Source organism: Streptomyces sp. NPDC001709 (assembly GCF_053596375.1).
The window spans coordinates 1-55,995 of record NZ_JBSFGB010000037.1 but is presented as its reverse complement, the minus strand read 5'-3'; the positions used below and the strand labels follow the sequence as shown (position 1 = coordinate 55,995).

The following is a 55,995-nucleotide window of genomic DNA, read 5'->3' as shown; positions in this document are numbered from 1 at the left end:
GGTCACGCGGTCGTGCTGTGGCAGCGCGGCATGAGCCCCGAGCACCTCGCCGGTCTCGCGGGCACACGCACGTACCCGCTGCGCTCCAGCTTCAAGCCGTCGTACAACATGGCGGTCAACCTGGTCGAGCAGTTCGGCCGGCACCGCTCGCGCGAGCTGCTGGAGACCTCCTTCGCGCAGTTCCAGGCGGACAAGTCGGTCGTCGGGATCTCCCGCCAGGTGCAGCGCAACGAAGAGGGCCTGGCCGGCTACAAGGCCTCCATGACCTGCCATCTCGGCGACTTCGAGGAGTACGCGCGGCTGCGGCGTGAACTGAAGGACCGGGAGACGGAGTTGGTCCGGCAGGGCGCGAACCAGCGGCGCGCGGAGGCCGCGGTCGCCCTGGAGAAGCTGAAGCCGGGCGACGTCATCCACGTCCCCACGGGCAAGTACGCCGGTCTGGCCCTGGTGCTGGACCCCGGCCTGCCCGCGGGCCGCTCCACCGGCCACCGCGGCCTCGACCACCACGACGGGCCGCGCCCGCTGGTGCTGACCGCCGAACGGCAGGTCAAGCGGCTGGCGTCGATGGACTTCCCGGTGCCGGTCGAACCGCTGGACCGGATGCGCATCCCGAAGTCCTTCAACCCGCGCTCGCCGCAGTCCCGCCGCGACCTCGCCTCCGCGCTGCGCACCAAGGCCGGGCACATCCCGCCGGAGCGGGCCCGCAAGAAGCGCTCGCAGGCCGCCGACGACCGCGAGATCGCCCGGCTGCGCACGGCGATCCGTGCGCACCCGTGCCATGGCTGCGACGACCGTGAGGACCACGCCCGTTGGGCCGAGCGCTACCACCGGCTGGTGCGCGACACCTCGCAGCTGGAGCGCCGCATCGAGGGCCGTACGAACACCATCGCGCGCACCTTCGACCGTATCGTCGCCCTGCTGACCGAACTGGACTACCTGCGCGGCGACGAGGTCACCGAGCACGGCAGGCGACTCGCCCGGCTCTACGGCGAACTCGACCTGTTGGCCAGCGAATGCCTGCGCGAGGGGGTCTGGGAGGGCCTCAGCCCCGCCGAACTCGCCGCTTGCGTCTCGGCGTTGGTGTACGAGGCACGGGTCGGCGACGACGCGATGGCGCCCAAGCTGCCCTCGGGCAAGGCGAAGGCCGCGCTCGGTGAGATGGTCCGGATCTGGGGTCGCCTCGACGGTCTGGAGGAGGATTTCCGGATCAGCCAGACCGAGGGTGTCGGCCAGCGTGAGCCGGATCTCGGCTTCGCCTGGGCCGCGTACATGTGGGCCTCCGGCAAGGCGCTCGACGAGGTGCTGCGCGAGGCGGACATGCCCGCGGGGGACTTCGTGCGGTGGTGCAAGCAGGTCATCGACGTTCTGGGACAGATCTCCGCGGCTTCTCCCGCGGAGGGCTCGACGGTGGCCAAGGCCGCGCGCAAGGCCGTGGACCAGTTGCTGCGGGGTGTGGTCGCCTACTCGTCCGTGGGGTGACCTGCCCTCGCCACGTGCGTGAAGGGGCCGCATCTGCGGCCCCTTCACGCATTACGGTGAGTAGTTTTCGCATGCCCATATGCCGCTACCGAACGTGTTCGAATGTCAGCTGAGCGTATAAATGGGGTCGAGCCTACTCCTGTCACATGAGGGATTTCAGGTGCTTGCCGAATATGACACGGCGATGATCCGGTCGGACTAAGCTCGCCCGCGGCGCACCGAGTTGAGGTGAATTCGTGCGTCTGTTCCCAAACATGCGATAGATCCCGACAGTTCTATGAACCTTCCCCCCCCAAAGCTCCCCCGACACCCAGCCGATTCGTCTCAGAAGGCATCCATGGTGAGTGTTCAGAAGCGGCCCGGTGGCCGTGAACGTCCCTATGCGCGCGTGCTGTTGCCGCCGGCCATATTGATGGCCGCGGCGACCGGGGCCGCCGTCGCCCTGGTGCCGGCGTCGGCCCGGATCGCCGTCGGCGCGGTCGGGGCGCTGGCCCTGCTGCTGGTCCTCCTCACGGGCGCGGAGGCCGCCCGCCGCGGCCGCAGGATCCGCGCGGACCAGGCCGAGCACGCCCGTCACACTGCGTATCTGGAGGACCGGCTCGCCGCCCACGACGAGCTGATCGAGCGCTTCGCCGTCGACTACATCCCGCACGGCCTGCTGCGGCTGCGCGCCGGAGAACCACTGCGCGACGTGATGGTCAACGCCTACGACGTCGACCCCGAACTGCGTGCCCTGCCCCGCCCCTACCGCGAGATGTTCCGCGCCGCGATGCGCGGCGCCGACCGCGAGATCTCGATGCGCGACGCCACCGAGCGCTCCTACGTGAGCATCGCCCGCCGTGTCCAGGCCATCGTCCACCAGCAGTCCAACGAACTGCGGGAGATGGAGGAGGACCACGGCCGCAACCCCGAGGTCTTCGACGACCTGCTGCGCATCGACCACGGCACCTCGCTGATCGGCCGCTTCGCCGACACCATCTCCGTCCTGGGCGGCGGCCGCCCCGGCCGCCAGTGGCCCCTGCCGGTCTCCCTCTACAGCACGCTGCGCGGTGCCATGTCGCGCATCCTGGAGTACCGCCGCATCCAGCTGAACTCCATCGTCAACATCAACATCAAGGGCACCTCCGTCGAGCCGGTCATCCACGCCGCCGCCGAGCTCTTCGACAACGCCACCCGCTATTCGCCGCCCACGGCCAAGGTGCACGTCACCGCCACCGAGGTGCAGACCGGTATCGCCATCGAGATCGAGGACGCCGGCGTCAGCCTCAGCGAGGAGTCCCGCGCCCGCATCGAGAAGATGATCGAGGACGCCAAGAACCTCGACGACGCGCACAACCTCGGCGAGAACCCGCGCCTCGGTCTCGCCGTCGTGGGCCGGCTGTGCCGGATGTTCGACATGGAGGTCTCGCTGCGTGCCTCCGCCTACGGCGGCTGCCGCGCGATCCTCATCGTGCCGCGCGTCATGACGACCACCGAACCCGGTGTGGGCGCCGCCCACGGCATCGGCGCCACCGGCACCCCGATGCCCGAGCTGGGAGCCGTCGAGGGCCCCAAGCGCCCGCCGAAGCGGCGCCGCCCCACCAGCCCCAAGATCCCCGCCGGGATCTCCATGGAGGACGACGTCCCCGTCGTCACCGAGTGGACGGCGGGCGGACTGCCGCAGCGCCGCAGCCGGGTCAAGACGCCGCTGAGCCAGCGCTACGCCGAGCAGGCCGAGATCGAGCAGGCCGAGCGCGAGGGCAGGCCCACCATCTGGTCCCAGCCCAAGCCCGCACCGCAGCCCGAGCCCGAGATCGACCCCGAGCGCAAGAAGCTCATGGAACGGCCGATCGGCCAGGGGATCGAGGACTTCTGGAACGGCCTGCGCAAGGGCATGCCCGAGGGCGCCACCGGGCCCGAACTGACCGACTTCACGAGGCACCCGGAAAAGTACGTGCACCTGCTCAACGACTACACGGACGAGCCCGTCGAGGGCGCCACCGAGGCCGACGCAGAGGGGGACCTCAAGTGATCCAGCAGCGAGGCAACATCGACTGGATGCTCAAGCAGCTCAACGACGGTGTGCCGGGCATCGAGATGATCGTGGTCCTCTCCGCCGACGGACTGCGCATCGCCCGCTACGGCGGTGACCCCGACGCCTGCGACCGGGTGGCCGCGGCCTGCGCGGGCATGCAGAGCCTGGCCGGCGCCATCATCCAGGAGCTCCCCGGCGCCGGCGAGATGCAGGTCCTCGTCATCGAGATCGAGGGCGGCTACTTCTACCTCATGAACGCCGGCGACAACGCCTTCCTCGCCGTACTCGCCGATGTGACCTGCGAGCCGGGCCGGATGAGCGGCATGATGCGCGACCTCGTCGTCCGGATCGGCGCCCACCTCACGAGTCCGCCCCGGCGGAACGGGCAGACCGTATGACTCCTCCACGACGCAAACGGCGTGAGCCGAAGCCCCTGCCGCCTCCGCCGCCGTCCCCGCCCCAGACCGAGGCGGCGGACGGCGAACCCGAGCGCAAGAACCCCGAACGGCTGTACACCGTCGCCGGATCGGAGGACGGCGCACGCGCCGAACTCGACCTCGTGACGTTAATCGTGGCGCGCGACGCGCCCCACATGGCCGCCTCACCGGAGCAGGCCTCGGTCCTGCGGCTCTGTACCAACCCCCTGTCCGTGGCCGAGCTCTCGGCCTATCTGAACCTGCCGTTCAGCGCGATGACCGTCCTGATCACCGAGCTGATCACGGCCGAACTGGTGCAGGTGCGCACCCCGGTCGTCCGCCGGGAGCTGCCCGACCGTTCCATCCTCGAAGCGGTGATGCATGGACTTCAACGGCTCTGACACCATCCCCGGCCCACGCACCGAGGACCATCTGCCGCACACGGCCGAGACCGCGGTGAAGATCGTGATCGTGGGCGGTTTCGGCGTCGGCAAGACCACCATGGTCGGTTCCGTCAGCGACATCAGACCGCTGACCACCGAGGAGACCATGACCCAGGCCGGCATCGGAGTGGACGACAACTACGGCTCCGAATCCAAGACGGCCACCACCGTGGCCATGGACTTCGGCCGCATCAGCGTCTCCGACAAGCTGGTGCTCTACCTCTTCGGCACGCCCGGCCAGGAACGCTTCTGGTTCCTGTGGAACGGGCTGTTCGAAGGCGCGCTCGGCGCCGTCGTCCTCGTCGACACCCGGCGGCTGGAAGTCAGCTTCGACGTCATGGGCCGGCTGGAGGAGCGCGGCGTGCCCTTCGTCGTCGCCATCAACTCCTTCCCGGACGCGCCCCGTTACCCGCTCGACGAACTGCGCACCGCGCTCGACCTGACCCCGGAGATCCCGATCATCGAGTGTGACGTACGCCGCCGGGCCTCCAGCAAGGACGTGCTGATGACCCTGATGCGCTTCCTGCATTCCATCGCCCTGTCCCGCGCCCTCACCTGAATCCACAGCCCACCCACCCCCACACCTATTCGTTCCGGAGCGACACCGTGACGTCTGATTCCTCCTCGCTGACCGACACCGACCCCACCCCCGTCCCGCCGCCGGGCTGCCCCGCGCACGGCCTCGGCCCCGGCGGGCTGCACCGGCTCTACGGCCCCGACGCGGCGGACCTGGGCGACCTCTACGCGCGGCTGCGGGAGCAGTACGGCCCCGTGGCACCCGTGCTGCTGCACGACGACGTGCCGATGTGGGTGGTCCTCGGGCACGCCGAGAACCAGCAGCTGGTGCGCAGCCCTTCCGTGTACACCCGCGACAGCCGGATCTGGACCCCGCTGCTGGAGGGCACGGTCAAGCCCGACCACCCGCTCATGCCGCACATCGCCTGGCAGCCGATCTGCTCGCACGCCGAGGGCGACGAGCACCAGCGGCTGCGGGTGGCGGTCACCGCGGCCATGGCCACCATGGACCACCGCACCCTGCGCCGGCACATCGGCCGCCACACGCAGGGCCTGGTGAACAGGTTCTGCGAACGCGGCCGGGCCGACCTGGTCTCCCAGTTCGCCGACCATCTGCCGATGGCCGTCATGTGCGAGATCCTCGGCATGCCGGAGGAGTACAACGACCGGATGGTGCAGGCCGCGCGGGACGCCCTGAAGGGCACCGAGACCGCCATCCAGAGCCACGCCTACGTCATGGACGCGCTGAGCCGGCTCACCACCCGGCGGCGCGCCCAGCCCGAGGAGGACTTCACCAGCCACCTCGTCACCCACCCGGCCGGACTCAGCGACGACGAGGTCCGCGAACACCTGCGGCTCGCCCTCTTCGCGGCCTACGAGGCCACCGCGAACCTCCTCGCCAACGCGCTGCGCATGGTCCTCACCGAACCGGGCTTCCGCGCCCGGCTCAGCGGCGGCCAGATGACCGTGCCGGAGGCGATCGAGCAGTCCCTGTGGGACGAGCCGCCGTTCAGCACCGTCCTCGGCTACTACGCCAAGCAGGACACCGAGCTGGGCGGGCAGCGCATCCGCAAGGGCGACGGCCTGCTCTTCGCGCCCGCACCGGGCAACCTCGACCCGCGCATCCGCCCGGACCTGTCCGCGAGCATGCAGGGCAACCGCTCCCACCTCGCCTTCGGCGGCGGTCCGCACGAGTGCCCGGGTCAGGACATCGGCCGCGCCATCGCCGACGTCGGTGTCGACGCGCTGCTGATGCGGCTGTCCGACATCCAACTGGACTGCGCGGAAGACGAGTTGAGCTGGCGCTCGTCCATCGCCTCCCGGCACCTGGTGTCGCTGCCCGTGCGTTTCGAGCCCAAACCGCAGCAGGACGTCAACGTCCCGCCGAGGCCCGTGGCCGTCCCGCCGCAGCGCTCCACCTGGCAGCCCGGCACCCCACGCCCCGACCAGACCCCGACCCCCGAGCCCGCACCCACCGCACCGGCACCCGCACCCACCGCACCCGACCCCCACCCCACGACACCGGAACCGGCCCGACGCCGCGGCGTCTGGCAACGCCTGCTCCACTGGTGGCGCGGCGAGTAACCGAGGACAGGACCTTCCTCCCGGATCGGCCGGACCCGAGGCGTCGGGGCTTCCCGGCCGATCCGAGCGGGGGTGTTTCGTCCGGCGCGAGCCGGAAGAGGGGGACGCCCGGCCTAGCCCTCGGCCCAGTCGGCGTACGACGTCCAGGCGGTGAGTTCGCGGTCGCTGACGAACGTGTGCTCCGTGCCCGTGACCGGGTCGGTGAACTCCAGTCTCCGGGCCAGCAGTTGGAGCGGGCGGCGGAAGTCGCCGGGCGGCACCGGGGCGGTCACCTCCGGGTACAGCGGGTCGCCGAGGATGGGCACGCCCAGCGTGTTCAGATGCACCCTCAGCTGGTGGGTCTGCCCGGTCGCCGGGACCAGCCGGTACCGGCCCAGCCCGCCCCGCCGCCCGGCCAGCTCGACGTACGTCTCGGCGTTCGGCTCGCCCTCGACCTCCCGGGCCGCCTGCACCCCGCGCTCCTTCACGATCCGGCTGCGTACGGTCCGGGGCAGGACCAGCGAGGGGTCGTACGGCGCGACCGCCTCGTACTCCTTGCGCACCCGCCGGTCCCGGAACAGCGTCTGGTACGCCCCGCGCTCCTCGGGCCGCACGGTGAACAGCACCAGCCCCGCCGTCAGCCGGTCCAGCCGGTGCGCCGCGCTCAGCGCCGGAAGGTCCAGCTCGCGCCGCAGCCGGGCCAGCGCGGTCTGTGTCACATGCGAGCCGCGCGGGGTCGTGGCGAGGAAGTGCGGCTTGTCGGCGACGACGATGTGCGCGTCCCGGTGGACGATCTCCACCGGGAACGGCACCGGCACCTCGGCGGGCAGTTCGCGGTGGAACCACACGAACATCCCCGGCTCGTACGGCGCGTCCGGCGCCACCGACCGCCCGTCGGCGCCGACGACCAGCCCCGCCTCGAACATCGACGCGACCACCCCGGGCCCGGCCCCCGTCAGCCGCTGCACCAGATACTCCCGCGCGGTGGCCCACGTCCCGCCGTGCGGCAGCCGCACCCGCACGGGATCGACACCGTCGCGCTGGGGGAGCGGGGCGGGCGGGGGCGGTGTACGGCGTCTCATCGAGGTCAAGGGTACGAGGCGGAACGTCAGGGGTACGAGGCGGAAAACCGGTACGCCGACGGGTGGGCGCTCGGCAGGATGCTGATCATGCCGTATCTCACCAGCCCGGTCGTACCGGCCGGCACCCTCGCCCGCACCTCCCAGCCCGCCCTTCCCACCGGCTGCCGCGTGGCCCTGAAGGCCGGGTTCGCCCCGGAGGGCGCGCGTGCGCGGTGACCGACCGATCCGTACGTGGTGCATCGGTCGGTGTGAAGATGTAGTCCATGCCGGCCTACGATCTCGCGAACCGACTCGTCGTCGGTGTCGCCTCCAGTGCCCTGTTCGATCTGCGGGAGTCGGACGCGGTCTTCCGCGAGCAGGGCGAGGAGGCCTACCGGGCCTACCAGGAGGAGAACGTGGACGACACGCTCCGGCCCGGGGTCGCGTTCGCGTTCATCCGCCGGCTGCTGTCGCTGAACGACCTCGGCGAGCCGGGAGACCCGCTCGTCGAGGTCATCATCCTCTCCCGCAACGACCCCGACACCGGCCTGCGGGTCATGCGGTCGATCCAGGCCCATGAACTGCCCATCAGCCGGGCCGTGTTCATGCAGGGCCGCTCCCCGTACACGTTCATGCCGGCGCTGAACATGTCCCTGTTCCTGTCGGCCGACGGCAACGACGTGCGGGAGGCCGTCGCCGCCGGACTGCCCGCGGGACATGTGCTCGGAGCGTCGTACCCGGACGACCCCGCCGACCGGGAGCTGCGGATCGCCTTCGACTTCGACGGGGTGCTCGCCAGTGACGCCGCCGAGCAGGTGTACCAGGCCGACGGGCTGGAGGAGTTCCGCGCGCACGAGGCCCGCAACGCGGCCACCCCGCACGACGCCGGGCCGCTGCGCGACTTCCTCGCCGGGGTGAACCGGATACAGCGCCGGGAGGAGGAACGGCGCAAGACCGACCCGGACTACGCGCTCCGGGTGCACGTCTCCATCGTGACCGCGCGCAACGCACCGGCCCACGAGCGGGCCGTGAACAGCCTCAAGAAGTGGGGCGTGACGGTCAACGGCGCCTTCTTCCTCGGCGGCATAGACAAGGGCGCCGTGATGAAGGTGCTGGACCCGCACATCTTCTTCGACGACCAGGTGACCCACCTGGAGAGCACGTCCCGGACCACGCCCAGCGTGCACATCCCCTTCGGCAAGATCAACGAGACCTGAGCGGGGGGCGCTCTCAGGCGGCCGCGCCGCTCTCCTGCTCTGCCTCGATACGGGCGTTCCAGTCCCGCTTGGAGGCCTGCCAGCCGTCCTCGTTGTGACCCAGGCGCCAGTAGCCGGAGATCGACAGGTCCTCGCGCGGGACGGCGAGCTCGACCCGCAGCAGCCGGCGCAGCTCCTTCACGAAGCCCGCCTCGCCGTGCACGAACGCCTGCACCCGGCCCTCGGGGAACCGCAGTGTGCGTACGGCCTCCACCAGGGCCTCGCCGACCGGCCGGTCCCCGCGGTGCAGCCAGACGACCTCCACATCGGAGTCGATCTTCTGCTCCTCCTCGGGGCCGGACACCTCCACGAAGGCGTGGGCGCGGGCACCGGCGGGCAGCGCCTCCAGGGACCGCGCGATCGCGGGCAGCGCGCTCTCGTCACCGGCGAGCAGATGCCAGTCGGCCGCCGGGTCGGGGGCGTAGGCGCCGCCGGGGCCCATGAAGCGCACGGTCTCACCCGGCCGTACCCGGGTGGCCCACGGGCCGGCCAGGCCCTCGTCGCCGTGGACGACGAAGTCCAGTGTCAGCTCCCGGTGTTCGGGATTCCAGGCGCGCACGGTGTACGTCCGGGTCACCGGCCACTGCTCCCGCGGGAACTCCGCACGGATCCGCTCCAGGTCGAAGGGTTCCGGGTAGGTCACGCCGTCCGGGCCGAAGAGCAGCTTCACATAGTGGTCGGTGCAGGTGTCCGCCGCGAAGTCGGCCAGGCCCTCGCCACCGAGCACCACCCGCTGCATGTGCGGGGTCAGTCGCTCGGTGCGGACCACCTGGGCGGTGCGGGTCCTGCGCGGCTTTCGTCCCGGACGCTCTGCCATCACGCCTCCAGTGAAAAGGTTAGGTTTACCTAAGTTAGCACCTCGCTCCCATGCAACACCTCTTTCCCGAGCGCTGGATGAGTGACCTTTGCCGGAATATTCCGGTCAAGGTCACGCAGGTCCCTCCGTGAGTGTGCCGATCAGCCGCTGCAGGGAGCCCCCGAGCCCCCACCGCTTGGCCAGCTGCTCCAGTGCCGCCGGGTCGCGCGGGACCCGCGGCACAGTCGTGTCGACGTCCGGCAGCGGCACGTCGTCGGCCACCCGCACCACCGTCGGGGCGACCGCGACATACGGACGCGCCTCGTCCAGCCGCCTGCGCTGCGACGGTGTGAGCTTCGCCTTCGGGTCGTCGACCGCCGCCATGATCCCGGCCAGGTCACCGAACTCGGCGAGCAGCTTGGCGGCCGTTTTCTCGCCGATCCCGGCGACGCCCGGCAGACCGTCGCTCGGGTCGCCGCGCAGCAGCGCCAGATCCGCGTACCCCCGCCCGTCGACCCCATACTTCTCGCGCAGCACCGCCTCGTCGGTCAGCTGCAGCGTGCCGACGCCCTTCAACGGGTACAGCACCCGGATCCCGCGTGCGTCGTCCACCAGCTGGTACAGATCGCGGTCGCCGGTGACGATGTCCACCGGGCCCCCGGCGCGCGCGGTGAACGTGCCGATCACGTCGTCCGCCTCGTAGCCCGCGACACCGACCCGCGCGATCCCCAGCGCGTCCAGCACGCTCTCGATGACCGGCACCTGCGGGGCGAGGGTGTCCGGCACCTCCTCCTCGTCCGGCGCGCCCTCGTGCTCCTCGGCGACCCGGTGCGCCTTGTAGGTGGGGATGAGGTCCACCCGCCACTGCGGCCGCCAGTCGGCGTCCATGCAGGCCACCAGCCGCTCCGGCTGGTGGTCCCTGACCAGCCGGTCGATGAAGTCCAGCAGCCCGCGCACGGCGTTCACCGGCGTGCCGTCCGGTGCCTTCACCGAGTCCGGGACGCCGAAATAGGCGCGGAAGTACAGCGATGCGGTGTCGAGGAGCATGAGTCGTCCGGTCACGCTCGCATCATGCCGCACGGCACCGACAGTCACCCCACCTCTGCGGGCACGACAGGAATCCGGCCAATCGCAGAGCGTTACGATCATTGTGGTGGGCGGGGGCACCCGGCCCTGCTGATCGGCATGTTCACCCCTGTCCGGGACTCCGTGCCGGGCAGGCCCGGACCTCTGTCACGCTGGCGGGAACCCTGAGGTTGGGAACTCGGTGGCATGGAGGGGATGTGACAGAGGCGTGAAACGGTTTGCCGAACATGCGTAGGGTGCAGTGAAGTCATCAGAAGGGTGCGCCCCGAACCGGGCACCCGGACAGCGGCACGACGAGCGAGGGAGGGAGCCGGAGCGATGGGCGACCACAAAGAACAGCCCGTACGGGTGGGCGCGGCCGTCCGGCGGCGTCGCCGTGCCCTGGAGCTGACGCTCGCCGCCGTGGCCGAGCGCAGCGGTCTCTCGGTGCCCTTCCTCAGCCAGGTGGAGAACGACCGGGCCCGCCCCAGCCGCACCTCGCTGGAGAAGCTCGCCGACGCCCTGCGCACCACGGCCGTCGAACTCCTCGCCGCCGCCGACCCGGCGGCCAGCGTGGACGTCGTGCGTGCCGACCCCGTCGCCGAGGACGACGCCGAGCCCCGGACCCGCTCCCTGGTCCGCGGCCACCACCAGCTGCACGCCTCCGAGTTCACCGGCGACCACGAACCCGGCCGCGAGTTCCAGCACCGCAACGACGAGCTGATGTACGTCGCCGACGGCGCGGTGGAGATCGAGGCGGAGGGGCGCGCGTATCGCCTCGGTCGTGGTGACACGCTTTACCTGACCGGTGGAGTACGGCATCGGTGGCGGGCCACGGTGCCGGACACCCGGGTCATCGTCGTGGCGGTGGCGGAACATATCGAGGCCGTCCAGGACCGGTCCCGCTGAGCGCCCCACGGCCGCGGATCGTCTCGTTGGTTCCCTCGCTGACGGAGGCTGTGGCGCGGACACTCCCCGGAGCCCTCGTCGGTGTCACCGACTGGTGCACCCACCCGGTCGGCCTGGACGTCACCCGGATCGGCGGTACCAAGAACCCGAAGCTTGACCGCGTTGTCGCCCTCGCCCCCGACCTGGTGATCGCCAACGAGGAGGAGAACCGCGCCCCGGACCTCGACGCCCTGCGCGCCGCCGGCCTGGAGGTGCTGGTCACCGAGGTGCGGAGCGTGCCGCAGGCCTTCGCGGAGCTGGACCGGGTGCTCGCCGCGTGCGGTGCGCCGGGGCGTCCGCGCTGGCTGGCGGAGGCGGAGGCCGCCTGGGCGGCGCTGCCGCGGCCCGGGAGCCGTACGACAGCGGTCGTACCGGTCTGGCGCCGGCCCTGGATGGTCCTCGGCCGGGACACCTTCGCCGGTGACGTGCTGGCCCGGCTCGGTGTCGACCACCTGTACGCCGGCCACCCCGAGCGCTACCCCCGCGTCCCGCTGGAGGAGCTGCGCGCGGCGGCCCCGGATCTCGTGGTCCTCCCCGACGAGCCCTACCGCTTCACCGCCGACGACGGCCCGGAGGCCTTCCCCGGTCTGCCCTGTGCCCTGGTCAGCGGGCGGCACCTGACCTGGTACGGCCCTTCGCTGGCCGAGGCGCCACAGGTACTGGCCGGGGCGCTGCGAGCAGCTCGCCGCCGAGCAGGCCGCGTACGGTACCGGTGGCGGCCGCCAGCCAGGCGGCGGCGAGCAGGGCGTACAGCCCGAGGGCCAGCTCGTCGTAGGCCACGAGGCCGGTGTGCCGGGCGAGCGTCATGGCGCCGGTGACGCATGTGCCCACCGGGAAGGTGAACGCCCACCAGGTCATCGCGAACCCCATGCCCTGCCGGCGGGCCCGCACCACGTGCGCGGTCGCCAGCGCCAGCCACAGCAGGGCGAACCCCATGACCGGCACCCCGTACAGAACGGCGAAGACGTCCAGGCCACGGGCGTACGAGGCCGGTACGACCCCGGGAGCCGCGTCCGCGATCTTGCCGACCGCGGTGGTGGACTGCCCGAGCGGGCCCAGGACCAGGAACAGCGTCGGGGTGAGCGCGAGCGGCAGCGGGCCGGCGGTGATCAGCCGGGCGAAGACCAGCGTCAGCATCAGCAGCGTCGCGAACAGGCTCAGCCCGAACAGCGCCAGGCACGCCAGCAGCAGGGTCTCGCGGGGCTGCCCCGCCGGCAGATGCGGCACCAGCAGCGGGCCGAGCGCGGCCGACACCATGGGCGCGACCAGCGGCAGCAGCCACGCCGGGGCCGCCTGCGCGGGCTCGACGCGATGCCGTACGGCCATCAGGTACGGCACGGCCACGGCGGACGCGAGCCCGACAGCCGTGCCGGCGGTGAACAGCACGGCGTCCAGGACGACCGCCGTGCCGGTGCCGATCATGCCCCGGCCGGCCGTCATGGCGCCGCCGCCGACCGCCAGCAGGCCCATCGACAGACAGCCGTAGAAGGGGGCCATGGCCGGGTCGAGGAGATGGGCGCGGGCCTGGTCGCGGTGGTGGATCCAGTGCAGGGCACGGGCCGCCAGCACGGCGAGCAGCAGCCCGAGGGACAGCGCCCAGGCTGCCGCGAAGACGTCGCGCAGGCCTTCCACGGGCGCGGGCAGTGCCACGCCGGCCGAGCCGAGGATGGCGGTGCCCATGACGGCGGCGTACCAGTTGGGGCCCAGGTGGCGGACCCGCGGGGCACGGTGGACCGAGGCGACGGACAAGGGTGGGGCTGCGGTGACCATGGCTCCACCGTCCCGCCGTCGCCCCGCCCTGACCAGGGACTTCCTGTGTATGAGGGCATAAACTGGGCTTATGAGCGAGGTCGAGGGGCGAAGCGGGCGCACGGAATCACTGGCCCACCGGGTGCCGGATCTGGCCGCGCTGGAGTTGCTGCTGGCCGTGGCGCGGCTGGGCAGTCTCGGCGCGGCGGCACGCGAGGTCGGCATCACCCAGCCCGCCGCCAGCAGCCGGATCCGCTCCATGGAACGGCAGCTGGGCGTGGCCCTGGTCGACCGTTCGCCGCGCGGCTCCCGGCTCACGGACGCCGGCGCCCTGGTGACGGACTGGGCCCGGCGGGTCGTGGAGGCGGCGGCGGCCTTCGACGCCGGTGCGCGGGCGCTGCGGGACCGGCGGGACTCGCGCCTGCGGGTCGCGGCGAGCATGACGATCGCCGAGTACCTGCTGCCGGGCTGGCTCCTCGCGCTGCACGCGGAGCGGCCCGACACCGCGGTGTCCCTCCTCGCCGGCAACTCCGCGAAGGTGGCGGAACTGCTGCTGGCCGACGAGGCCGACCTCGGCTTCGTGGAGGGGCTGACGGTCCCGACCGGCCTGGACTCCACGGTCATCGCCCGCGACCGCCTGATCGTCGTCACCGCGCCCGGCCATCCCTGGGCCCGCCGCCGGCGCCCCGTGACGGCGGCGGAACTGGGGGCCACCCCCCTGATCCTCCGCGAGCGCGGCTCCGGCACCCGTCAGGTCCTGGACGCGGCCCTCGGCGGCCTCGCCCGCCCCCTCATCGAGCTGTCCTCCACCACGGCGGTCAAGGCCTCCGCGGTCAGCGGCGCGGGCCCCTCGGTCCTCAGTGAACTGGCGGTGGGGGAGGAGCTGGCGATGCGCCGCCTGGTCAGCATCCCGGTGGAGGGCGTCTCCCTGCGCCGCGACCTGCGAGCGGTCTGGCCGACGGGACATCGCCCCACGGGCCCGGCACGGGAGCTGCTGTCGCTGACACGGGGGTGACGGCACCTTTCGGGGGTGCGACGACTGCAGTTCCCCGGGGGCGCGGGGAACTGCGCGAGCAGCCCACCACGGACCCGCTCCCGGCAACGGTCAGGTACCCCCACGGCGCGACCCCGCCGCCGAGACCACCCCTCGCATCACCCGCAGGTCCTCGCCCATCTCCGGATGCCACTGGACCCCGAGGGCCCAGCCTTCGGACGGCGGGAGTTCCACCGCCTCCACCGTGCCGTCCGCCGCGTACGCCGAGGCGACCAGGCCCCGGCCGAGCCGTTCGACCGCCTGGTGGTGGTAGGTCGGCACGGCGGTCTCCTCCGGTACGAGCCCGGCGTACAGCGTCCCCGGCACCGGCTTGACCGGATGGTGTCCGAAGACCCCGACCACCTCCGCGTGCCCGTCGAGGTGCTGGACGAGCGTGCCGCCCAGGGCGACGTTCAGCAGCTGCATGCCCCGGCAGATGCCGAGCAGCGGCACCCCGGCCGCCAGCGCGGCGTCGATCAGCGCCAGCTCCCACGCGTCCCGCTCCCGCGCGGGCGGCCCCGTGCGCGGCGAGCGCGCGGCGCCGTAGCGGGACGGGTCGACGTCCGGGCCGCCCGCGATGACCAGCCCGTCCAGCCGCGCCACCGCCTGCGCAGCGCGCTCGGGCGCGTCCGGCGGCAGCATCGCGGCCAGCCCGCCGGCCCGCTGCACCAGCCGTGGATAGCCGGCCGGCAGCAGCGCCGCATCCAGCTCCCACACGCCCCAACGCGCGCCGGACTCCAGATAGGTGCTGATGCCGATCAGCGGTCGTACGGTCATGCCGCCCTCCCGGAAGTCAAAGGTTCACTCTCACACCTTTGCAGATCCGTCCTACGTGAGAAAGCCCCGCAGCAGCGCCGCCGTGCCCGCGCAGTGCTCGCGCATCATCTCCCGCGCGCCGTCCGCGTCCCCGTCCAGCACCGCCTCCACCAGCGCGGTGTGCTGGCGCTGTGAGTGCTCCAGGTTGCGCACCAGCAGCGGGATGCAGTCGAGCAGGTCGTTGACCGTGGCTCGAACCGCCGCGTACTGCGCGGTCAGGGAGGGGGAGCCGCACAGCTCCGCCAGCGTCAGGTGCAGCAGGGTGTCCAGGCGCCGGTAGTCGGCGAGCGGGGCGTCGTGCGTGCGGGACAGCGCCTCGCGCAGCCGGTCCGCCTGTTCCTCCGTGAGCCCGTGCGCCGCGCACAGGCCCGCCGCGCCCACCTCCAGCACCTCGCGGAACCGCAGCACGTCCTCGATGTCGACCTCGGCGATCCGCCGCCGCAGCTCGTCCTCGCCGCCGGCGTCCGCGCGCGGCAGGACGAACGTTCCGCCGTAGCGCCCGCGCCGCGCCTCCACCAGCCCCTGGTCCTGGAGCACCTTCAGGACCTCGCGCAGCGTCACCCGGCTGATCCCGAGCCGCTCCGCCAGCTCCCGCTCGGCCGGCAGCCGTTCCCCGCCCGGCACCAGACCGAGCCGCACGACCTGGAGGATCTGCTCCAGCGCCTCCTCGAAGCCGTTGCCCGCCCGCACCGGACGCAGCACCGGAGCGAGCCCGTCGACGGCTCCCGGCGCATGCGCCCCGTGCCACTCCGTCTCCCGCGACATCCGCCGTACCCCCTTCCCAAGCAATGGTTCTGAGCAATACCTTATGGCTCCCGGCCCGGCCGAAAAAAGCGCGAAGGCGCCGAAGGAGGCTCTCCCGTGGCAGACCGCACACCCCCGCTCAGCGTCGAGGAACTGCACGCCCTCGTCGCGAGCGGTGAGATCGACACTGTCGTCCTGGCCTTCCCCGATATGCAAGGGCGCCTCCAGGGCAAGCGGTTCGCCGCCCGCTTCTTCCTCGACGAGGTCCTGCAGCACGGCACCGAGGGCTGCAACTACCTCCTCGCCGTCGACACCGAGATGAACACCGTCGACGGCTACGCGATGTCCTCCTGGGACCGCGGCTACGGCGACTTCGCCATGCACCCCGACCTCGCCACCCTGCGCCGCATCCCCTGGCACCCCGGCACCGCCCTGCTCGTCGCGGACCTGGCCTGGAACGACGGCTCGCCCGTCGTCGCCGCGCCCCGCCAGATCCTGCGCCGCCAGCTGGAGCGGCTCGCCGAACTCGGCTACACCGCCCAGGTCGGCACCGAGCTGGAGTTCATCGTCTTCAAGGACTCCTACGAACAGGCCTGGGACGCGGGCTACCGCGGGCTCACCCCGGCCAACCAGTACAACATCGACTACTCCATCCTCGGCACCGGCCGCATCGAACCCCTGCTGCGCCGGCTGCGCAACGACATGGCGGGCGCGGGCCTGACCGTCGAGTCCGCCAAGGGCGAGTGCAACCCGGGCCAGCACGAGATCGTCTTCCGCTACGACGAGGCCCTCGTCACCTGCGACCAGCACGCGCTGTACAAGACCGGCGCCAAGGAGATCGCCGCCCAGGAAGGCGTCTCGATCACCTTCATGGCCAAGTACAACGAGCGCGAGGGCAACTCCTGCCACATCCACCTCTCGCTCACCGACGCCGACGGCACCAACGCCATGGCCGGGGACGGTCCCGGCGGCATGTCCGACGTCATGCGGCACTTCCTCGCCGGACAGCTCGCCGCGCTGCGCGACTTCTCGCTCCTCTACGCCCCGAACATCAACTCCTACAAGCGGTTCCAGCCCGGTTCCTTCGCCCCCACCGCCGTCGCCTGGGGCCACGACAACCGCACCTGCGCCCTGCGGGTGGTCGGCCACGGCCGCTCCCTGCGCTTCGAGAACCGCCTGCCCGGAGGGGACGTCAACCCGCACCTCGCCGTCGCCGGTCTGGTCGCGGCCGGTCTGTACGGCATCGAGCAGAAGCTCGAACTCCCCGAGCCCTGCCCCGGCAACGCCTACGCCGCCGGTCTCGAACACGTGCCCACCACCCTGCGCGAGGCCGCCGAACTGTGGGAGAACAGCCCCATCGCGAAGGCCGCCTTCGGCGACGAGGTCGTCGCGCACTACCGCAACATGGCGCGCGTCGAGCTGGACGCCTTCGACGCCGCGGTCACCGACTGGGAGCTGCGCCGCTCCTTCGAACGCCTGTGAGCCAGCCTGTGAAAGGTCAATTCGTGTCCGACTCAGACGAGTTGAAGGTCCTCAACCCCGCGACGGAAGAGGTCGTCGCCACCGTCCCCGCCGCGAGCGAGGAGGACGTGGCCGCCGCCGTCGCACGGGCCTCGCGCGCCCAGACCGCATGGGCGGCCCTCGCCCCCGCCGACCGGGCCCGGCTGCTGCGCCGCTTCGCCGACACCGTCGACGCGCACATCGAGGAACTGGCCCTGCTGGAGGTCCGCGAGGCCGGCCACACCGTCGGCAACGCCCGCTGGGAGGCCGGCAACGCCCGCGACCTGCTGCTGTACGCGGCCGGCGGCGCCGAACGCCTCCTCGGCAAGCAGATCCCGGTGCCCGGCGGCTGGAACATCACCTTCCAGGAACCCCTCGGCGTCGTCGGCGTGATCGCCCCCTGGAACTTCCCCATGCCGATCGCCGCCTGGGGCTCCTTCCCGGCGCTCGCGGCGGGCAACACGGTCGTCCTCAAGCCCGCCGAGACCACCCCGCTCACCGCGCTCCGCCTCGCCGAACTCGCCCTGGAGGCGGGCCTGCCCGAGCATGTCTTCCAGGTACTGCCCGGCTACGGCCACACCGCCGGACGCGCCCTGGTGGATCACCCGGACGTCGCCAAGATCGTGTTCACCGGCTCCACCCGCACCGGCCGCGAGGTCATGGAGCGCTGCGCGCAGCTCGTCAAGCCGGTCACCCTCGAACTCGGCGGCAAGAGCCCCAACATCGTCTTCGCCGACGCTGACCTCACATCCGCCCTCGACCCCTTCTCCTTCCTGGACAACTCCGGCCAGGACTGCTGCGCCCGCACCCGCATCCTGGTCCAGGAGACGGTGCTGGAGGAGGCCCGCGAGTTCCTCGCCGACGCGCTCGCCTCCGTGGTCGTGGGCGACCCGGCCGACGAGAAGACCCAGATGGGTCCGCTGATCTCCCGTCAGCAGCTGGAGCGCGTGCGGTCGTACGTTCCCGAGGGCGCCCCGGCCCTGCGGGGCAGCGCCCCCGACGGTCCCGGCTTCTGGTTCCCGCCGACCGTCCTGACGGGGGAGCGGCCGGGCAGCGAGGCGGCCCGCGAGGAGATCTTCGGGCCCGTCGCCGTCCTGCTCCCCTTCACCGACGAGGAGGACGCGATCCGCCTTGCCAACGACACCCCCTACGGCCTCTCCGGCTCCCTGTGGACCCGGGACCTCGGCCGCGCCCTGCGCCTCTCCCAGGCCGTCCGCGCGGGCAACCTGTCCGTCAACTCCCACTCCAGCGTCCGCTACTGGACGCCGTTCGGCGGCTTCAAGCAGTCCGGCCTCGGCCGCGAACTGGGCCCCGACGCCCTGACCGCCTTCACCGAAACCAAGAACGTCTTCATCAGCAACGTCTCCCCCAGCACGGAGGGTCCCGCACAGTGACCGACAACAGTGTTTGCCGCCGCCTGGTCGGCCGTACCGCCGTCGTGACCGGAGCCGGCAGCGGCATCGGCCTCGCCACCGCCCGCCGACTCGCCTCCGAGGGCGCCAACGTGGTCTGCGCGGACGTGGACGAGGCCCGCGGCAAGGCCGTCGCCGACGAGATCGGCGGGCTCTTCGTGAAGGTCGACGTCACCGACCCCGAGCAGGTCGAGGCGCTGTTCGAGACGGCGTACGACACCTACGGCAGCGTCGACATCGCCTTCAACAACGCCGGCATCTCACCGCCCGACGACGACTCCATCCTGGAGACCGGCCTGGAGGCGTGGAAGCGGGTCCAGGAGGTCAACCTCACCTCCGTCTACCTGTGCTGCAAGGCCGCCATCCCCTACATGCGGCGCCAGGGCAAGGGCTCCATCATCAACACCGCGTCCTTCGTGGCCCGGATGGGCGCGGCCACCTCCCAGATCTCGTACACCGCGTCCAAGGGCGGCGTCCTCGCCATGTCCCGTGAGCTGGGCGTGCAGTTCGCGCGCGAGGGCATCCGTGTCAACGCGCTGTGCCCCGGACCGGTCAACACCCCGCTGCTGCAGGAGCTGTTCGCGAAGGACCCCGAGCGGGCCGCCCGCCGGCTGGTGCACATCCCGCTGGGCCGGTTCGCCGAGGCCGAGGAGATCGCCGCCGCCGTCGCCTTCCTGGCCAGCGACGACTCCTCCTTCGTCAACGCCACCGACTTCCTGGTGGACGGCGGTATCGCGGGGGCGTACGTCACGCCCCTGTAGGCCGGCCGGTCAGAGGAACGTGCGTCCCTCACCCCGATAGGTCGGCACGGTCGCTGTCACCTCGTCGCCCTCGACGAGGTGCAGCGCCTCGAACCGCTCGCACAGCTCGCCCGCCTTGGCGTGCCGGAACCACACCTTGTCGCCGATCAGCAGATCGTCGGCGGGCGAGCCGAGTAGCGGGGTCTGCACCTCACCGGGGCCCTCCTGGGGGTCGTACTCCAGCCCCTCCGGCAGGTACGGCACCGGCAGCCGGTCGCGGCCGGCGGCGCCGGAGGCCGGATAGCCACCGCCGAGCACGGTGACCACACCGACGCCCGGTCGCCGTACGACGGGCTGGGCGAACAGGGCCGCCGGACGGCCGTCGAACGACGTGTAGTTGTCGAAGAGCCGCGGCACGTACAGCCCCGAACCGGCCGCTATCTCGGTCACCGCGTCCTCGGCGGCGGTGTGCTGCACACTGCCCGTGCCGCCGCCGTTGACGAACTCCAGGCCGGGCACGACAGCCCGCACCGCCCGCACGACCGCGGCCCGCCGCTCGGCCAGCTCCCGGCGCGCCGCCGCCTGCATCAGCCGGATCGCCCGGGACCTCAGCGGCCGCCCGGCCACCGCGTCCCCGACCCCCGCGATATGCCCCTCGTACGCCATGATCCCCACCAGCCGGAAGCCCGGCCGCCTGGCCACCGACCGGGCCAGTTCGGCGAGTTGGGCGGGGGAGTACAGCGGTGAGCGGCGCGCCCCGACCCGCACCCGGCCGCCCAGCAGCTTCAGCGAGGTGTCCAACTCCAGGCAGACACGCACCACTTCACGCCCGCCGTCGCGGGCGGCGTCGATGAGATCGAGGTGCGCCGGGTCGTCCACCATCACGGTGACCGCACCAGCGAGCTTGGGGTCGGCGGCCAGTTCGGCGAAACCGGTCCGGTCGGCCGACGGATAGGCCAGCAGCACGTCGTCGAACCCGGAACGCGCGAGCCACAGCGACTCGGCCAGCGTGAACGACATGATCCCCTGGAAGCCGTCCATCGCCAGGACGCGCTCCAGCAGGGGCCGGCAGCGCACGGACTTGCTGGCGACCCGCACCGGCTTGCCCGCGGCCCGGCGGACGAGATCGGCCGCGTTGGCGTCGAAGGCGTCCAGGTCCACGATCGCGAGAGGGGCGTCGAGATGGGCGGTGGCCCGGTCGTAACGGGCCCGGTCGGCGGCGCGCGCAGTCATGACGGAAGCCTGCCAGACAGGATTACCGCAGGGTAGGGGGACGTTCCGGGCAGATCCCCCGGCGCTCCGGACTGGTTCTGATTCCGGCCCGGACAACCCGTAGAGTGACGCGCACGTACGGCGGAACGCCCCCGGCCGCTTCACCTGAACCGGGATGCCGGTCCGACCGTACGGGTATGCGTGCCCGGACGGAGCTTGCCGCACCGGGCGCGGCCGAGGAGCAGACCGGCCCGCGTACGTGAAGACGGCCCGGGTACGAGGAAACGGGGGGTGCATGAGCACGGAAGCGCGCCACGCTCCCATCCCGCCGCGCCCCTCGACCCCCCCGGCCCCGGCCATTCCGCCGACCCCGCCCCACCCGCCGGCCCCGCCGCGTCCGTCGACCCCGCCCGGCCGCCCGTCCGACACGGCCGCGCCCGAGGACCCCGACGACGAGCCGTCGGTCTTCACTCCGCGGCCCGGCCGCGCCACCACCGGGGGTGCGCCAGGCGCGACAGGCAGGGCGGAGGCTTCGGCGGGACCGGCCACGGGCTTCCCCCGCGAGGACCGCTCCCCGGCCGGGGCAGCGACAGGCGCGGGCCGGACGTCGACAGGCGACTTCGGGAGCAACGGCGCGGCTTCTGGGGCGGGGCCCGTGGGTAATGGGTCGGCTTCTGGCGGGCGGTCTGCGGGCAACGGTGCGGCTTCCGGGGTGAGGTCCAGGGGTACTGGGTCGGCTTCTGGTGTGCGGTCCGTGGGCAGCGGTGCGGCTTCTGGGGCGGGGCCCGGGGGTACTGGGTCGGTTTCTGGCGGGCGGTCCGTGGGCAACGGTGCGGCTTCTTCCGGGCGGGCCGTGGGCGATGGGTCGTCGTCCGCCGGGCGGTCCGTCGGCAATGGCTCGCCCCTTCCCGGGCAGTCCGCAGGCAATGGTTCGCCGTCCGGCGAGGCCGCCGCGCCTGGGGGCCGGCCGTCCCCTGGGGGCTCCGGTCCCCGTGCCGGGCAAGGGGCTCGGTCCGGGGGGTCGCGCCCCGTCGTGCCCGCGGCCGGTGCGCCCGTGAGTCCGCCTCCGCCGCCGGCCTCCGCCCGGTTCCCCGACGCGCCGCCGAGCCCGGGCCGCGAGGCACACCGGGACGGATCCGGTGCGGGCGGGCCCGATCGCACCGCCCACCGCCCCGGACAGGAGTCCTGGCGGCCGGGAGCCCCGGTCGAGACCGCCACCGAGACGACGGCCCGGCTCCGCCCGGTCACCGCGTCGGAGACCACGGCCCGGCTCCGCCCGATCACGGACTCCCCGAGGACACCGCGCCCCGGCGCCGCGCCCGGACGCTCGCCCGCCGGGCCGAGCGGCGAGCGCCGTACCGCCACCGCATCCGCGTCCGCGGTGTCCGCCGGGCGGGCGCAGGCCGGTGCCTGGAGTCCCCTGGCTCCCGCCCACCCCGTCGGCCCGCCGCCGCCCGCGGCCGGGTCCGGGCCGGACCCGGCGCTGTCCTGGAGCGCCATGGCCGTGCGGCCCGCCATGACGGTCGGGGAGCCCGAGGCGCTCGGCGAGCGGACCTGGTACCGGGTCGGGCCCCGCACCGCCGCCGCTGCCGCCTGTCTCGTACTCGGTCTCGGGCTCATCGGCGGTGCCGTGACCGGGAGTTGGCTCACCGACGACGGCGAGGACGACGCCTCCGGTGACCACTTCGCCACCGCCGGGACGCTCTGGCACAACGCGCCGGTCGACCAGCTGTTCCCGCCCACCGTCCAGGGCACCGGCGCCGGTCCCGGCGGCGCCGACCGCACCTGGACCCGGATCGCCGTGGCCCCGGACAGCGGCTGCGCCCACGCCTTCGACCCGCTGCTGCATAAGGTCCTCGCCCCCGTCGGCTGCCAGCGGCTGCTGCGCGCCACCTACACCGACGCCACCCAGAGCTACGTCACCACCGTCGGCCTGCTGTTCACCAAGGCCGACCCCGCCGCCATGTCCGCACTCGCCCACCGTTTCCGCACCGAGGGCCTGGGCCGGCGCCCCGACCTGATGCCCCGCCCGTACGCGGCCGAGGGCACCGTCGCGGCCGGCTTCGGCGACAAGCAGCGCGCCTCCTGGACCATCTCCGTCCTCACCGACGCCCCCGTCGTGGCGTACGCAGTCTCTGGCTGGGCCGACGGTCGCGGTGCCGACACGCCCCAGCCCGCGGCCGACGCCGTCAGCGCCGGCGCCACCACCGCACCGGCCCAGGCCGGTCTCGGCAACGAGGCACAGGGCCTGGCCGACCGTATCGAGCGGCGGCTGCGCCAGAGCATCGGCACGGCCACGGAGAGTCCTTCATGAGGCGATCGATATGCGGCCACCGCCGCATGGACTCCGCGGGAGCGGCGGTGAGCCTGCTGCTCGCCGGTGCCCTCGCCCTGCTGCCGTCCACCGCGGCCCACGCCGACGGCATCCGCGCCCAGCAGTGGGGCCTCGCCGCGCTGCACCTGGACGAGGCCTGGCGGACCACCAAGGGCCGGGGCGTCACCGTCGCCGTCCTGGACACCGGCGTCGAGGCCGACCACCCGGACCTCGCGGGCAACGTGCTGCCCGCCAAGGACATGATCGGCTTCGGCGCGGGGCCCGGCGACCGCACCTGGGCCCGGCACGGCACCGCCATGGCCGGCATCATCGCCGGGCACGGCCATGGACCCGGCAACGCGGCCGGCGTCATGGGCGTCGCCCCCGAGGCGAAGATCCTGCCCGTCCGCGTGATCCTGGAGGACGGCGACCCCGCCCGCGCCAAGGCCCGTACCACCCGTGGCAACGCCCTCGCCGACGGCATCCGCTGGGCCGCCGACCACGGCGCCGACGTCATCAACCTCTCCCTCGGCGACGACTCGAACTCCGCGCACCCCGAGCCGAGCGAGGACGAGGCCGTGCAGTACGCCCTGAAGAAGGGCGTGGTGGTCGTGGCCTCTGCGGGCAACGGCGGCGACAAGGGTGACCACGTGTCCTACCCGGCCGCCTACCCGGGCGTCATCGCCGCCACCGCCGTCGACCGCTACGACACCCGCGCCTCCTTCTCCACCCGCCGCTGGTACGCGGCGGTCAGCGCGCCCGGCGTCGACGTGGTCATCGCCGACCCCGACCACAAGTACTACGAGGGCTGGGGCACCTCGGCGGCGTCCGCCTTCGTCTCGGGCGCGGCGGCCCTGGTCAAGGCCGCCCACCCGGGCCTGAACCCGGCCCAGATCAAGAAGCTCCTGGAGGACACCGCCCGGGACGCCCCGGCGGGCGGCAGGGACGACTCCCGCGGCTTCGGCATGATCGACCCGGCGGCGGCGTTGCGGGCGGCCGACCGCATCCAGCCGGAGAGCCTGCGCGTGTCGTCGTACGGCAAGAAGTACTTCGGCGCCGGCCCGGACGCCCCCAAGGCCACGTCCTCGACAGCCGACTGGGCGGGCCCGCTGGCCGGCGGTGTCGGCGGTGTCCTCCTGGTGGCGGGCGTGGTGCTGTGGCGGGGCCGCAGGCAGCGGGCTTGAGGGCGTCCGGCGTCGGCGGCTGTCCAGCGATGTACTCGATACCAGGGATCGGTCCGGGACGGGTCGACCAGGTGCAGTTCCACGGAGCCCACCGGGGCGGGTGCCATTCAACGGTTCACACCGATCACTCACCCGCGAACACCGACACCGCCGCCTTCGCCGCCGCCTCCACCAGAGCGATGCCCTCCGCCTGTGTCTCCGTGCCCTTCGAGAGCACCGCCACCAGGTAGTCGGTGCCGCCCGCCGTCACCCGCCCGATGCTGTTCACGTCCCACAGCCCGGTCGTACCGCGTGCCAGCCAACCGTTCTTCAGCGCCCAGGAGTTGCCCTCCGCGGCGGCCGACACGCCCCACTGCTGGTCCGCCTCGACCGACTTCATCAGCCCCTGCACATATGTCCGGGAGGCCACGCTCAGCTTCGAGTCCTCGCCGAACACCTGCTGGAGCAGGGCGAGTTGGTCGGCGGCCGTGGTCTGCGTCAGCCCCCACAGCTCGCCGTCGCCACCGGAGGTCGAGGTCAGTCCGAAGCGCTCGTTCGCCGCGTCCAGGCCGTCCGCCCGCCCGATGGTGTGCCACAGCTCCGTCGCGGACGCGTTGTCGCTGTTCTCGATCATCTTCGTGGCGTACGCCTTCTCGTCCGCCGTCAGCTGCCGGCCCGCGTCCTGCGCCTGGAGCAGCAGCGTGGCCAGGATGTCGACCTTGACGATGCTCGCCGTGTCGAAGGCCGCGCCCCCGTGGACCGCGCTCTCGCCGGAGTCCACCGCCAGCACCGCCGCCGACACCCGCGCACCCGACGGCACGCTCACCCCCGTCATCGCCTTGCTCAGCAGCGCGTCCCGGTCCACGGCCGGCTGCGTCACGGGTTCCACCGAAGCCTCCTCACCCACCCCGGCCGAGGGGGCGGCCGAGGGCGTCGCCGCCGACGATACGGCCGCGGTCCCCGCGTGCGCCCGCGTCTTCACATAGGCCGTGCCCCGGCGGTGACCCCGCCCGTCGGCCTGGGACAGGGATCAGGGAAGGCTGAGATTCCCGTGAAGACTCCCGTGCGGAGGCCGGTGACCGTGCCTATAGGGTCGGTGACCGTGGCGAACAAGAACATTCCCGACCCCGGCTTCTCCGACGACGACGGCTCCGCCGACCCCCGGCTGAGCGCCGCGCTCGCCGCCTGGGCCGAGGACCGCGGCGCCCTGGGGCCCGTGCTGGAGGCGCTCAAGGGTGCCCGGCTGCTGGTGCCCGTGGTGGCCGTGCTCGGCGAGGTCGAGGAGGACGAGAGCGGGCTGCGCCGCGAGAAGACCAGCGACATGGCCGTACCCACCCTGAAGGCCGGCGGCCGCACCGCGCTGCCCGCCTTCACCTCCACCGACTCCCTGGCCCGCTGGGACCCCGCGGCCCGCCCCGTCGCCGTACCCCTGCACCAGGCGCTGCAGGCCGCCGCCCACGAGAAGGCCGACACGGTCGTGCTGGACCTCGCCGGACCGGTGCCGTTCGAGCTGACCGGCCCGGCGCTGCTCGCCCTCGCCGAGGGCCGCACCAGCACCGACCCGCTCGCCGACCCGGCCGTCGTCGAAGCCGTCCGTACGGCGGTGGCGGCCGAGCCCGCCGTGCTGCGCGCCCACCTCGGCCCCGGGCGGGCCGACGGCACGCTCGCCCTCGTCCTGGACCCGGCCGCGCCGCCCGCCGAGGCCGCCCGCGCGGTCGCCGAGCGGCTCGCCGCCGACGAAACACTGAGGGCCCGCCTGGTGCGGGGTCTCGACCTGGCACTGCTGCCGGCCGGGACCACGCCTCCGGGCGAGCCCCTGTACGTGAAGGGTTAGCTCAGCCGTAGACCGGGCCGGTGTACTTCTCGCCCGGCCCCTGGCCCGGCTCGTCCGGCACGATCGATGCCTCGCGGAACGCCAGCTGCAGCGACTTCAGGCCGTCGCGCAGCGGGGCCGCGTGGAAGGAGCTGATCTCGGTCGTGCTCGCGTCCAGCAGGCCGGCGAGCGCGGTGATCAGCTTGCGGGCCTCGTCGAGGTCCTTGTACTTGTCGCCCTCCTCGCTCAGCCCGAGCTTCACGGCGGCGGCGCTCATCAGATTGACGGCGACCGTCACGATCACCTCGACGGCGGGGACCTCGGCGATGTCGCGGGTCATCGCGTCGAAGTCGGGGTTCTCAGGAGGGGTCTCACTCATGCCCCACACGATAAGCGGTGCGCGGGAGAGCCCCGGGGGAGCCCTGGGGGAACCCTCCGATTAGCCCTTCCCGGGCGGTGCTGCTAACCTTGTGTAACGACCGGCTGGACATGCCCTGCCAACAACAGAGCGCCCAGCCCACAAGTGGAGGCTCCGATCTCCCACCTGACCGTCCTCCGGGACGGCGGGTCTCCGGTCAGACGGCCACCATCGTTCCGTACGGACGATGGAGCCGTCCGAGTCGCGCCCCGCGGTCATCGCGGCGGTGCTCCGGTAGTCATTGGAGCCCCGCCTGTGATCGTCCGGGGCATTTTTTGTGCTTCGGCGCGGTTAGGTCTAACGAAAAGAGACGTTACGCGGCTGTCCGCCAGACAACTGTGTGGTGCTACCGAGGAGGATCCATCAGCGCCGAGCCCCGCATCAACGACCGGATTCGCGTTCCCGAGGTGCGACTTGTCGGTCCCAGTGGCGAGCAGGTCGGCATCGTGCCGCTTGCGAAGGCACTGGAGCTTGCGCAGGAGTACGACCTCGACCTGGTCGAGGTCGCGGCGAACGCCCGTCCGCCCGTGTGCAAGCTCATGGACTACGGGAAGTTCAAGTACGAGTCGGCCATGAAGGCCCGTGAGGCGCGCAAGAACCAGGCGCACACGGTCATCAAGGAGATGAAGCTCCGGCCGAAGATCGACCCGCACGACTATGACACCAAGAAGGGTCACGTCGTCCGGTTCCTCAAGCAGGGCGACAAGGTCAAGATCACGATCATGTTCCGTGGTCGCGAGCAGTCCCGGCCCGAGCTGGGCTACCGGCTGCTGCAGCGCCTCGCAGAGGACGTCCAGGACCTCGGTTTCGTGGAGTCGAACCCGAAGCAGGACGGCCGCAACATGATCATGGTCCTCGGTCCGCACAAGAAGAAGACCGAGGCGATGGCCGAGGCCCGCCAGGCGCAGGAGGCCCGCAAGGCCGAAGCGAAGGCGAACCCCGGCAAGTCGCAGAACCCTGCCGAGGCTGAGGCGCCCGCCGAGGAGCCCGCCGAGGCGTGATCCCGGGGGACAGCAGTCCCCAAGGATGTAACCGATAGAAGAGCGACGTTCCGCCGTGCCCGGTTTCGCGACCGGGCACCGGAGCGCCACCGACGAGGAGAGAACGGCGCTATGCCGAAGAACAAGTCGCACAGCGGTGCCAGCAAGCGCTTCAAGGTCACCGGCTCCGGCAAGGTGCTCCGTGAGCGCGCCGGCAAGCGCCACCTGCTCGAGCACAAGTCGTCCCGCGTCACGCGTCGCCTCACCGGCAACGCCGAGATGGCCCCGGGCGACGCCGCGAAGATCAAGAAGCTTCTCGGCAAGTGACGCGGCGGCGCCGTCTGAGCGCCGTGCGTCTGGACCGGGACCGAATCGTTTCCGGGTCGTGTGAGGACCACCACGACCCCGCTACAAGGAGTTAACAAGTGGCACGCGTCAAGCGGGCAGTCAACGCCCACAAGAAGCGCCGGGCGATCCTCGAGCAGGCCTCCGGCTACCGCGGTCAGCGTTCGCGCCTGTACCGCAAGGCCAAGGAGCAGGTCACCCACTCGCTGGTCTACAACTACAACGACCGCAAGAAGCGCAAGGGCGACTTCCGTCAGCTGTGGATCCAGCGCATCAACGCCGCTGCCCGCGCCAACGGCATCACCTACAACCGCTTCATCCAGGGTCTGAAGGCCGCGAACATCGAGGTCGACCGCAAGATCCTGGCCGAGCTGGCCGTCAACGACGCGAACGCCTTCGCGGCGCTCGTCGAGGTCGCGCAGAAGGCGCTTCCGTCGGACGTCAACGCGCCCAAGGCTGCGTGACGCCGCGCTGGCTCTAGGCCGACGTTCACTGGACCCGCAGGCTTTTATGGCTTGCGGGTCCTGTTGTTGGGGTCCCCGGGTGGTCTTTCGGCTGCGGGTGCGTTGTGGTTGCTCGCGCCCGCGCGGCGGAGCCGCATATCGATACAGCCCCGCGCCCCTGACGGGGCGCTGCAGCCCAGCGGCGCCACAAAGACAAGACGTTCTTGAAGGTGAAGAAGAGGATGACCCCCGCCCCCGAGCTGATCTCCCCCCGGTCCGCCCGTGTCAGCGCAGCGCGTCGGCTTGCCAAGCGGAACTTCCGGGGCAAGGACCGGCTGTTCCTCGCGGAGGGGCCGCAGGCCGTCAGGGAGGCGGCCGGGCATCGGGTCGACGGCGACGCCACCCTGGTCGAGCTGTTCGCCACGGTGGAGGCCGCTGAGCGGTACGCCGACATCATCGGCGCCGCGCGCGACGCCGGAGCGCGGGTGCACCTGGCCTCCGAAGAGGTCATCGCCGACATCTCCACGACCGTGACCCCGCAGGGGCTGGTCGGGGTGTGCCGGTTCCTGGACACGCCCTTCGAGGAGATCCTCGCCGCCCGGCCCAGGCTCGTCGCCGTGCTCGCCCATGTGCGGGACCCCGGCAACGCCGGGACCGTGCTGCGGTGTGCCGACGCCGCGGGAGCGGAGGCCGTGATCCTCACCGACGCCTGCGTGGACCTGTACAACCCGAAGGCCGTACGCGCCTCCGTCGGCTCCCACTTCCATCTGCCCGTCGCCGTCGGCGTGCCCGTCGAGCGGGCCGTCGAAGGGCTGAAGGACGCCGGGGTGCGCATCGTCGCCGCCGACGGGGCGGGGGACCGTGACCTCGACGAGGAGCTGGACAAGGGCACCATGGGCGGGCCGACCGCCTGGGTGTTCGGCAACGAGGCCTGGGGGCTGCCGGAGGAGACCCGCGCCCTCGCCGACGCCGTCGTACGCGTCCCCATCCACGGAAAGGCCGAGAGCCTGAACCTCGCCACGGCCGCCGCCGTATGTCTGTACGCGTCGGCCCGTGCACAGCGCGCCTCCGGAGGGTGCCGCTCCGTCACCGAGAGCTAGTAGGGTGACCAGCCGGGGCCCTGCGCCGTCTGAGAGGTGGGCTACGGGGATGAGTGTGGCCGGCACGAGCACCGGGCCGGAGGGACGGGACGCGCGGCACACGCCCGTGCCCAGGCAGGGCGACCGTGCGGACCTCGACCCGGACCAGCTGCCCGACGGCCTCGTCATCGCCGACGAGCACGGGCGTGTCACCTGCTTCAACGCCGCCGCCGCCCGTATCACCGCCGTCCGGGCCGCCGACGCCCTCGGGCAGCCCCTGGAGAAGGCGCTGCCGCTGGAGGATCTGGAGGGGCGTCGCTGGTGGCAGCTCACCGACCCCTACGGCGGGCTCGCCATCCGGGTACGGCAGCCCGAGCGCAATCTGCTGCTGCCCGGCGGGCGGGAGGTGCTGGTCTCCGCCCGGTATGTGCGCGCCCGGCCGCTCGGGCCCGTCCAGCGGGTCGTCGTCTCCCTGCGGGACACCGAGGCCCGTCGCCGCACCGAGCGCAGCCACGCCGAGCTGATAGCGACGGTCGCCCATGAACTGCGCTCGCCCCTCACCTCCGTGAAGGGCTTCACCGCCACGCTCCTCGCCAAGTGGGCACGCTTCACCGACGACCAGAAACGGCTGATGCTGGAGACCGTCGACGCCGACGCCGACCGGGTCACCCGGCTCATCGCCGAGCTGCTCGACATCTCGCGGATCGACTCCGGGCGCCTGGAGGTGCGCCGGCAGCCCGTCGACATCGGGGCCGCCGTCTCCCGGCACATCCAGGCCTACGTCGCCGCGGGCCAGCCCGCCGAGCGCTTCCTGCTGCGCATCGAACAGCCGCTGCCCGGCCTGTGGGCCGACCCCGACAAGATCGACCAGGTCCTGAGCAACCTCATCGAAAATGCCGTGCGGCACGGCGAGGGAACCGTCACCATTGACGTCATGCCCTGCGCATCCCCGCGCGAGGGCGAGGAAACCGGCACATCGGTCACGGTGAGCGACGAGGGGCCCGGCATCCCGGAGGAGTCCATGAACCGCGTCTTCACCCGCTTCTGGCGGGGCAGCAAGCGTGGCGGCACGGGCCTCGGGCTGTACATCGTCAAGGGCATCGTCGAGGCCCACGGCGGCACCATCACGGTCGGCCGCGCCCCCGGCGGCGGCGCCGAGTTCCGATTTACGTTGCCCGTGGCGGCCCCGGCGTATCTCGCCTGACGGCCCACGGGCTCTTCGTCCACCTCCACCCCGTTAGACTCGGCCTTTGGCACCTTTGTGTCCTTCACATGGCCCACCAGCGGTCGCGGGGACCATCCGCCAGCGAATCGGAAGACACGGGAAGAGATGTCGGCACCCAATAAGTCGTACGACCCTGTAGAGGTCGAGGCGTTGAAACCGGAAGAGATCGAGCGCATGCGGGACGAGGCGCTCGCCGCCTTCGCCGCCGCGGACTCCCTCGACGCGCTCCACGAGGCCAAGATCGCCCACACCGGCCCCGCCTCCCCGCTGGCCCTCGCCAACCGCGAGATCGGCGCCCTGCCCCCGCACGCCAAGGCCGAGGCCGGCAAGCGCGTCGGCATGGCCCGCAGCGCCGTGAACAAGGCCCTCGCCGCCCGCCAGGCCGAGCTGGAGGCCGAGCGCGACGCCCGCGTGCTGGTCGAGGAGGACGTCGACGTCACCCTGCCCCACGACCGCGTCCCGGCCGGCGCCCGCCACCCCCTCACCACGCTCTCCGAGCGCATCGAGGACGTCTTCGTGGCCATGGGCTACGAGGTCGCCGAGGGCCCGCAGGTCGAGGCGGAGTGGTTCAACTTCGACGCCCTCAACATCGGCCCGGACCACCCGGCCCGCGGCGAGGCCGACACCTTCTTCGTGCAGGGCCCGGACGGCGGCACCGAGTCCGGTGGGGTGCTGCGCACCCACACCTCGCCGGTGCAGATCCGCTCCCTGCTCGGCCGTGAGCTGCCGGTCTACGTGATCTGTCCCGGCCGCGTGTACCGCACCGACGAGCTGGACGCCACGCACACCCCGGTCTTCCACCAGGTCGAGCTGCTCGCCGTGGACGAGGGCCTGACCATGGCCGACCTCAAGGGCACCCTGGACCACATGGTCCAGTCGCTGTTCGGCGAGGGCATGAAGACGCGGCTGCGGCCGAACTTCTTCCCCTTCACCGAGCCGAGCGCCGAGATGGACATGCTCTGCTACGTCTGCAAGGGCGAGTCCGTCGGCAACCCGGACCGGCCCTGCCGTACCTGCTCCAGCGAGGGCTGGATCGAGCTGGGCGGCTGCGGCATGGTCAACCCGCGGGTGCTGGCCGCCTGCGGCGTCGACCCGGAGAAGTACAGCGGCTTCGCCTTCGGGTTCGGTATCGAGCGGATGCTGATGTTCCGCCACAACGTCGAAGACATGCGAGACATGGTCGAGGGTGACGTCCGGTTCACCCGGCCGTTCGGGATGGAGATCTGATGCGGGTCCCGCTTTCTTGGCTGCGGGAGTACGTCGACCTGCCGGCGACGGAAACCGGCCGCGACGTCCAGGAGAAGCTCGTCTCGGCGGGTCTGGAGGTCGAGACCGTCGAGCAGCTCGGCGCCGACCTCAAGGGCCCGCTGGTGGTCGGCCAGGTGCTGACCATCGAGGAGCTGGAGGGCTTCAAGAAGCCGATCCGCTTCTGCACCGTCGACGTCGGCCAGGCCAACGGCACCGGCGAGCCCCAGGAGATCGTCTGCGGCGCCCGGAACTTCGTGGTCGGCGACAAGGTCGTCGTGGTCCTCCCGGGCGCCACGCTCCCCGGCGGCTTCTCCATCGCCGCCCGCAAGACGTACGGCAAGACGTCCCACGGCATGATCTGCTCCACCGACGAGCTGGGCATGGGCGACGACGGCACCCACGGCATCATCGTGCTGCCGCCGGAGACCGAGGTCGGCAAGGACGCCATCGAGCTGCTGGAGCTGGTCGACGAGGTCCTGGACATCGCCGTCACCGCCAACCGCGGCGACTGCCTGTCCATCCGCGGCGTCGCCCGCGAGACCGCCGTCGCCTACGGCCTGCCGCTGCGCGACCCGGCCCTGATCGACGTACCGGCCCCGAACGCCTTCGGCTACCCGGTCCAGGTCTCCGACCCGTTCGGCTGCGACCGCTTCACCGCCCGCACCGTCACCGGCCTGCGCCCCGAGGCCCGCTCCCCGATCTGGCTCCAGCGCCGGCTGCAGAAGGTCGGCATGCGCCCGATCTCGCTCGCCGTCGACGTCACGAACTACGTGATGATGGAGCTGGGCCAGCCGCTGCACGCCTACGACCGGAACCTGGTCCAGGGCACCATCGGCGTGCGCCGCGCCCAGGAGGGCGAGAAGCTCGTCACCCTCGACGGCGTCGAGCGCAAGCTGCACGCCGAGGACCTGGTCATCACCGACGACCGCGGCCCGATCGGCCTCGCCGGTGTGATGGGCGGCGCCAACACCGAGATCGCCGACCACGAGGTCACCGAGAACGGCATGAACGGGACCACCGACGTGGTCATCGAGGCGGCCCACTTCGACGCCGTCGCGATCGCCCGTACGTCCCGCCGCCAGAAGCTGCTGTCCGAGGCGTCCCGCCGCTTCGAGCGCGGCGTCGACCCGCAGGCCGCCGCGGCCGCCGCGCAGCGCACCGTGGACCTGCTGGTGCTGCTCGCGGGCGGTACGGCGGAGGCCGGTGTCACCGAGGTCATCGCGCCCTCGGCTCCGCGCACCATCACCATCCCGGCCGACCACCCGGACAAGGTCGCGGGCGTCTTCTACGGCCGCGAGACGGTCGTCCGCCGCCTGCAGCAGGTCGGCTGCGACGTCTACGGGCAGGACGAGCTGATCGTCACCGTCCCGTCCTGGCGGCCCGACCTGGTCGACCCGAACGACCTCGCCGAGGAGGTCATCCGGCTCGAGGGCTACGAGAACCTGCCCTCCACGCTGCCCAAGCTGCCGTCGGGCCGTGGCCTGACCCACCGGCAGCGGCTGCACCGCCGGGTCGGCCGCGCGCTGGCCGGCGCGGGCTACGTCGAGGCGCCGAACTACCCCTTCGTCGGCGAGCAGGTCTTCGACCAGCTCGGCCTCGAGGCCGACGACCCGGCCCGCCGCGTCGTCAAGCTGGTCAACCCGCTCAGCGACGAGGAGCCCGCGCTCCGCACGACGCTGCTGCCCGGTCTGCTCGGTGCCCTGCGGCGCAACAACGGCCGGGGCGCGCACGACCTGGCGCTGTTCGAGACCGGGCTGGTCTTCCACCCCCGCGGGGAACAGCGCGTCGCGACGCACCTGCCCGTCGACCGGCGTCCCACCGACGAGGAGATCGCCGCGCTCAACGCCGCGCTGCCCGAGCAGCCGCGGCACGTGGCCGTCGTCCTCAGCGGCGCCCGCGAGCAGGCCGGCTGGTGGGGCGAGGGCCGTCCGGCCGGGTGGGCCGAGGCGATCGACGCCGCGCGTGCCGTTGCCCGTGAGGCCGGTGCGGAGCTGGTCGTGCGCAAGGGCCAGTACGGTCCGTGGCACCCCGGCCGCTGCGCCGAGCTCGTGATCGTCTCCGACGGTACGGAGCAGATCCTGGGCCACGCGGGAGAACTGCACCCGCGTGTCCTGAAGGCCCTGGGCCTGCCCGAGCGCACCTGCGCGATGGAGCTGAACCTGGACGCCCTGGAGGCGGTGGGTGACGGTGTCCCGCAGGCGCCGCGGATCTCCACGTTCCCGGTCGCCACGCAGGACGTCGCCCTCGTGGTCGACAAGCCGGTCCCCTCCGGGGAGGTCGAGGCGGCGCTGCGCGAGGGTGCGGGTGAACTCCTCGAGTCCATCCGGCTGTTCGACGTGTACGAGAACGCCGAGCAGCTGGGTGACGGGAAGAAGTCGCTGGCGTATGCGTTGCGCTTCCGCGCGGGGGACCGGACGCTGACGGTCGATGAGGCGTCGGCTGCTCGGGACGCCGCGGTTGCCCTTGCGGGCGAGCGGACCGGGGCGGTTCTGCGGGGCTAGGTCGGCTGCGCCTCTCCAGCCTGCATAAATGCAGGTTGGCTGCTGTGGTGTCACTCATTTGAGTGGCAACTGAAGGCGATCTGGTCCTTGCGGGCCATGCCGTCGACAGAATCGGACCGGCCTTTCGGGGTCGGTCCGTCTGCTCTGTCAGGGCCCACTTGGGGGACCAAAGGCATGATCCGCATCAAGGCACGGGCACCCACCGCGCGGGCAGCCGTACTGCCCATGGTCTGGGGAGCCGTGGCCGTCGTCTACAAGTTCGGGTGCCCGCTCGCCCAGGAGAACGGGCTGGGGGCGCGCATCGTCACCAGCGCCGTCTTCTTCGCGGTCGGCTCCGGGCTCATCTTCCATGTCCGCCATGCGCTGCTGCGTGAGCTGCGGCAGGCGCGCCGGGTGGCGCGGGCCGCGCAGAGCGTCGTACTGCGTCCGCCGCCGCCACGCCTCGACGGGCTGATCATCGCCGCCGCCCAGCTGTCCGCGGACCGGGGCGCGGCCGTCGGCGGCGACCTGTACGAGGCGATCGCCACCGAGCACGGGGTGCGGGTGGTGATGGGCGACGTACGCGGGCACGGTCTTGCCGCGCTCGGTACCGTCGCCGCCGTCCTCGGCAGTTTCCGCGAGGCGGTCCACGACGAGCCCGAACTCGGCGGCGTGCTACGCCGGCTGGAGCGTGCCCTGGCCCGGCATCTGCGCGAACGGGCCCGCGCCGAACACCCGGCGGGCGGCGGCCCGGACCCCGACCACCCGGTCGCCGAGGAGTTCGTCACCGTGCTGCTCCTGGAGATCGACCGCGTCGGCCGGCTGCGCGTCCTCAACTGCGGCCATCCATGGCCGTACCGGCTGAGCGGAACGAGGGTCGACCCGCTGACGCGCGTCGACCCGCTCCCGCCGTTGGGCCCCTTCCCGCTCCCGGCCGAGCTGGACATCCAGTCCTGTGGTCATCTGGTGCCGGGTGAGTCCCTGGTCCTCTTCACGGACGGTGTGGAGGACGCCCGGGACAGCCAGGGCCGGTTCTTCTCGCTGCCGAGGACGCTGAGCGAAGTCGTACGGGACCACCCCGTCTCTCCTCAGACGGTCCTGCGCACCCTTTTCACGGCGCTCCTGCACCACACGGGTGGCAAACCCACGGACGACATAGCCGTACTGGTCCTGCGGAACGATCGGAAATGGGGTTCGCTCAGGGGCGCGGCGAACTGCGCGACCAGCCACGGACAACCCGCGGCCGACAACGCGTCCTTAGCCGCACCCCCGTCATCACCCCCCGCGCCCGGCCAAGCCACCGCTTTTCGAGGGGGAGCCGGCGGCTTGGCCAGCCTCTTGCGAGGACTCCCAGTCAATCGGGTCCGCCACGCTGTGCGACAGTGTGCGTACGCTGCGGATGCGGGCACTCCGTTCACACCCCGTGCGAAGGCGGAGCCACTACGCTGAACGGCACCAGGCCACTCGGGGGGCACATCCCATGCAGCCCAACACTCTGCTCGACGCGATCCTGGACGAGGCGGGGATCTCGCACGCCGGTCTCGCCGCCCACGTCAACCAGGCGGGCCGGAAACGGGGCCTCGTGCTCCGGTACGAACACACCGCCGTGGCACGGTGGTTGAAGGGCCAGCGCCCGCGCGGCCAGGTGCCCGACCTGATCTGCGAAGTCCTCGCCGCCCGCCTCCACCGTCCGGTCACCCTCGACGACATCGGCCTGGGCGTGCCCGGCGAGCCCAGCACCCCGCACGTCGGCTCGCTGAACGGCTTCGTGGAGCGGGCGACCGCCCTGTGGCGTTCCGACGAGCAGCAGCGGCCGCATGTGCTGGGCGCCCCCGCCGTCACCGGCACCCCGGCCGTCATGCCGGTGTGGGAGTGGGAGAACCCGCCCGAGGACGTCGATGTCTCCCGCGGCGGCCGGCACCGGGTCACCCCGGCCGACATCGAGATGCTGCGAGCGGCGCGGACGCACTACGAGCAGATGTACAGGAAGGCCGGCGGTATCGCGACCCGCACCCGGATCGTCGGCTTCCTCAACGCCGAGGCGGCGCCGCTGCTGCGCGGCAGCTACACCGACGCCACGGGACGCCAACTGCACCGGGCCACGGGCGGGTTGGTGGCGATCGCGGGCATCTGTGCGTACGACTCCGATGCGCACGGTCTCGCGCAGCGCTACTTCCACCAGGCGCTCAGGCTGGCAAAGGCCAGCGGTGACCGGGGGCTTGGGGCGTATGTGATAGCGCTGCTGGTCAACCAGGCGCTGTTCATGCGGGAGTACCGGCAGGCCGTCGCCTTCGCCGAGGCCGCGCTGCGGGCCGCCGGCAAGCACATCACCCCGGCACTCGCCTCCGACCTCTACGCGATGCAGGCGAAGGCGTACGCCCATCTCGGCGACTCCGCCGGCGCCCTGTCCTGCATCCGGCGCGCGGAGACGGCCGCCGAGCGGATCCGGCGCGGGTACGAGCCCGACGAGACCGGCTATGTCCAGCCGGGCCTGGTCAACGTGCAGGTGGCCGAGGCACTGCTGAGCCTCGGTGAGCTGGCCGCCGCCGGGGAGCATGCCGCGGCCGCGGTCGACAATCCCGCCCACGACCGGGGGCGGGTGCACCGGCTCGCCATGCTGAGCACGATCGAGCTGCGCCAGGGGAACGCGGACAAGGCGGTGGCCACCGCCGTGCAGATGGCCGAGCAGGCCCGGGGAATGGAGTCCCAGCGGCTGCGCGACAGACTCCGCGCGGTACGCGAACACCTCGTGCGCTGCGGCTCGGCCGGGACCGCCGAGGCCGCGGAACTCATCGACGGGGCACTGCGCGTACCGCTGTAGGGCCTCTGTAGGTGCACCGTCCCTGCTGCGATATTGCCACTTACTCGGCGGAAGGTGGCAGAACCGTGCAGTGGACGAAACAGAACGAACAAACTGTGTATGCAAACCGCTGGTTCAGCGTCAATCTCGCTGATGTCGAGCTGCCGGACGGCCGGCACCTCGACCACTTCCTGATCCGGCTGCGGCCCGTGGCCGTGGCCACCGTGGTCAACGGGGCGAACGAGGTGCTGCTGCTGTGGCGGCACCGGTTCATCACGGACAGCTGGGGCTGGGAACTGGCCGCGGGTGTCGTCGAGGACGGCGAGGACATAGCGAGCGCGGCCGCCAGGGAACTGGAGGAGGAGACCGGCTGGCGGCCGGGGCCCCTGCACCACCTCATGAGCGTGGAGCCGTCCAACGGCCTCACCGACGCCCGGCACCACATCTACTGGTCCGACCGGGGCGAGTACATCGGGCATCCCGTGGACGACTTCGAGTCGGACCGCCGGGAATGGGTCCCCCTCAAACTCGTTCCCGACCTGATCGCCCGTGGGGAGGTCCCGGCCGCCAACATGGCGGCCGCGTTACTCCTGCTGCACCACCTCAGGCTCGCCGAGGGCTAGCGGGCCAGCGCCTGCCAGACCGTGACGACGAGGGCCCCGAGGGCCGTGAGCGCGGCGACCGACGGCAGTGGCCAGCGCGCGTGTTCCAGGGAGATCATCCGGGAGTTCAGCTCGTCCACTTCCTTGGCGGTCTCCTTGGAGCGGTGAGTGAGCAGCGCCAGCCCTCCCTCGACGCGGGCATACGCGACGTCGAGGCGGCGACGTAACTCTGCGAGTTCCTCCTGGACCACGGAATGATCGGAATCGGTGGTCACTTTTCATTCCTCTCTGTGGCCGAATGTGGTCTCGCCACATTCGTTGCATGGGCATGAAGAGTGAACTCGCCTGGTGGGCGCGTGGGGAGCGTGTGCGAGGGGCATATGCGTGCCCGGCGCGCACACGGTGTGTGAAACGGACGGGCCCGGCACCGAGTGCGGTGCCGGGCCCGTAAGGCGTAGCTCTGTGTGATCAGGCGTAGGTGTAGAAGCCCGAACCGGTCTTCCGGCCCAGCCGCCCCGCCTCGACCATGCGCTGGAGCAGCGGGGGAGCGGCGTACAGCGGCTCCTTGTACTCGGCGTACATGGAGTTGGCGATGGAGACGATGGTGTCCAGGCCGATCAGGTCGGACAGCTTCAGCGGGCCCATCGGGTGGGCGCAGCCCATCTCCATGCCGTTGTCGATGTCCTCGCGGCTCGCGATGCCCGACTCGAACATCCGGATCGCGGACAGCAGATAGGGCACGAGCAGCGCGTTGACGACGAAGCCGGAGCGGTCCTGGGCGCGGATGGCGTGCTTGCCGAGCACCTTCTCGGCGAACACCTGGGCACGGCTGAGGGTGCCCTCGGAGGTGGTGAGCGCCGGGATCAACTCGACCAGCTTCTGCACCGGGGCCGGGTTGAAGAAGTGGATGCCGACGACATGGTCCGGGCGGGAGGTGGCGACCGCCAGCTTCACCAGCGGGATCGAGGAGGTGTTGGAGGCGAGGATCGCGTCCGGGCGGGTCACCACCTGGTCGAGCACCTGGAAGATCTCGGTCTTCACCGCCTCGCTCTCCACGACGGCCTCGATCACCAGGTCGCGGTCGGCGAACTCGCCGAGGTCCGTGGTGAAGCTCAGCAGCGCCTGCGTGGCGTCCCGCTCGTCCTCGGTGATCTTCCCGCGCTCGGCGGCCTTGGCCAGGGAGTTGAACAGCCGGGTACGGCCGATCTCCAGGGCCTCGCCGGTGGTCTCGGCGACCTTCACGTCCAGCCCCGCGCGGGCACACACCTCGGCGATGCCCGCGCCCATCTGGCCGCAGCCCACGATTCCGACGCGCGCAATATCTCCCGATGGGAAGCCTGTCACATCGACCCCTTCGCTGGTTCTCCGGCTCGCTGGCAGGACCCCCGGGTTCGGTGCCTGCTCCGATCGTGCACGTTACCGCCAAGTATCGATGATCGATCGCCCGGGTGGGTGCATCCTGGGGCGCGAAACGATCCGTGACGGAGCGGATCCGGAGCGTATGGGGGTGTGCGGATGGGGCTGTCACGGCGGGCCTTCACCCTGGCGGCGCTGTCGACGCTGGCGGCGGCACCGGACGCGGCGGCAGAGGGCGGTCATCGGCCCCGGCCCCGTACGGCCGCCGAGATGCGGGGTATGTGGCTCGTCACCGTGTCCAACCGGGACTGGCCGTCGCGGCCCGGGCTCACGGCCGCCGCGCAGCGCAGGGAACTGATCGCCCACCTCGACAAGGCGGCCCGCGACCGGCTCAACACGGTGATCCTCCAGGTGCGGCCCACCGCCGACGCCCTGTGGCCCTCACCGTACGAGCCCTGGTCCGCCTACCTCACCGGCACCCAGGGCCGCAGCCCCGGCTGGGACCCGCTGGGCACCGCGGTGACCGAGGCCCACGCCCGGGGCCTGCGCCTGCACGCCTGGTTCAACCCGTACCGGATCGCGAACCACACGCACCTCGGCCGGCTCGCCCCCTCACACCCGGCCCGCAGGCACCCCCACTGGGTGGTGCCCTACGGCGGGAGGCTCTACTACAACCCCGGCCTGCCCAGGGTCCGCGCCTTCGTCCAGCGGGCGATCCTCGACGCGGTCGCGAAATACCCCGTCGACGCCGTCCACTTCGACGACTACTTCTACCCGTATCCGGTCGCCGGACAGACCTTCGACGACGACGACGCCTACGACCGCTACGGCGGCGACTACCCCGGCCGGGCCGCGTGGCGGCGGGACAACATCAACAAGCTGGTGCGGGAGACGGCCGCCGGCATCAAGCGGGTCCGGCCCGGCACCCGGTTCGGGATCAGCCCCTTCGGGGTGTGGCGCAACGCCTCGACCGACCCGCGCGGCTCGGACACGCGGGCGGGAGTGCAGACGTATGACGACCTGTACGCGGACACCCGTACCTGGGTGCGCAAGCACTGGATCGACTACATCGTCCCGCAGCTGTACTGGCACATCGGCTTCGGCGCCGCCGACTACGCGAGGCTGGTCGACTGGTGGGCGGCCGTCGCGAAGGGCACCAGGACACACCTGTACATCGGCGAGGCCCTGTACAAGGCGGGGGCCGCCGGTCAGCCCTTGGCCTGGCAGGACCCGGTCGAGCTGTCCCGGCACCTCACCCTCGCCGCCCGTCACCCGCAGGTCCGCGGGCATGTGTTCTTCGCCGCCAAGGACGTGGCGGCCGATCCGATCGGGGCGATGTCACGCGTGATCGCCGACCACTACGGGCGGTCGGCGAAGCCGCCCCGCTGATCCCTCTCGTTCGGGTGCTTGACCTGGCAGTCGGGTCCGGGGGACATGATCGCCTCGTGTCCGTCCTTGAACTTGACGCGGTAAGGCGGGCTGCCCTCGGCGCCCAGTACCTCGACTACTTCCGATTCCTGGTCGTGCTGGCCCACCACCCTGCCGTGCTGGACAAGCTTGTCGCCCTTCGACGCGCGCATCTGCAGGCCCTCCTCATGATCACGACCGTTGTGTGACGGCGATGCACACGAGCACGGCCACGGCGGTCAGGGGAGCGGCCGCCGTGAAGTGTTCGCCCAGCAACAGCGCCGACCACACCAGTGTGAGCAGCGGCTGAGCCAACTGCAACTGGCTGGCCCGGGGGACGCCGATCGCCGCCATCCCCCGGTACCAGACGACCAGACCGAGGAACTGCGAGCCCAGCGCCACCCACAGCAGGCCGGCGATGCCGTGCCAGGCGAGGTGAACGGGCTCGTACGACAGCGCCACCGCGGCGGCGGGCACGCTCAGCGGCAGGCACAGCACCAGCGCCCAGCCGATGACCTGCCAGCCCGGCATGACCCGGGCCAGCCGGCCGCCCTCGGTGTAGCCGGCCGCGCACACCAGCAGCGCCGCGAACAGATAGCCGTCGGCGGCCGTGAGCGCGCCCCCGCTCTGGGCGACGGTGAAGGCGCCCACGGCCGCGGCCCCCGCCAGCGCCGCCAGCCAGAACCGGCGCGAGGGGCGGCTGCCGGTGCGCAGGGCCGACAGCACGGCGGTGGTCAGCGGCAGCAGCCCCACCACGACGGCGGCGTGCGCGGTGGTGGAGGTCTGCAGCGCGAGCGTGGTCAGCATCGGGAAGCCGAGCACGACACCGGCGGCGACGACCGCGAGTCCCGGCAGATGCCGGTGCTCGGGCAGCGCCACGCGCAGGGCAACGAGACAGCCCCCCGCCACCAGCGCGGCGAGGACGCTGCGCACGGCCACCAGCGACCAGGGGCCGAAGCCCTCCAGACCCCAGGCGGTGGCCGGGAAGGTGAGGGAGAAGGAGGCGACACCGAGGGCGGCGAAGCCGGTGCCGAGGCCGCGGCGCTCACCGCCGGAGGTGACCGCTATCGGGCTCGGGGCAGTAGCGCTACTCTGTGTTCTCATGCACCAGCGTAGCAGCGTCAGTGAACTGGCAGAACAGCTGAGGCAGGATCTCGACCGCTACTCTCCAGGTGGAAAGCTCCCGTCGAGCAGGGCGCTGGTCGAGCGGTTCCGCGTGAGTCCGGTGACCGTCTCGCGCGCCCTGGCCCAGCTGGCCGCCGAGGGGCTGGTGGTCACCCGGCCCGGAGCCGGTGCCTTCCGGGCCCGGCCGCGCGCGACGCAGGCCCCGGCCGGGGACACCTCCTGGCAGGAGGTCGCGCTGAGCGCCGACGGCGCCGCCGACCTCGTACCGCGCACGGTCGACGCCTCCGGGGTCACGGTCTCGCTGGCCGTTCCGCCGCCCGGCGTGCTGGAGTTCAGTGGTGGCTATCTGCATCCCTCGCTCCAGCCCGAGCGGGCCATGGCCGCGGCCCTCGCCCGGGCCGGTCGGCGGCCGGGCGCCTGGGGGAGGCCGCCGCTGGAGGGGCTGCCGGAGCTGCGGGAGTGGTTCGCGCGGTCCATCGGCGGGGCCGTCGACGCGGCCGAGGTGCTGATCGCGGCCGGGGGCCAGTCCGCGCTGGCCACCGCCCTGCGCGCGCTCGCCCAGCCCGGCGCCCCGGTCCTCGTCGAGTCGCCCACCTACCCCGGCATGCTGGCCCTCGCCCGCGCCGCCGGACTGCGTCCGGTCCCGGTGCCCGTCGACCCCGACGGCGTACGCCCCGAGCTGCTCGCCGAGGCCTTCCGGGCCAGCGGCGCCCGGGTGTTCGTCTGCCAGCCGCTGTTCCAGAACCCGACCGGCGCCGTGCTGGCCCCCGGCCGGCGCGCCGAGGTGCTGCGCATCGCCCGCGAGGCCGGCGCCTTCGTGATCGAGGACGATTTCGTACGGCGTCTGGTGCACGCGGACGCGGGCCCGTTGCCCCGCCCGCTGGCCGCCGACGACCCGGACGGCGTGGTCGTGCACGTCGGCTCGCTGACCAAGGCGACCTCGCCCAGCTTCCGGGTGAGCGCGCTGGCCGCGCGCGGTCCGGTGCTGGAACGCCTGCGCGCCATCCAGGTCGTGGACAGCTTCTTCGTCCCCCGGCCGCTGCAGGAGGCGGCTCTGGAACTGGTCGGCTCCCCGGCCTGGCCCCGCCATCTGCGGGCCCTGTCGGCCGAGTTGAAGGCCCGCCGTGACGCCATGACGGCCGCGCTCGCGACGCACCTGCCCGAACTGGCCCTGCCGCACATCCCCTGCGGCGGCTACCACCTCTGGCTGCGCCTCCCCGACGGCACCGAGGAGTCCGCCCTCACCGCGGCCGGCCTCCGCGCGGGCGTCGCCCTGACCCCCGGCCGCCCCTACTTCAGTGCCGAACCCCCCGCCGCCCACCTCCGCCTGAGCTTCGCCGCGGTCGCCGGCACCGGGGAGATCGCGGAAGGGGTACGGCGGCTGCGGGCGGCCTGTGACGAGGTGCTCTAAGGCGCCCGTACGAGGCCGCAGGTGAACTCCGGCGAGTCGGACAGCTCCGGCGCCAGACGGACGCCAGTGATCCGATCGGCGCCGGTGAACGCCGTGCGGCCCCGCCGGACAAATCGACTCGACGCCCGCGACGTCCACCTGTGAGGATCCGGGCCATGAGCGATACACCAGCCCTCCCCGACGGCTACGAGTTCTCCGCCGACACCGCCCGCGTGGACGTGGAGCGCGTCCACGGCTGGCTGTCGTCCGACGCCTACTGGGCCATCGGCCGGCCCCGCGAGAAGCACGAGCGCGCGATGGCGTCCTCGATCAACTTCGGGGTGTACGACACGGCCTCGGGCGAGCAGGTGGCGTACGCGAGGGTGGTCACCGACCGGGCCCTGTTCGCCTGGCTCGCCGATGTGTACGTCGACCCCTCGGTGCGCGGCAAGGGCCTCGGCACCGCCTTCGTCGGCCGCATCCGCGACCACCTGGAGCCGTACGGGCTGCGCCGCGTCCTGCTCGCCACGCAGGACGCGCACGCCGTGTACGAGAGGGTGGGCTTCCGGCCACTGGACCGCCCGGACCAGTGGATGGTCCACCCCTTCGAGTAAGCGCTCGCTCACCCCGGGTAGCTCACAGGCAACAGCTCTTGACCTGCGCACACGATCGTCACACCATCACCGCATGCCACTCAGGGTCACGTTCGTCGCCGCCGCACGCAGGGCCCCGCTGCTCGCGGAGCGCTTCGAGGACGACCGGCCGCTGGACCAGGCCGGCTGGGACGAGGTGCAACGCGTCGCCGGGGACCTGCTGCCGCTCGCGGCCGCCGAACTGCGGTACTGCTCGCCGACCCCGCGCAGCCGGGCCACCGGCGACGCGCTGGGGTACGCCCCGCTGGCCCAACTGGCGCTGCGGGACTGCGACATGGGCCGCTGGCGCGGGATGACCCTGGGTGAGGCGATGGCCCGCGAGCCGGAGGCCGTGGACGCCTGGCTCGCCGACCCCCGCGCCACCCCGCACGGCGGAGAGTCCCTGCTGGCCTTCATCTCCCGGGTCGGCGGCTGGCTGGACACCCGGCCGGTGGAGGACGGCGGCCGGATCGTCGCCGTCGCCGAGCCTGCCGTGATCCGCGCGGCCCTGGTCTACGCCCTGAAGGCGCCGCCCGCGACCTACTGGAACATCGATGTGCGCCCGCTGTCCGCCTCCACCGTCACCGGTCGCGCGGGCCGCTGGAACCTGCGCCTTGACGGCGTTCCGGCTCAGTCCTCGCGCACATAGTCCGTGGTCAGCACCAGATCCTTCGCCGGACCGCCGACCCGCCACACGGTGCGCCAGTGGTCGGCGTCCTGGACGGTGAACTCGCCCCGGTAGAGGTCGGCTGCACACGGGTGCTCGGCGACGTACCGTCCCGAGGCGAGGTCCAGCTCGTGGAAGGGCCGCCCGTCCGTGAACCGCACGTCCGCGGTGCCCGGCGTGGGCCCCGGCGCGAACCTCAGCGTCCGGGTGGCGGGCCGCGCCACGCCCTTCCAGGTGAACGTGCCGGACTCCTCGTGCAGCAGGCCTCCGGCCGCCAGTGCGGTGAAGACGGTCACCCCTGAGAAGTGCCCCTCATTGCCGCTCACCAGATCCCGCACGGTGCGCTGGACGCGCCAGCGCCCGGCGAGGTGCTCCAGCACATCGGGCACCGGCCAGTAGCGGTCGCCCATCGTCACCCCTTCCCGGAAACGCCCGCCCCATTGACGTGCTCTTACCCCTTCCCTATCTTGCCGTTCGAAGTGCTGACCCTTGTCTGATATTTCGAACATCCTGTCCCTGGGACACCTCAGAGCCGCGGAGTATCCATGTCACGCACCGCCCGCTGGAGACTCGGCCTGGGCGCGAGCGCCGTTCTGCTCGCCATCGCCGGTCTTCCCGCCCCCGCCCAGGCCGAGGACGCCACCGACTACTCGATCACCGTCGATCCCTCGGCCGAGGGGCCCGCGATCGACAGGACGATGTACGGCGTCTTCTTCGAGGACATCAACCGCGCCGCCGACGGCGGTCTGTACGCCGAGCTGGTGCAGAACCGGTCCTTCGAGTACTCCACCGACGACAACGAGGCGTACACACCGCTGACCGCCTGGACGGTCTCCGGCACCGCGCAGGTCGTCGACGACTCCGGCCGCCTCGACGAGCGGAACCGCGACTACCTCTCCCTGGGCGCCGGTTCGTCGGTCACCAACTCCGGCTACAACACCGGAATCGCCGTCCAGGACGGCAAGAAGTACGACTTCTCGGTCTGGGCCCGCGCGGCGGCCGGCGCCACGCTCACCGTGACCCTCCAGGACTCCGGCGGCACCCTGGCGACCGCCCACCGGATCGCCGTGAAGAAGAACGGCTGGGCCAAGTACAAGGCCGCCTTCACCGCGACCCGCACTAGCACCACCGGCCGGCTCACCGTCGCCTCCGCCGCCGCCGCGGCCCTCGACATGGTGTCCCTCTTCCCCCGCGACACCTACAAGCACGAGCCCAACGGCCTGCGCAAGGACCTCGCCGAGAAGGTCGCCGCCCTGCACCCGGGCTTCCTCCGCTTCCCCGGCGGCTGCCTGGTCAACACCGGCTCCATGCAGGACTACAGCGAGGCCTCCGGCTGGCAGCGCAAGCGCGCCTACCAGTGGAAGGACACCATAGGCCCGGTCGAGCAGCGCGCGACCAACGCCAACTTCTGGGGCTACAACCAGAGTTACGGCCTCGGCTACTACGAGTACTTCCGCTTCGCCGAGGACATCGGCGCCATGCCCCTGCCCGTCGTACCGGCACTGGTGACCGGCTGCGGCCAGAACAAGGCCGTGGACGACGACGCCCTGCTCAAGCGGCACATCCAGGACACCCTGGACCTCATCGAGTTCGCCAACGGCCCGGCGACCTCGACCTGGGGCAGGGTGCGCGCCGGGATGGGCCACCCCAGGCCCTTCCACCTGACCCACATCGAGGTCGGCAACGAGGAGAACCTGCCGGGCGAGTTCTTCGCCCGGTTCACCCGGTTCCGCGCGGCCATCCAGGCCGAGTACCCGTACATGCAGGTGATCTCCAACGCCGGCCCGGACGACTCGGGCACGACCTTCGACACCGCCTGGAAGCTCAACCGGGACGCCGAGGTCGACATGGTCGACGAGCACTACTACAACAGCCCGCAGTGGTTCCTGCAGAACAACGACCGCTACGACTCCTACGACAGGAGCGGGCCCAAGGTCTTCCTCGGCGAGTACGCCTCGGGAGGCAACGCCTTCAAGAACGGCCTCGCCGAGGCGGCCTACATGACCGGCCTGGAACGCAACGCGGACGTCGTGAAGCTCGCGTCCTACGCCCCGCTGTTCGCGGGCGAGGACTCTGTGCAGTGGCGCCCCGACCTGGTGTGGTTCAACAACCACGCCTCCTGGGGCTCAGCCGACTACGAGGTCCAGAAGCTGTTCATGAACAACGTGGGTGACCGGGTGGTGCCGAGCAGGGCCACCACGACCCCGAACGTGAGCGGCCCCATCACCGGTGCCGTCGGCCTGTCCACCTGGAACACCAGCGCCGCCTACGACGACGTGTCGGTCACCGCCGCCGACGGATCGACCCTGCTCGGCGACGACTTCTCCGGCGACGCCTCGAAGTGGACCCACACCGGCACCGGCAGCTGGAGCGTCCAGGACGGTCGGTACGTCCAGAGCGACACCGCCGCCCAGAACACCATGGTCTCCGCCGGCGACCCGTCCTGGCACGACTACGACCTGCATGTGAAGGCCACCAAGAAGGCGGGGCAGGAAGGCTTCCTCGTCGCCTTCGGCGTCAAGGACACCGGCACCTACTACTGGTGGAACATCGGTGGCTGGAACAACACCCAGACCGCGGTCGAACAGGCCGTGGACGGCGGCAAGTCCACACTGATCGCCAAGCCCGGCTCGGTCGACACCGGCCGCGCCTACGACATCGACATCAAGGTGCGCGGCCGTCAGGTCACCCTCTACCTCGACGGGCAGCAGTGGGGCGGCTTCACCGACGACAAGCCGGCCGAGCCGTTCCGCCAGGTCGTGACGCGCGACGCGAAGACCGGTGAGCTGATCGTCAAGGTCGTCAACGCCCAGGCGACGGCGGCCCGTACGGCGATCGACCTCGGTGGTCCGAAGGTCGCGTCCAGGGCGAAGGTGACCACGCTGGCCGCCGCGCCGGACGCGGTCAACAGCGAGACGTCGACGGCGGTCGCCCCGCAGACGTCCACCTTCAGCGGAGTCACCGACCGGTTCACCTACACCTTCCCGGCGAACTCCGTCACGTTCCTGAGGATCAAACAGAGGTGATCAAACAGAGGTGATCAAGCAGAGGTAGCCGGGTCCCCGCCCGCGGGCTGCTGTCCGACCGGCAGCAGCCCGCGCCCGGCCCGGCCCGGTCCGGGCGCCGAGGTCTTCACACCCCGAAGTACTTCTGCGCCGCCCGCACGCCCTCCACCAGCGCGTCCACCTCGGCCGGCGTGTTGTAGACGTAGAAGCTCGCCCGGGTCGTCGCCGGGATGCCGTACCGCTTCACGATCGGGCGCGCGCAGTGATGGCCGACGCGGACGGCCACGCCCCGCTCGTCCAGCACCTGGCCCACGTCGTGCGGATGGACGCCGTCGACCGTGAAGGAGACGGCCGAGCCCCGGTCCGTCGGCTCGGCGGGGCCCACGATCCGGACGCCCGGCACCTCGGAGAGCAGCTCCAGGGCGCGGGCGGTGAGTGTGTCCTCGTACGCCGCCACCTCCGCCATGCCGAGCCGCTCCAGGTACTCCACCGCCGCCGCGAGGCCCACGGCCTGCGAGGTCATCGGCACGCCCGCCTCGAAGCGCTGCGGCGGCGGCAGGAAGGTGGTGCGGTCCATCTCGACGATCTCGATCATCGAGCCGCCGGTGAGGAACGGCGGCAGCCCGGCGAGCAGCTCCGCGCGGCCCCACAGCACGCCGACGCCGTTCGGGCCGAGCATCTTGTGCCCGGAGAACGCGAGGAAGTCCGCGCCCAGTTCCGTCACGTCGACCGGGCGGTGCGGTACGGACTGGGCGCCGTCCACGACCACCAGGGTGCCGAAGGCGTGCGCCCGGTCGGCGAGTTCACGCACCGGGTTGAGGGTGCCGAGCACATTGGACTGGTGGGTGAGGGCGACCACCTTGGTGCGCTCGTCCAGCAGCTCCTCCACCCGGGACAGGTCGAGCCGGCCGTCGTCGGTGAGCCCGAACCAGTCGAGCCGGGCCCCGGTGCGCTCGGCCAGCTGCTGCCAGGGGACGAGGTTGGCGTGGTGCTCCATCTCCGTGACCACGATCCGGTCGCCGGGGCCGAGCCGGCCGGCGTTGCCCAGCGCGTAGGCGACGAGGTTGATGCCCTCGGTGGTGTTCCGGGTGAAGACCACCTCGTCGGCCGCGGCGCCGATGAACCGGGCGACGGTGTGCCGTGCCTGCTCGTACGCCTCCGTCGCCTCGCCCGCCAACTGGTGCGCGCCACGGTGCACCGCCGCGTTGTGGTGCAGGTAGAAGTCCCGCTCCGCGTCGAGGACCTGGAGGGGTTTCTGGGTGGTGGCGCCGGAGTCCAGGTAGACGAGCGGGACGCCGCCGTCCAGGGTCCGCTCCAGGATCGGGAAGTCCTTGCGCAGCAGGTCCACGTCGAAGGCCACGGCTTGCCACCTCTCACGCCTTTGTCATCAGTTCTCCGTGAGGCACGCTAAGCCCTCCTCATGGAGAACCGCAAGGATTACCATGAGAGCCGTGGATCACGAGGCCCCCGTCTATCTGCACCAGCTCCCGGTTCCGGGCGAGGACCGGTACGTCTCGCTGGCGCTGGTCAACACACGCTTCACCGTCAGCCACGGCCGGGTCGACCTGCTCGACGACACCGAGGCCGCACACCTCTGGCTCGTCCGGCACGAGCTGCTGCCCGACCGGGTGGAGATCAACGGCAGACAGTCCGGCCGGCTGCGCGCCCTGCGCGAGGCCCTGCGCGCCCTCTTCGAGGCCCGGGTCGCCGCGGTGCACCCGCCCGCCGACGCCCTCGACACCCTCAACACCGCCCTCGCCGCCGCGCCCGCCACCCCCCGGCTCGTCTGGACCGCCGACGGCCCCCGCCGTGCCGATCTCCCCGACACCGGCAACCCGGCCGCCGCCGCGCTCTCGCAGCTGGCCGAGGACGCGACCGACCTGCTCACCGGTGCCGACGCCGGACAGCTCACCGAGTGCGCCGCCCAGGGCTGCGCCCGCTGGTTCCTGCGCTCCCACGGCGCCCGCCGCTGGTGCACGACCAAGTGCGGCAACCGGGTCCGGGCCGCCCGGGCCTATGCCGCCCGCAAGGCCGGTTCACCTTGAAAAACGCCTCCTTGATGCGGATGCCGCCGCGGAGCGGGTGCATAGGATCGCCGGCATGGCACTGCGACCTGTTCACGTGATCATCAAGGCTCTCGACGCCCCGGCGGTCGGCCGGTTCTGGGCGCAGGTGCTCGGCTGGAGTGCTTACAGCCCCGGCGTGAGCACCTACGTCGGACCGGCCGGCGGACTCGTGTGGCCGGACCCGGTCGCCGTCGGCATTGATGTCGTTCCGGTCCCGGAACCCAGGACGACGACAAAGAACCGTGTGCACCTGGATCTCGCCACCACCTCTGCGGCCCATCAGGCGGAGCTGGTCGCGCGCCTGAAGGCTCTCGGTGCGACGCCCGCCGACGTGGGCCAGGGCGACGTCCCGTGGACGGTCATGGCCGACCCGGAGGGCAACGAGTTCTGCGTGCTGGAGCCTCGGGAGACCTACCGGGACACCGGGCCGATCGCCGCGGTGGTGGTCGACTGCGCGGATCCGCGGGCCATGGCCCGGTTCTGGGGCGAGGCGATGGACTGGACCCTGCACGAGGTGACCGACGATCACGCGGTGTTCCGCTCCGCCAAGGGCGCCGGCCCGTATCTCGAGTTCCTCCGCACGCCCGGCGTGCGGACCGGGCCGGACCGCGTCCATCTCGACCTGCTGCCGTACCCCGGCGACGACAAGGCCGCGGAGGTGGCCCGGCTGCGGGTTCTCGGCGCCACCGACCTCGACGTCGGCCAGGGCGACGTCCCGTGGACGTGCCTGACCGATCCGGAGGGCCACGAGTTCTGCGTCCTCGCCCCGTCCTGACGTGGAGCAACCGATTGCATAAACGATTGCATAAAACTGCGAGGCTACGTATAGTCATGCCATCTAAGGAGGATGGACATGGCGGTACGTGCGGCGGTGGCCGGAGCGAGCGGATACGCGGGCGGTGAGGCCCTGCGTCTGCTCCTCGCACACCCCGAGGTCGAGATCGGTGCCCTGACCGGGAACTCCAACGCCGGCCAGCGCCTGGGCGCGCTCCAGCCGCACCTGCTGCCGCTGGCCGACCGCGTGCTGGAGGAGACCACGGCCGAGGCGCTCGCCGGGCACGACGTCGTTTTCCTCGCGCTGCCGCACGGACAGTCCGCCGCCGTCGCCGAGCAGCTCGGCCCGGACGTCCTCGTGGTCGACATGGGCGCCGACTTCCGGCTGAAGGACCCGGCCGACTGGGAGCGGTTCTACGGCTCCGAGCACGCCGGCACCTGGCCCTACGGCCTCCCCGAACTTCCGGGTGCCCGCGCCGCGCTGGAGGGGTCCAAGCGCATCGCGGTGCCCGGTTGCTACCCCACCGCCGTCACCCTCGCCCTGTTCCCGGCCTACGCCGCCGGGATCGCCGAGCCCGAGGCGGTGATCGTCGCCGCGTCCGGCACCTCCGGCGCGGGCAAGGCACCCAAGCCACATCTGCTCGGCAGCGAGGTCATGGGCTCCATGTCGCCGTACGGCGTCGGGGGCGGCCACCGGCACACCCCCGAGATGATCCAGAACCTCAGCGGGGTGGCCGGGGAGCGGATCTCCGTCTCCTTCACGCCGACGCTCGCGCCGATGCCCCGCGGCATCCTCGCCACCTGCAGCGCGTCCGCCCGGGACGGGGTGACTGGCGAGTCCGTCCGCGCCGCCTACGAGAAGGCCTACGCCGACGAGCCCTTCGTCCACCTGCTCCCCGAGGGCCAGTGGCCCGCGACGGCGTCCGTCTACGGTTCCAACGCCGTTCAGGTGCAGGTCGCGTACGACGAGGCCGCGGGCCGCATCATCGCGATCAGCGCCATCGACAACCTGACCAAGGGCACCGCAGGCGGTGCCGTCCAGAGCATGAACATCGCCCTGGGTCTCGACGAGACCACGGGTCTTTCCACGATCGGAGTCGCACCGTGAGTGTCACGGCAGCCAAGGGATTCACGGCGGCGGGCATCGCCGCCGGGATCAAGGAGAACGGCAACCCCGACCTGGCCCTCGTGGTCAACAACGGGCCGCGCCGTGCCGCCGCGGGCGTCTTCACCTCCAACCGTGTGAAGGCCGCGCCGGTGCTGTGGTCCGAGCAGGTCCTCAAGGGCGGCCAGGTCTCCGCGGTCGTCCTCAACTCGGGCGGCGCCAACGCCTGCACGGGCCCGAAGGGCTTCCAGGACGCCCACGCCACCGCCGAGAAGGTGGCCGAGGTGCTCGGCCGGGGCGCCATCGAGGTCGCCGTCTGCTCCACCGGCCTCATCGGCGTCCTGCTGCCCATGGACAAGCTCCTCAAGGGAGTCGAGACGGCGGCCGGGTCCCTGAGCGAGCACGGCGGCGAGAAGGCCGCCATCGCCATCAAGACCACCGACACCGTCCACAAGACCTCGGTCGTCAGCAAGGACGGCTGGACCGTGGGCGGCATGGCCAAGGGCGCGGGCATGCTCGCCCCCGGCCTCGCCACCATGCTCGTCGTCCTCACCACCGACGCCGACCTCGACAGCGAGGTGCTGGACAACGCCCTGCGCGCCGCCACCAAGGTCACCTTCGACCGCGTCGACTCCGACGGCTGCCTGTCCACCAACGACACCGTGCTGCTGCTCGCCTCCGGCGCCTCCGGCATCACCCCCGACCACGACGCGTTCGCCGAGGCCGTACGGCAGGTCTGCGACGACCTGGGCCGGCAGCTCATCGGTGACGCCGAGGGCGCCAGCAAGGACATCAAGGTCGAGGTGATCAACGCCGCGAGCGAGGAGGACGCCGTGGAGGTGGGCCGCTCCATCGCCCGTAACAACCTCCTCAAGTGCGCGATCCACGGCGAGGACCCCAACTGGGGCCGTGTCCTCTCCGCGATCGGCACCACCGAGGCCGCCTTCGCACCGGACCAGCTCAACGTCGCGATCAACGGCGTGTGGGTGTGCAAGAACGGTTCGGTCGGCGAGGACCGCGAGCTGGTCGACATGCGCTACCGCGAGGTGCACATCATCGCCGACCTGGCCGCGGGCACCGAGACCGCGACGATCTGGACCAACGACCTGACCGCCGACTACGTCCACGAGAACAGCGCCTACTCCTCATGAGCACCACGCGTAAACACACCGCACTGCCCAAGGCCCAGATCCTCATCGAGGCGCTGCCCTGGCTGGTCAAGCACAACGGCAAGACCGTCGTCATCAAGTTCGGCGGCAACGCCATGATCGACGAGGAGCTGAAGGCCGCCTTCGCCCAGGACGTCGTGTTCCTGCACCACGCCGGCCTCAGGCCGGTCGTCGTGCACGGCGGCGGCCCGCAGATCAGCGCCGCCCTCGACAAGCACGGCATCGTCAGCGAGTTCAAGGCCGGCCTGCGCGTCACCACCGAGGACGCCATGGACGTCGTACGGATGGTGCTCGCCGGGCAGGTGCAGCGTGAGCTGGTCGGGCTGCTCAACCAGCACGGGCCGCTCGCCGTCGGCCTCACCGGCGAGGACGCGCACACCATCACCGCCACCAGGCACCAGCCCGAGATCGACGGCGAACTGGTCGACATCGGGCGGGTCGGCGAGATCACCGAGATCGACACGGGCGCGATCGAGGCGCTGCTCGCGGACGGCCGTATCCCGGTCGTCTCGTCGATCGCCCGCAGCCAGGACGATGGGCACGTCTACAACGTCAACGCCGACACGGCCGCCGCGGCCCTCGCCGCGGCACTCGGCGCCGAGACCCTCATGGTCCTCACCGACGTCGAGGGCCTCTACGAGGACTGGCCGAACTCCGACGAGGTGATCAGCCGCCTCACCGCTTCCCAACTGGAGAAGCTGCTCCCGGAGTTGAGCTCCGGCATGGTGCCGAAGATGGAGGGCTGCCTGCACGCCGTGCGAGGCGGTGTGACGACCGCCCGCGTCATCGACGGCCGGGTCCAGCACTCGATCCTGCTGGAGATCTTCACCGACGAAGGCATCGGCACGATGGTCGTGCCCGACGAACAGGGGGAGTCATGAGCAACCAGGAGCTGACCCAGCGCTGGCAGGGCGCGCTCATGAACAACTACGGCACCCCGCGCCTGCCCCTCGTACGCGGCGAGGGCGTGCGGGTGTGGGACGCCGAGGGCCGCGCGTACCACGACTTCGTCGGCGGTATCGCCACCAACGCCCTCGGTCACGCCCACCCGGCGATCGTCGAGGCCGTCAGCCGGCAGATCGGCCGGCTCGGCCACATCTCCAACTTCTTCATGGCCGAGCCCACCGTCGCCCTCGCCGAACGGCTGCTGCAGCTCTTCGGCCGCGAAGGCCGGGTCTTCTTCTGCAACTCCGGCGCCGAGGCCAACGAGGCCGCCTTCAAGATCGGCCGGCTCACCGGGCGCACCCACATGGTCGCCACGGACGGCGGCTTCCACGGCCGCACGATGGGCGCCCTCGCGCTCACCGGCCAGGCCGCCAAGCAGGACCCGTTCCGGCCGCTGCCCGGCGACGTCACCCACGTGCCCTACGGCGACGCGCAGGCCCTGGCGGCGGCGGTCACCGAGGAGACGGCCCTCGTCGTCATCGAGCCGATCCAGGGCGAGAACGGGGTGGTGGTGCCGCCGGCCGGCTATCTGAAGGCCGCCCGGGCGATCACCGCCGCCGCCGGCGCGCTGCTGGTCCTGGACGAGGTGCAGACCGGCATCGGACGCACCGGGACCTGGTTCGAGTACCAGGCCCACGAAGGTGTCCTGCCCGACGTCGTCACCCTCGCCAAGCAGCTCGGCGGCGGACTGCCGCTCGGCGCCACCGTGGCCTTCGGCCGGGCCGCCGAACTGCTCCACCCCGGCCACCACGGGACCACCTTCGGCGGCAACCCGGTCGCCTGCGCCGCCGGGCTCGCCGTGCTCGACACCATCGCGGGCGAAGGTCTGCTGGAGAACGTCAAGCGGCAGAGCGAGAAGCTGCGCGAGGGAATCGAGGGCCTGGGCCACCCGCTGATCGATTATGTACGGGGTGCCGGCCTGCTCCTGGGTATCGTGCTCACCGGGCCGCACGCACCTCGGGTGCAGCAGGCGGCCCAGGAGGCCGGGTTCCTGGTGAACGCGCCCGCCCCCGGCGTCGTACGGCTCATGCCGCCGCTGAACATCTCCGACGCCGAGGTGGGTGCCTTCCTCCAGGCGCTGCCCGGCATCCTCGACGCAGCTCACCCAGGGGGCAACCCAGCGGATGGGGAAGGACGATCCGGAGAATGAGACGACGATGAGCCAGGCGCAGGAGCACGAGCAGGCGGCGGGTGCCGGACCCGCGGTGCCGCAGACCCGTACCGCGCGGCACCGCCGGATCGTGGACATCCTCAACCGGCAGCCGGTGCGGTCGCAGAGCCAGCTGGCCAAGCTGCTCGCCGACGACGGGCTGAGCGTCACCCAGGCGACGCTCTCCCGGGACCTCGACGAGCTGAACGCGGTGAAGATCCGCAACACGGACGGTGAGCTGATCTACGCGGTGCCGAGCGAGGGCGGTTTCCGCACGCCGCGTGCTCCGCTGGGGGAGTCGGCGAAGGAGGAGCGCATGCGGCGCCTCTCCCAGGAATTGCTGATCTCGGCGGAGGCCTCCGCCAACCTCGTGGTCCTGCGCACCCCGCCCGGTGCGGCCCAGTTCCTGGCCTCGGCCATCGACCAGGCCGAGCTGCACGACATCCTGGGCACGATCGCCGGTGACGACACCCTGCTGCTGATCAGCCGGGAGCCGAGCGGGGGCCAGGCCCTGGCGGATCACCTGCTCCGGCTGGCGCAGAACGGCCACTGAGCCCGCATGCGGCGCCCCGTCCGTCGGCGGAGAATGGGAATGTGATCTTCCGCGGCGGGCGGGCAGGCGGGCGGGCAATCCCCTGGCGGCCGTCGACCGTATACAGGGGTGTGTCGGGTTTCCGGTTCCCCGTGGGCCGCCTCCCGGACGAGGCCCTGCTGTCCGGGCTGGCCACCGGTGATCCGGAACTCGCGGTGATCTTCGTACGCAGGTTCCAGCACCGGGTCTTCGGGGTTGCCATGGCCGTCACCGGGGACGAGCAACTCGCCGAGGACGTCGCACAGTTGACGTTCGAGCGCGCATGGCGGCACGCCCAGGTCTACGACTCGCGCCGCGGCTCGGTCAGCACCTGGCTGACGACCATCGCGCACAACCTCGCCGTCGACGCCGTCCGGGCCCGGCGGACCGAGCCGATGGCACCGGAGGACCTCGACGCCGTCATCGGCGTGGTCACCGAGACCCCCGAGCAGTGGGCGCTGGCCGACGAGACCTCCTCCCAGCTGCGGGCGGCCGTGGCGCGGCTGCCCCGGGAACAGGCCAGGGCCCTGGTGATGGCGGGTATCTACGGAATGACGGCCCGGCAGATCGCCGACACGGAAGGGGTCCCGCTGGGCACCGCCAAGACGCGGATCAGGGCCGCCATGGCGAAACTGCGCACCACACTCGCGTCTTCGAAGCGAGGCGACCATGTCCAGTGACGCGAACTGCGACCGGCTGCGGGAGATCGGCGCCGAGCTGGCGCTGGGCGTGCTGCCCGGCCGGGAGCGCGCCGAGGCGGTCGCCCACCTGGACCGGTGCGCGGACTGCCGGGAGTACGTCCGCCAGCTCACCCTGGTCGGCGACCGGCTGATCGGCCTGCTGCCGGGCAGCGAGCCCCCGGCCGCGCCGGGCTGGTTGCCGTCCTCGTCGCGGCAGTACTCCGGGCGGCGTTCGCGGACCGTGGTGACGATCGCGGAGACCTCGCCGTCTCGCAGTCGC

General features: G+C 71.9%; 54 protein-coding genes and 2 pseudogenes (1 of these 56 only partly in view). 41 read left to right on the top strand and 15 right to left on the bottom strand.

Features of this window, described 5'->3' with window-relative positions; genetic code table 11:
• From ACWC0C_RS37790 to ACWC0C_RS37765, 6 genes are all read left to right on the top strand, one after another.
• Window positions 1-1,479 carry the 3' portion of a DEAD/DEAH box helicase gene (locus ACWC0C_RS37790; protein WP_450868869.1) on the top strand. 1,374 nt of this gene lie to the left of the window's left edge, so only the last 1,479 of its 2,853 coding nucleotides appear in the window; its start codon lies off the left edge, out of view; its stop codon occupies window positions 1,477-1,479.
• Between the two features lie 337 nt (window positions 1,480-1,816).
• Window positions 1,817-3,490, top strand: a complete 1,674-nt coding sequence (locus ACWC0C_RS37785; protein ID WP_449200380.1) for an ATP-binding protein — start codon at window positions 1,817-1,819, stop codon at window positions 3,488-3,490.
• Complete coding sequence (locus ACWC0C_RS37780; RefSeq protein ID WP_449200379.1) at window positions 3,487-3,891, top strand: roadblock/LC7 domain-containing protein; 405 nt, start codon at window positions 3,487-3,489, stop codon at window positions 3,889-3,891. The genes ACWC0C_RS37785 and ACWC0C_RS37780 overlap by 4 nt, the downstream gene beginning before the upstream one ends.
• Window positions 3,888-4,310, top strand: a complete 423-nt coding sequence (locus ACWC0C_RS37775; protein WP_449200378.1) for a DUF742 domain-containing protein — start codon at window positions 3,888-3,890, stop codon at window positions 4,308-4,310. The genes ACWC0C_RS37780 and ACWC0C_RS37775 overlap by 4 nt, the downstream gene beginning before the upstream one ends.
• Window positions 4,291-4,911, top strand: a complete 621-nt coding sequence (locus tag ACWC0C_RS37770) for a GTP-binding protein (protein ID WP_449200377.1) — start codon at window positions 4,291-4,293, stop codon at window positions 4,909-4,911. The genes ACWC0C_RS37775 and ACWC0C_RS37770 overlap by 20 nt, the downstream gene beginning before the upstream one ends.
• Before the next feature lie 47 nt (window positions 4,912-4,958).
• Window positions 4,959-6,452, top strand: a complete 1,494-nt coding sequence (locus ACWC0C_RS37765; RefSeq protein WP_449200376.1) for a cytochrome P450 — start codon at window positions 4,959-4,961, stop codon at window positions 6,450-6,452.
• A 113-nt stretch (window positions 6,453-6,565) separates the two neighbouring features.
• Here ACWC0C_RS37765 and ACWC0C_RS37760 read toward each other — a convergent pair whose 3' ends face one another.
• Window positions 6,566-7,513: an RluA family pseudouridine synthase gene (locus ACWC0C_RS37760; RefSeq protein ID WP_450868867.1), complete on the bottom strand. Its 948-nt coding sequence runs from the start codon at window positions 7,511-7,513 to the stop codon at window positions 6,566-6,568.
• Window positions 7,514-7,600: 87 nt separating this feature from the next.
• Between ACWC0C_RS37760 and ACWC0C_RS37755 the strand changes: the two genes are divergently transcribed.
• Together ACWC0C_RS37755 and ACWC0C_RS37750 are read left to right on the top strand one after the other, a co-directional pair.
• A complete protein-coding gene (locus tag ACWC0C_RS37755; RefSeq protein ID WP_449200374.1) occupies window positions 7,601-7,729 on the top strand; it encodes a hypothetical protein in 129 nt (42 codons plus the stop codon).
• Window positions 7,730-7,776: 47 nt separating this feature from the next.
• Window positions 7,777-8,709, top strand: coding sequence for a 5'-nucleotidase (locus ACWC0C_RS37750; RefSeq protein WP_450868866.1), 933 nt, complete (start codon window positions 7,777-7,779; stop codon window positions 8,707-8,709).
• Between the two features lie 13 nt (window positions 8,710-8,722).
• Here ACWC0C_RS37750 and ACWC0C_RS37745 read toward each other — a convergent pair whose 3' ends face one another.
• Entirely contained in the window at window positions 8,723-9,565 is an 843-nt protein-coding gene (locus tag ACWC0C_RS37745) for a siderophore-interacting protein (RefSeq protein WP_450868864.1), read from the bottom strand.
• Window positions 9,566-9,676: 111 nt separating this feature from the next.
• Window positions 9,677-10,606: a 5'-3' exonuclease gene (locus ACWC0C_RS37740; protein ID WP_450868862.1), complete on the bottom strand. Its 930-nt coding sequence runs from the start codon at window positions 10,604-10,606 to the stop codon at window positions 9,677-9,679.
• Between the two features lie 342 nt (window positions 10,607-10,948).
• Here ACWC0C_RS37740 and ACWC0C_RS37735 point away from each other — a divergent pair, with 342 nt between their 5' ends.
• The gene (locus tag ACWC0C_RS37735) at window positions 10,949-11,518 is read left to right on the top strand and encodes a helix-turn-helix domain-containing protein (protein WP_450868861.1); all 570 of its coding nucleotides are present in this window, start codon (window positions 10,949-10,951) and stop codon (window positions 11,516-11,518) included.
• Window positions 11,515-12,246, top strand: a pseudogene (locus ACWC0C_RS37730) (helical backbone metal receptor); the annotation flags it as partial. The gene ACWC0C_RS37735 and the pseudogene ACWC0C_RS37730, both read left to right, overlap by 4 nt.
• Here ACWC0C_RS37730 and ACWC0C_RS37725 read toward each other — a convergent pair.
• Entirely contained in the window at window positions 12,161-13,327 is a 1,167-nt protein-coding gene (locus tag ACWC0C_RS37725; protein WP_450868859.1) for a TDT family transporter, read from the bottom strand. The pseudogene ACWC0C_RS37730 and the gene ACWC0C_RS37725 overlap by 86 nt on opposite strands.
• Before the next feature lie 70 nt (window positions 13,328-13,397).
• On the opposite strand from ACWC0C_RS37725, the gene ACWC0C_RS37720 reads away from it, so the two are divergent.
• Entirely contained in the window at window positions 13,398-14,321 is a 924-nt protein-coding gene (locus tag ACWC0C_RS37720) for a LysR family transcriptional regulator (RefSeq protein ID WP_449200368.1), read from the top strand.
• 90 nt (window positions 14,322-14,411) lie between these two features.
• Here the strand turns inward: ACWC0C_RS37720 and ACWC0C_RS37715 are convergent, their stop codons facing one another.
• Both ACWC0C_RS37715 and ACWC0C_RS37710 read right to left on the bottom strand, forming a co-directional pair.
• Entirely contained in the window at window positions 14,412-15,116 is a 705-nt protein-coding gene (locus ACWC0C_RS37715) for a gamma-glutamyl-gamma-aminobutyrate hydrolase family protein (protein WP_450868857.1), read from the bottom strand.
• Window positions 15,117-15,167: 51 nt separating this feature from the next.
• Entirely contained in the window at window positions 15,168-15,920 is a 753-nt protein-coding gene (locus ACWC0C_RS37710; RefSeq protein WP_450868855.1) for a FadR/GntR family transcriptional regulator, read from the bottom strand.
• A 96-nt stretch (window positions 15,921-16,016) separates the two neighbouring features.
• On the opposite strand from ACWC0C_RS37710, the gene ACWC0C_RS37705 reads away from it, so the two are divergent.
• From ACWC0C_RS37705 to ACWC0C_RS37695, 3 genes are read left to right on the top strand one after another with little or no spacing between them, the layout of a single operon-like run.
• Window positions 16,017-17,381 carry a glutamine synthetase family protein gene (locus ACWC0C_RS37705; RefSeq protein WP_450868853.1) on the top strand — a complete coding sequence of 455 codons (1,365 nt, stop codon included), beginning with the start codon at window positions 16,017-16,019 and terminating at the stop codon, window positions 17,379-17,381.
• Between the two features lie 23 nt (window positions 17,382-17,404).
• Window positions 17,405-18,793 (top strand): aldehyde dehydrogenase family protein, encoded by a 1,389-nt coding sequence (locus ACWC0C_RS37700; RefSeq protein WP_450868851.1) that lies wholly within the window; start codon window positions 17,405-17,407, stop codon window positions 18,791-18,793.
• Window positions 18,790-19,572, top strand: a complete 783-nt coding sequence (locus tag ACWC0C_RS37695) for a 3-oxoacyl-ACP reductase (RefSeq protein ID WP_449200363.1) — start codon at window positions 18,790-18,792, stop codon at window positions 19,570-19,572. Before ACWC0C_RS37700 ends, ACWC0C_RS37695 begins: the two co-directional genes overlap by 4 nt.
• Window positions 19,573-19,581: 9 nt before the next feature.
• On the opposite strand, the gene ACWC0C_RS37690 is transcribed toward ACWC0C_RS37695, so the two are convergent.
• Window positions 19,582-20,784, bottom strand: a complete 1,203-nt coding sequence (locus ACWC0C_RS37690; protein WP_450868849.1) for an amino acid deaminase/aldolase — start codon at window positions 20,782-20,784, stop codon at window positions 19,582-19,584.
• Window positions 20,785-21,817: 1,033 nt separating this feature from the next.
• Between ACWC0C_RS37690 and ACWC0C_RS37685 the strand changes: the two genes are divergently transcribed.
• Window positions 21,818-23,077: a hypothetical protein gene (locus tag ACWC0C_RS37685; protein ID WP_450868848.1), complete on the top strand. Its 1,260-nt coding sequence runs from the start codon at window positions 21,818-21,820 to the stop codon at window positions 23,075-23,077.
• Window positions 23,074-24,261: a type VII secretion-associated serine protease mycosin gene (gene mycP, locus ACWC0C_RS37680; RefSeq protein WP_449200360.1), complete on the top strand. Its 1,188-nt coding sequence runs from the start codon at window positions 23,074-23,076 to the stop codon at window positions 24,259-24,261. Before ACWC0C_RS37685 ends, mycP begins: the two co-directional genes overlap by 4 nt.
• A gap of 124 nt (window positions 24,262-24,385) precedes the next feature.
• Here the strand turns inward: mycP and ACWC0C_RS37675 are convergent, their stop codons facing one another.
• The gene (locus ACWC0C_RS37675) at window positions 24,386-25,129 is read right to left on the bottom strand and encodes a serine hydrolase (protein ID WP_450868847.1); all 744 of its coding nucleotides are present in this window, start codon (window positions 25,127-25,129) and stop codon (window positions 24,386-24,388) included.
• 213 nt (window positions 25,130-25,342) lie between these two features.
• Between ACWC0C_RS37675 and ACWC0C_RS37670 the strand changes: the two genes are divergently transcribed.
• Window positions 25,343-26,074: an SseB family protein gene (locus ACWC0C_RS37670; RefSeq protein ID WP_450868845.1), complete on the top strand. Its 732-nt coding sequence runs from the start codon at window positions 25,343-25,345 to the stop codon at window positions 26,072-26,074.
• Window position 26,075: 1 nt separating this feature from the next.
• On the opposite strand, the gene ACWC0C_RS37665 is transcribed toward ACWC0C_RS37670, so the two are convergent.
• Window positions 26,076-26,432 (bottom strand): DUF1844 domain-containing protein, encoded by a 357-nt coding sequence (locus tag ACWC0C_RS37665; RefSeq protein WP_450868843.1) that lies wholly within the window; start codon window positions 26,430-26,432, stop codon window positions 26,076-26,078.
• Window positions 26,433-26,809: 377 nt separating this feature from the next.
• Here ACWC0C_RS37665 and infC point away from each other — a divergent pair, with 377 nt between their 5' ends.
• The 10 genes and pseudogenes from infC (at window position 26,810) to ACWC0C_RS37615 (ending at window position 37,694) form a co-directional block, all read left to right on the top strand.
• A complete protein-coding gene (gene infC, locus ACWC0C_RS37660) occupies window positions 26,810-27,472 on the top strand; it encodes a translation initiation factor IF-3 (protein WP_351559516.1) in 663 nt (220 codons plus the stop codon).
• 111 nt (window positions 27,473-27,583) lie between these two features.
• Window positions 27,584-27,778, top strand: a complete 195-nt coding sequence (gene rpmI, locus ACWC0C_RS37655; protein ID WP_004933563.1) for a 50S ribosomal protein L35 — start codon at window positions 27,584-27,586, stop codon at window positions 27,776-27,778.
• A 98-nt stretch (window positions 27,779-27,876) separates the two neighbouring features.
• Complete coding sequence (gene rplT, locus ACWC0C_RS37650; protein ID WP_016642495.1) at window positions 27,877-28,260, top strand: 50S ribosomal protein L20; 384 nt, start codon at window positions 27,877-27,879, stop codon at window positions 28,258-28,260.
• Between the two features lie 221 nt (window positions 28,261-28,481).
• Window positions 28,482-29,339 carry a TrmH family RNA methyltransferase gene (locus ACWC0C_RS37645; RefSeq protein WP_449200357.1) on the top strand — a complete coding sequence of 286 codons (858 nt, stop codon included), beginning with the start codon at window positions 28,482-28,484 and terminating at the stop codon, window positions 29,337-29,339.
• A gap of 49 nt (window positions 29,340-29,388) precedes the next feature.
• A complete protein-coding gene (locus ACWC0C_RS37640) occupies window positions 29,389-30,522 on the top strand; it encodes an ATP-binding protein (RefSeq protein ID WP_450868842.1) in 1,134 nt (377 codons plus the stop codon).
• 126 nt (window positions 30,523-30,648) lie between these two features.
• Window positions 30,649-31,770: a phenylalanine--tRNA ligase subunit alpha gene (pheS, locus tag ACWC0C_RS37635; protein WP_450868840.1), complete on the top strand. Its 1,122-nt coding sequence runs from the start codon at window positions 30,649-30,651 to the stop codon at window positions 31,768-31,770.
• On the top strand, window positions 31,770-34,292 hold the full coding sequence (gene pheT / locus ACWC0C_RS37630) for a phenylalanine--tRNA ligase subunit beta (protein WP_450868838.1): 2,523 nt from the start codon (window positions 31,770-31,772) through the stop codon (window positions 34,290-34,292). Before pheS ends, pheT begins: the two co-directional genes overlap by 1 nt.
• Before the next feature lie 174 nt (window positions 34,293-34,466).
• Window positions 34,467-35,532, top strand: a pseudogene (locus ACWC0C_RS37625) (PP2C family protein-serine/threonine phosphatase).
• Window positions 35,533-35,751: 219 nt separating this feature from the next.
• Window positions 35,752-37,092: a transcriptional regulator gene (locus ACWC0C_RS37620; RefSeq protein WP_450868836.1), complete on the top strand. Its 1,341-nt coding sequence runs from the start codon at window positions 35,752-35,754 to the stop codon at window positions 37,090-37,092.
• A gap of 65 nt (window positions 37,093-37,157) precedes the next feature.
• Window positions 37,158-37,694 carry an NUDIX hydrolase gene (locus ACWC0C_RS37615; RefSeq protein WP_449200352.1) on the top strand — a complete coding sequence of 179 codons (537 nt, stop codon included), beginning with the start codon at window positions 37,158-37,160 and terminating at the stop codon, window positions 37,692-37,694.
• Here ACWC0C_RS37615 and ACWC0C_RS37610 read toward each other — a convergent pair.
• Both ACWC0C_RS37610 and ACWC0C_RS37605 read right to left on the bottom strand, forming a co-directional pair.
• On the bottom strand, window positions 37,691-37,948 hold the full coding sequence (locus ACWC0C_RS37610) for a hypothetical protein (protein ID WP_449200351.1): 258 nt from the start codon (window positions 37,946-37,948) through the stop codon (window positions 37,691-37,693). The genes ACWC0C_RS37615 and ACWC0C_RS37610 overlap by 4 nt on opposite strands.
• 193 nt (window positions 37,949-38,141) lie before the next feature.
• Window positions 38,142-39,017, bottom strand: a complete 876-nt coding sequence (locus tag ACWC0C_RS37605; RefSeq protein ID WP_449200350.1) for a 3-hydroxybutyryl-CoA dehydrogenase — start codon at window positions 39,015-39,017, stop codon at window positions 38,142-38,144.
• A 171-nt stretch (window positions 39,018-39,188) separates the two neighbouring features.
• On the opposite strand from ACWC0C_RS37605, the gene ACWC0C_RS37600 reads away from it, so the two are divergent.
• Complete coding sequence (locus tag ACWC0C_RS37600) at window positions 39,189-40,418, top strand: glycoside hydrolase family 10 protein (protein WP_450868834.1); 1,230 nt, start codon at window positions 39,189-39,191, stop codon at window positions 40,416-40,418.
• Here ACWC0C_RS37600 and ACWC0C_RS37595 read toward each other — a convergent pair.
• A complete protein-coding gene (locus ACWC0C_RS37595) occupies window positions 40,388-40,609 on the bottom strand; it encodes a DUF1918 domain-containing protein (RefSeq protein ID WP_449200348.1) in 222 nt (73 codons plus the stop codon). The genes ACWC0C_RS37600 and ACWC0C_RS37595 overlap by 31 nt on opposite strands.
• A gap of 19 nt (window positions 40,610-40,628) precedes the next feature.
• On the bottom strand, window positions 40,629-41,540 hold the full coding sequence (locus ACWC0C_RS37590; RefSeq protein WP_450868833.1) for a DMT family transporter: 912 nt from the start codon (window positions 41,538-41,540) through the stop codon (window positions 40,629-40,631).
• Between ACWC0C_RS37590 and ACWC0C_RS37585 the strand changes: the two genes are divergently transcribed.
• The 3 genes from ACWC0C_RS37585 to ACWC0C_RS37575 all read left to right on the top strand — a co-directional run bounded on the left by ACWC0C_RS37585 (window position 41,539) and on the right by ACWC0C_RS37575 (window position 44,232).
• Window positions 41,539-42,972, top strand: coding sequence for an aminotransferase-like domain-containing protein (locus ACWC0C_RS37585; RefSeq protein ID WP_450868831.1), 1,434 nt, complete (start codon window positions 41,539-41,541; stop codon window positions 42,970-42,972). The two genes, ACWC0C_RS37590 and ACWC0C_RS37585, sit on opposite strands and share 2 nt — an antisense overlap.
• 155 nt (window positions 42,973-43,127) lie before the next feature.
• Complete coding sequence (locus ACWC0C_RS37580; RefSeq protein ID WP_449200345.1) at window positions 43,128-43,565, top strand: GNAT family N-acetyltransferase; 438 nt, start codon at window positions 43,128-43,130, stop codon at window positions 43,563-43,565.
• 73 nt (window positions 43,566-43,638) lie between these two features.
• Window positions 43,639-44,232 (top strand): histidine phosphatase family protein, encoded by a 594-nt coding sequence (locus ACWC0C_RS37575; protein WP_450868829.1) that lies wholly within the window; start codon window positions 43,639-43,641, stop codon window positions 44,230-44,232.
• On the opposite strand, the gene ACWC0C_RS37570 is transcribed toward ACWC0C_RS37575, so the two are convergent.
• On the bottom strand, window positions 44,214-44,660 hold the full coding sequence (locus tag ACWC0C_RS37570; protein ID WP_450868827.1) for a DUF6314 family protein: 447 nt from the start codon (window positions 44,658-44,660) through the stop codon (window positions 44,214-44,216). The genes ACWC0C_RS37575 and ACWC0C_RS37570 overlap by 19 nt on opposite strands.
• Window positions 44,661-44,795: 135 nt before the next feature.
• Here ACWC0C_RS37570 and ACWC0C_RS37565 point away from each other — a divergent pair, with 135 nt between their 5' ends.
• The gene (locus tag ACWC0C_RS37565) at window positions 44,796-47,276 is read left to right on the top strand and encodes an alpha-L-arabinofuranosidase C-terminal domain-containing protein (RefSeq protein ID WP_450868825.1); all 2,481 of its coding nucleotides are present in this window, start codon (window positions 44,796-44,798) and stop codon (window positions 47,274-47,276) included.
• A gap of 106 nt (window positions 47,277-47,382) precedes the next feature.
• Here the strand turns inward: ACWC0C_RS37565 and ACWC0C_RS37560 are convergent, their stop codons facing one another.
• Complete coding sequence (locus tag ACWC0C_RS37560; protein ID WP_450868823.1) at window positions 47,383-48,615, bottom strand: cysteine desulfurase; 1,233 nt, start codon at window positions 48,613-48,615, stop codon at window positions 47,383-47,385.
• Between the two features lie 82 nt (window positions 48,616-48,697).
• Here ACWC0C_RS37560 and ACWC0C_RS37555 point away from each other — a divergent pair, with 82 nt between their 5' ends.
• The 9 genes from ACWC0C_RS37555 to ACWC0C_RS37515 all read left to right on the top strand — a co-directional run.
• Window positions 48,698-49,300: an ABATE domain-containing protein gene (locus ACWC0C_RS37555; protein ID WP_450868822.1), complete on the top strand. Its 603-nt coding sequence runs from the start codon at window positions 48,698-48,700 to the stop codon at window positions 49,298-49,300.
• Window positions 49,301-49,355: 55 nt separating this feature from the next.
• Complete coding sequence (locus tag ACWC0C_RS37550) at window positions 49,356-50,096, top strand: VOC family protein (protein ID WP_450868821.1); 741 nt, start codon at window positions 49,356-49,358, stop codon at window positions 50,094-50,096.
• A 78-nt stretch (window positions 50,097-50,174) separates the two neighbouring features.
• Window positions 50,175-51,203 (top strand): N-acetyl-gamma-glutamyl-phosphate reductase, encoded by a 1,029-nt coding sequence (argC, locus tag ACWC0C_RS37545; RefSeq protein WP_450868819.1) that lies wholly within the window; start codon window positions 50,175-50,177, stop codon window positions 51,201-51,203.
• Window positions 51,200-52,351, top strand: a complete 1,152-nt coding sequence (gene argJ / locus ACWC0C_RS37540; protein ID WP_450868818.1) for a bifunctional glutamate N-acetyltransferase/amino-acid acetyltransferase ArgJ — start codon at window positions 51,200-51,202, stop codon at window positions 52,349-52,351. The genes argC and argJ overlap by 4 nt, the downstream gene beginning before the upstream one ends.
• Entirely contained in the window at window positions 52,348-53,250 is a 903-nt protein-coding gene (gene argB, locus ACWC0C_RS37535; RefSeq protein WP_449200327.1) for an acetylglutamate kinase, read from the top strand. The genes argJ and argB overlap by 4 nt, the downstream gene beginning before the upstream one ends.
• Window positions 53,247-54,464 carry an acetylornithine transaminase gene (locus ACWC0C_RS37530; RefSeq protein ID WP_450868816.1) on the top strand — a complete coding sequence of 406 codons (1,218 nt, stop codon included), beginning with the start codon at window positions 53,247-53,249 and terminating at the stop codon, window positions 54,462-54,464. Before argB ends, ACWC0C_RS37530 begins: the two co-directional genes overlap by 4 nt.
• A 7-nt stretch (window positions 54,465-54,471) precedes the next feature.
• A complete protein-coding gene (locus ACWC0C_RS37525; RefSeq protein WP_449200325.1) occupies window positions 54,472-55,017 on the top strand; it encodes an arginine repressor in 546 nt (181 codons plus the stop codon).
• 110 nt (window positions 55,018-55,127) lie between these two features.
• Window positions 55,128-55,715, top strand: coding sequence for an RNA polymerase sigma factor (locus ACWC0C_RS37520; RefSeq protein ID WP_450868814.1), 588 nt, complete (start codon window positions 55,128-55,130; stop codon window positions 55,713-55,715).
• Window positions 55,705-55,995: zf-HC2 domain-containing protein (locus tag ACWC0C_RS37515; RefSeq protein ID WP_450868813.1), on the top strand; the 291-nt coding region annotated here is incomplete at its 3' end. The genes ACWC0C_RS37520 and ACWC0C_RS37515, both read left to right, overlap by 11 nt.

What these genes read in the sequence shown, in the direction of transcription:
- ACWC0C_RS37785 (WP_449200380.1), top strand. Translation starts at nt 1,817, where the DNA reads ATGGTGAGTGTTCAGAAGCGGCCCGGTGGCCGTGAACGTCCCTATGCG.
- ACWC0C_RS37775 (WP_449200378.1), top strand. Translation starts at nt 3,888, where the DNA reads ATGACTCCTCCACGACGCAAACGGCGTGAGCCGAAGCCCCTGCCGCCT.
- ACWC0C_RS37770 (WP_449200377.1), top strand. Translation starts at nt 4,291, where the DNA reads ATGGACTTCAACGGCTCTGACACCATCCCCGGCCCACGCACCGAGGAC.
- ACWC0C_RS37760 (WP_450868867.1), bottom strand. Translation starts at nt 7,513, where the DNA reads ATGAGACGCCGTACACCGCCCCCGCCCGCCCCGCTCCCCCAGCGCGAC.
- ACWC0C_RS37755 (WP_449200374.1), top strand. Translation starts at nt 7,601, where the DNA reads ATGCCGTATCTCACCAGCCCGGTCGTACCGGCCGGCACCCTCGCCCGC.
- ACWC0C_RS37750 (WP_450868866.1), top strand. Translation starts at nt 7,777, where the DNA reads ATGCCGGCCTACGATCTCGCGAACCGACTCGTCGTCGGTGTCGCCTCC.
- ACWC0C_RS37745 (WP_450868864.1), bottom strand. Translation starts at nt 9,565, where the DNA reads ATGGCAGAGCGTCCGGGACGAAAGCCGCGCAGGACCCGCACCGCCCAG.
- ACWC0C_RS37735 (WP_450868861.1), top strand. Translation starts at nt 10,949, where the DNA reads ATGGGCGACCACAAAGAACAGCCCGTACGGGTGGGCGCGGCCGTCCGG.
- ACWC0C_RS37725 (WP_450868859.1), bottom strand. Translation starts at nt 13,327, where the DNA reads ATGGTCACCGCAGCCCCACCCTTGTCCGTCGCCTCGGTCCACCGTGCC.
- ACWC0C_RS37720 (WP_449200368.1), top strand. Translation starts at nt 13,398, where the DNA reads ATGAGCGAGGTCGAGGGGCGAAGCGGGCGCACGGAATCACTGGCCCAC.
- ACWC0C_RS37715 (WP_450868857.1), bottom strand. Translation starts at nt 15,116, where the DNA reads ATGACCGTACGACCGCTGATCGGCATCAGCACCTATCTGGAGTCCGGC.
- ACWC0C_RS37710 (WP_450868855.1), bottom strand. Translation starts at nt 15,920, where the DNA reads ATGTCGCGGGAGACGGAGTGGCACGGGGCGCATGCGCCGGGAGCCGTC.
- ACWC0C_RS37690 (WP_450868849.1), bottom strand. Translation starts at nt 20,784, where the DNA reads ATGACTGCGCGCGCCGCCGACCGGGCCCGTTACGACCGGGCCACCGCC.
- mycP (WP_449200360.1), top strand. Translation starts at nt 23,074, where the DNA reads ATGAGGCGATCGATATGCGGCCACCGCCGCATGGACTCCGCGGGAGCG.
- ACWC0C_RS37665 (WP_450868843.1), bottom strand. Translation starts at nt 26,432, where the DNA reads ATGAGTGAGACCCCTCCTGAGAACCCCGACTTCGACGCGATGACCCGC.
- rpmI (WP_004933563.1), top strand. Translation starts at nt 27,584, where the DNA reads ATGCCGAAGAACAAGTCGCACAGCGGTGCCAGCAAGCGCTTCAAGGTC.
- ACWC0C_RS37645 (WP_449200357.1), top strand. Translation starts at nt 28,482, where the DNA reads ATGACCCCCGCCCCCGAGCTGATCTCCCCCCGGTCCGCCCGTGTCAGC.
- ACWC0C_RS37640 (WP_450868842.1), top strand. Translation starts at nt 29,389, where the DNA reads ATGAGTGTGGCCGGCACGAGCACCGGGCCGGAGGGACGGGACGCGCGG.
- pheS (WP_450868840.1), top strand. Translation starts at nt 30,649, where the DNA reads ATGTCGGCACCCAATAAGTCGTACGACCCTGTAGAGGTCGAGGCGTTG.
- pheT (WP_450868838.1), top strand. Translation starts at nt 31,770, where the DNA reads ATGCGGGTCCCGCTTTCTTGGCTGCGGGAGTACGTCGACCTGCCGGCG.
- ACWC0C_RS37620 (WP_450868836.1), top strand. Translation starts at nt 35,752, where the DNA reads ATGCAGCCCAACACTCTGCTCGACGCGATCCTGGACGAGGCGGGGATC.
- ACWC0C_RS37600 (WP_450868834.1), top strand. Translation starts at nt 39,189, where the DNA reads ATGGGGCTGTCACGGCGGGCCTTCACCCTGGCGGCGCTGTCGACGCTG.
- ACWC0C_RS37595 (WP_449200348.1), bottom strand. Translation starts at nt 40,609, where the DNA reads ATGCGCGCGTCGAAGGGCGACAAGCTTGTCCAGCACGGCAGGGTGGTG.
- ACWC0C_RS37585 (WP_450868831.1), top strand. Translation starts at nt 41,539, where the DNA reads ATGCACCAGCGTAGCAGCGTCAGTGAACTGGCAGAACAGCTGAGGCAG.
- ACWC0C_RS37590 (WP_450868833.1), bottom strand. Translation starts at nt 41,540, where the DNA reads ATGAGAACACAGAGTAGCGCTACTGCCCCGAGCCCGATAGCGGTCACC.
- ACWC0C_RS37580 (WP_449200345.1), top strand. Translation starts at nt 43,128, where the DNA reads ATGAGCGATACACCAGCCCTCCCCGACGGCTACGAGTTCTCCGCCGAC.
- ACWC0C_RS37575 (WP_450868829.1), top strand. Translation starts at nt 43,639, where the DNA reads ATGCCACTCAGGGTCACGTTCGTCGCCGCCGCACGCAGGGCCCCGCTG.
- ACWC0C_RS37570 (WP_450868827.1), bottom strand. Translation starts at nt 44,660, where the DNA reads ATGGGCGACCGCTACTGGCCGGTGCCCGATGTGCTGGAGCACCTCGCC.
- ACWC0C_RS37565 (WP_450868825.1), top strand. Translation starts at nt 44,796, where the DNA reads ATGTCACGCACCGCCCGCTGGAGACTCGGCCTGGGCGCGAGCGCCGTT.
- ACWC0C_RS37555 (WP_450868822.1), top strand. Translation starts at nt 48,698, where the DNA reads ATGAGAGCCGTGGATCACGAGGCCCCCGTCTATCTGCACCAGCTCCCG.
- ACWC0C_RS37550 (WP_450868821.1), top strand. Translation starts at nt 49,356, where the DNA reads ATGGCACTGCGACCTGTTCACGTGATCATCAAGGCTCTCGACGCCCCG.
- argC (WP_450868819.1), top strand. Translation starts at nt 50,175, where the DNA reads ATGGCGGTACGTGCGGCGGTGGCCGGAGCGAGCGGATACGCGGGCGGT.
- argB (WP_449200327.1), top strand. Translation starts at nt 52,348, where the DNA reads ATGAGCACCACGCGTAAACACACCGCACTGCCCAAGGCCCAGATCCTC.
- ACWC0C_RS37530 (WP_450868816.1), top strand. Translation starts at nt 53,247, where the DNA reads ATGAGCAACCAGGAGCTGACCCAGCGCTGGCAGGGCGCGCTCATGAAC.
- ACWC0C_RS37525 (WP_449200325.1), top strand. Translation starts at nt 54,472, where the DNA reads ATGAGCCAGGCGCAGGAGCACGAGCAGGCGGCGGGTGCCGGACCCGCG.